Annotated in this window: 41 protein-coding genes, 7 tRNA genes and 1 pseudogene (1 of these 49 running past the window's edge); 33 read left to right on the forward strand and 16 right to left on the reverse strand. The window is 71.1% G+C overall.

The genetic code is table 11. The annotated features are described in order from the left end of the window. Window positions 1-10: the 3' end of a GNAT family N-acetyltransferase gene (locus tag ACFU95_RS29435; protein WP_383833186.1), read on the forward strand. The gene continues 488 nt to the left of window position 1, outside the view; only the last 10 of its 498 coding nucleotides appear in the window; its start codon lies off the left edge, out of view; the stop codon is at window positions 8-10. A gap of 96 nt (window positions 11-106) precedes the next feature. On the opposite strand, the gene ACFU95_RS29440 is transcribed toward ACFU95_RS29435, so the two are convergent. Together ACFU95_RS29440 and ACFU95_RS29445 are read right to left on the reverse strand one after the other, a co-directional pair. Then, a complete protein-coding gene (locus ACFU95_RS29440; protein ID WP_383833189.1) occupies window positions 107-556 on the reverse strand; it encodes a hypothetical protein in 450 nt (149 codons plus the stop codon). Then, window positions 537-896 carry a hypothetical protein gene (locus ACFU95_RS29445; RefSeq protein ID WP_383833192.1) on the reverse strand — a complete coding sequence of 120 codons (360 nt, stop codon included), beginning with the start codon at window positions 894-896 and terminating at the stop codon, window positions 537-539. The genes ACFU95_RS29440 and ACFU95_RS29445 overlap by 20 nt, the downstream gene beginning before the upstream one ends. Window positions 897-997: 101 nt before the next feature. Here ACFU95_RS29445 and ACFU95_RS29450 point away from each other — a divergent pair, with 101 nt between their 5' ends. From ACFU95_RS29450 to ACFU95_RS29495, 10 genes are all read left to right on the forward strand, one after another. Then, window positions 998-1,645 (forward strand): HAD-IA family hydrolase, encoded by a 648-nt coding sequence (locus ACFU95_RS29450; protein WP_383833195.1) that lies wholly within the window; start codon window positions 998-1,000, stop codon window positions 1,643-1,645. 326 nt (window positions 1,646-1,971) lie between these two features. Beyond that, window positions 1,972-3,015: a methionine ABC transporter ATP-binding protein gene (locus ACFU95_RS29455; RefSeq protein WP_383833198.1), complete on the forward strand. Its 1,044-nt coding sequence runs from the start codon at window positions 1,972-1,974 to the stop codon at window positions 3,013-3,015. After that, complete coding sequence (locus ACFU95_RS29460) at window positions 3,012-3,737, forward strand: methionine ABC transporter permease (RefSeq protein ID WP_383833201.1); 726 nt, start codon at window positions 3,012-3,014, stop codon at window positions 3,735-3,737. Before ACFU95_RS29455 ends, ACFU95_RS29460 begins: the two co-directional genes overlap by 4 nt. 65 nt (window positions 3,738-3,802) lie before the next feature. After that, entirely contained in the window at window positions 3,803-4,636 is an 834-nt protein-coding gene (locus ACFU95_RS29465) for a MetQ/NlpA family ABC transporter substrate-binding protein (protein ID WP_383833205.1), read from the forward strand. 159 nt (window positions 4,637-4,795) lie between these two features. Beyond that, window positions 4,796-5,434 carry a GNAT family N-acetyltransferase gene (locus ACFU95_RS29470; protein WP_383833208.1) on the forward strand — a complete coding sequence of 213 codons (639 nt, stop codon included), beginning with the start codon at window positions 4,796-4,798 and terminating at the stop codon, window positions 5,432-5,434. Between the two features lie 115 nt (window positions 5,435-5,549). Beyond that, complete coding sequence (gene cbiE / locus ACFU95_RS29475) at window positions 5,550-6,761, forward strand: precorrin-6y C5,15-methyltransferase (decarboxylating) subunit CbiE (protein ID WP_383833211.1); 1,212 nt, start codon at window positions 5,550-5,552, stop codon at window positions 6,759-6,761. 367 nt (window positions 6,762-7,128) lie between these two features. Continuing rightward, window positions 7,129-11,304 (forward strand): nicotinate-nucleotide--dimethylbenzimidazole phosphoribosyltransferase, encoded by a 4,176-nt coding sequence (gene cobT / locus ACFU95_RS29480; protein WP_383833214.1) that lies wholly within the window; start codon window positions 7,129-7,131, stop codon window positions 11,302-11,304. Between the two features lie 141 nt (window positions 11,305-11,445). Continuing rightward, window positions 11,446-12,678 carry a uroporphyrinogen-III C-methyltransferase gene (gene cobA, locus ACFU95_RS29485; RefSeq protein ID WP_383833218.1) on the forward strand — a complete coding sequence of 411 codons (1,233 nt, stop codon included), beginning with the start codon at window positions 11,446-11,448 and terminating at the stop codon, window positions 12,676-12,678. Between the two features lie 64 nt (window positions 12,679-12,742). Continuing rightward, window positions 12,743-13,561: a TrmH family RNA methyltransferase gene (locus ACFU95_RS29490; protein WP_383833221.1), complete on the forward strand. Its 819-nt coding sequence runs from the start codon at window positions 12,743-12,745 to the stop codon at window positions 13,559-13,561. Between the two features lie 11 nt (window positions 13,562-13,572). Further along, window positions 13,573-13,965, forward strand: coding sequence for an NUDIX domain-containing protein (locus ACFU95_RS29495; protein ID WP_383833224.1), 393 nt, complete (start codon window positions 13,573-13,575; stop codon window positions 13,963-13,965). 33 nt (window positions 13,966-13,998) lie between these two features. Here ACFU95_RS29495 and ACFU95_RS29500 read toward each other — a convergent pair whose 3' ends face one another. After that, complete coding sequence (locus ACFU95_RS29500) at window positions 13,999-15,423, reverse strand: protein kinase (protein ID WP_383833318.1); 1,425 nt, start codon at window positions 15,421-15,423, stop codon at window positions 13,999-14,001. Between the two features lie 196 nt (window positions 15,424-15,619). Here ACFU95_RS29500 and ACFU95_RS29505 point away from each other — a divergent pair, with 196 nt between their 5' ends. From ACFU95_RS29505 to ACFU95_RS29520, 4 genes are all read left to right on the forward strand, one after another. Further along, on the forward strand, window positions 15,620-15,895 hold the full coding sequence (locus ACFU95_RS29505; RefSeq protein ID WP_383833227.1) for a hypothetical protein: 276 nt from the start codon (window positions 15,620-15,622) through the stop codon (window positions 15,893-15,895). Between the two features lie 199 nt (window positions 15,896-16,094). Further along, window positions 16,095-16,292 (forward strand): hypothetical protein, encoded by a 198-nt coding sequence (locus tag ACFU95_RS29510; protein WP_383833230.1) that lies wholly within the window; start codon window positions 16,095-16,097, stop codon window positions 16,290-16,292. 283 nt (window positions 16,293-16,575) lie between these two features. Then, a complete protein-coding gene (locus ACFU95_RS29515; protein ID WP_383833232.1) occupies window positions 16,576-17,523 on the forward strand; it encodes a phosphotransferase family protein in 948 nt (315 codons plus the stop codon). Between the two features lie 80 nt (window positions 17,524-17,603). Continuing rightward, entirely contained in the window at window positions 17,604-17,897 is a 294-nt protein-coding gene (locus ACFU95_RS29520; protein ID WP_383833235.1) for a zf-TFIIB domain-containing protein, read from the forward strand. A 48-nt stretch (window positions 17,898-17,945) separates the two neighbouring features. Here ACFU95_RS29520 and ACFU95_RS29525 read toward each other — a convergent pair. From ACFU95_RS29525 to ACFU95_RS29545, 5 genes are all read right to left on the reverse strand, one after another. After that, window positions 17,946-18,017, reverse strand: a tRNA-Val gene (locus ACFU95_RS29525). 33 nt (window positions 18,018-18,050) lie between these two features. Further along, window positions 18,051-18,122, reverse strand: a tRNA-Val gene (locus tag ACFU95_RS29530). An 18-nt stretch (window positions 18,123-18,140) separates the two neighbouring features. Next, a tRNA-Val gene (locus tag ACFU95_RS29535) sits at window positions 18,141-18,212 on the reverse strand. 1 nt (window position 18,213) lies between these two features. Beyond that, window positions 18,214-18,287 (reverse strand) — tRNA-Cys (locus ACFU95_RS29540). A 39-nt stretch (window positions 18,288-18,326) separates the two neighbouring features. Beyond that, window positions 18,327-18,399: transfer RNA gene (locus tag ACFU95_RS29545), tRNA-Gly, on the reverse strand. Window positions 18,400-18,577: 178 nt separating this feature from the next. Here ACFU95_RS29545 and ACFU95_RS29550 point away from each other — a divergent pair. The 3 genes from ACFU95_RS29550 to ACFU95_RS29560 are packed head-to-tail and all read left to right on the forward strand — an operon-like array spanning window position 18,578 to window position 21,323. Further along, the gene (locus tag ACFU95_RS29550; protein ID WP_383833238.1) at window positions 18,578-19,624 is read left to right on the forward strand and encodes a chorismate-binding protein; all 1,047 of its coding nucleotides are present in this window, start codon (window positions 18,578-18,580) and stop codon (window positions 19,622-19,624) included. After that, window positions 19,621-20,442 (forward strand): aminotransferase class IV, encoded by an 822-nt coding sequence (locus ACFU95_RS29555; protein WP_383833241.1) that lies wholly within the window; start codon window positions 19,621-19,623, stop codon window positions 20,440-20,442. Before ACFU95_RS29550 ends, ACFU95_RS29555 begins: the two co-directional genes overlap by 4 nt. Before the next feature lie 56 nt (window positions 20,443-20,498). Continuing rightward, the gene (locus tag ACFU95_RS29560) at window positions 20,499-21,323 is read left to right on the forward strand and encodes a GNAT family N-acetyltransferase (RefSeq protein ID WP_383833244.1); all 825 of its coding nucleotides are present in this window, start codon (window positions 20,499-20,501) and stop codon (window positions 21,321-21,323) included. Between the two features lie 66 nt (window positions 21,324-21,389). Here the strand turns inward: ACFU95_RS29560 and ACFU95_RS29565 are convergent, their stop codons facing one another. Further along, window positions 21,390-21,914, reverse strand: a complete 525-nt coding sequence (locus ACFU95_RS29565; protein ID WP_383833247.1) for a DsbA family protein — start codon at window positions 21,912-21,914, stop codon at window positions 21,390-21,392. A gap of 249 nt (window positions 21,915-22,163) precedes the next feature. On the opposite strand from ACFU95_RS29565, the gene ACFU95_RS29570 reads away from it, so the two are divergent. Further along, complete coding sequence (locus ACFU95_RS29570) at window positions 22,164-22,607, forward strand: hypothetical protein (protein WP_383833249.1); 444 nt, start codon at window positions 22,164-22,166, stop codon at window positions 22,605-22,607. Window positions 22,608-22,761: 154 nt separating this feature from the next. Continuing rightward, window positions 22,762-22,914, forward strand: coding sequence for a hypothetical protein (locus tag ACFU95_RS29575; RefSeq protein ID WP_199830227.1), 153 nt, complete (start codon window positions 22,762-22,764; stop codon window positions 22,912-22,914). A gap of 111 nt (window positions 22,915-23,025) precedes the next feature. Here the strand turns inward: ACFU95_RS29575 and ACFU95_RS29580 are convergent, their stop codons facing one another. Next, complete coding sequence (locus ACFU95_RS29580) at window positions 23,026-23,586, reverse strand: CGNR zinc finger domain-containing protein (RefSeq protein WP_383833252.1); 561 nt, start codon at window positions 23,584-23,586, stop codon at window positions 23,026-23,028. Window positions 23,587-23,879: 293 nt separating this feature from the next. Beyond that, on the reverse strand, window positions 23,880-24,293 hold the full coding sequence (locus tag ACFU95_RS29585) for an SsgA family sporulation/cell division regulator (protein WP_004002642.1): 414 nt from the start codon (window positions 24,291-24,293) through the stop codon (window positions 23,880-23,882). Window positions 24,294-24,484: 191 nt separating this feature from the next. Here ACFU95_RS29585 and ACFU95_RS29590 point away from each other — a divergent pair, with 191 nt between their 5' ends. From ACFU95_RS29590 to ACFU95_RS29620, 7 genes are all read left to right on the forward strand, one after another. Then, window positions 24,485-24,943: a TIGR02611 family protein gene (locus tag ACFU95_RS29590; RefSeq protein WP_383833255.1), complete on the forward strand. Its 459-nt coding sequence runs from the start codon at window positions 24,485-24,487 to the stop codon at window positions 24,941-24,943. Window positions 24,944-25,031: 88 nt separating this feature from the next. Further along, a tRNA-Val gene (locus tag ACFU95_RS29595) sits at window positions 25,032-25,103 on the forward strand. Between the two features lie 357 nt (window positions 25,104-25,460). Next, window positions 25,461-26,747 (forward strand): ABC transporter substrate-binding protein, encoded by a 1,287-nt coding sequence (locus tag ACFU95_RS29600; RefSeq protein ID WP_383833258.1) that lies wholly within the window; start codon window positions 25,461-25,463, stop codon window positions 26,745-26,747. A 14-nt stretch (window positions 26,748-26,761) separates the two neighbouring features. Next, complete coding sequence (locus ACFU95_RS29605) at window positions 26,762-27,718, forward strand: carbohydrate ABC transporter permease (RefSeq protein ID WP_383833261.1); 957 nt, start codon at window positions 26,762-26,764, stop codon at window positions 27,716-27,718. Beyond that, window positions 27,715-28,590: a carbohydrate ABC transporter permease gene (locus tag ACFU95_RS29610; protein WP_383833264.1), complete on the forward strand. Its 876-nt coding sequence runs from the start codon at window positions 27,715-27,717 to the stop codon at window positions 28,588-28,590. Before ACFU95_RS29605 ends, ACFU95_RS29610 begins: the two co-directional genes overlap by 4 nt. A gap of 10 nt (window positions 28,591-28,600) precedes the next feature. Continuing rightward, window positions 28,601-29,200, forward strand: coding sequence for a hypothetical protein (locus ACFU95_RS29615; protein ID WP_383833267.1), 600 nt, complete (start codon window positions 28,601-28,603; stop codon window positions 29,198-29,200). A gap of 107 nt (window positions 29,201-29,307) precedes the next feature. Then, on the forward strand, window positions 29,308-32,043 hold the full coding sequence (locus ACFU95_RS29620; RefSeq protein ID WP_383833270.1) for a Tat pathway signal sequence domain protein: 2,736 nt from the start codon (window positions 29,308-29,310) through the stop codon (window positions 32,041-32,043). A gap of 76 nt (window positions 32,044-32,119) precedes the next feature. On the opposite strand, the gene ACFU95_RS29625 is transcribed toward ACFU95_RS29620, so the two are convergent. Further along, window positions 32,120-34,564 (reverse strand): SCO7613 C-terminal domain-containing membrane protein, encoded by a 2,445-nt coding sequence (locus ACFU95_RS29625; protein ID WP_383833273.1) that lies wholly within the window; start codon window positions 34,562-34,564, stop codon window positions 32,120-32,122. Between the two features lie 102 nt (window positions 34,565-34,666). On the opposite strand from ACFU95_RS29625, the pseudogene ACFU95_RS29630 reads away from it, so the two are divergent. Then, window positions 34,667-35,101 (forward strand): annotated as a pseudogene (locus tag ACFU95_RS29630) (SRPBCC family protein); the annotation flags it as partial. A gap of 123 nt (window positions 35,102-35,224) precedes the next feature. Beyond that, window positions 35,225-35,296: transfer RNA gene (locus ACFU95_RS29635), tRNA-Val, on the forward strand. Window positions 35,297-35,349: 53 nt separating this feature from the next. Here the strand turns inward: ACFU95_RS29635 and ACFU95_RS29640 are convergent. Continuing rightward, the gene (locus tag ACFU95_RS29640; protein ID WP_383833276.1) at window positions 35,350-36,078 is read right to left on the reverse strand and encodes a 3'-5' exonuclease; all 729 of its coding nucleotides are present in this window, start codon (window positions 36,076-36,078) and stop codon (window positions 35,350-35,352) included. A gap of 168 nt (window positions 36,079-36,246) precedes the next feature. Here ACFU95_RS29640 and ACFU95_RS29645 point away from each other — a divergent pair, with 168 nt between their 5' ends. The 3 genes from ACFU95_RS29645 (at window position 36,247) to thrS (ending at window position 40,418) form a co-directional block, all read left to right on the forward strand. Continuing rightward, entirely contained in the window at window positions 36,247-36,870 is a 624-nt protein-coding gene (locus ACFU95_RS29645; protein WP_383833279.1) for a DUF4365 domain-containing protein, read from the forward strand. Next, window positions 36,867-38,096: a hypothetical protein gene (locus ACFU95_RS29650; RefSeq protein ID WP_383833282.1), complete on the forward strand. Its 1,230-nt coding sequence runs from the start codon at window positions 36,867-36,869 to the stop codon at window positions 38,094-38,096. The genes ACFU95_RS29645 and ACFU95_RS29650 overlap by 4 nt, the downstream gene beginning before the upstream one ends. Before the next feature lie 345 nt (window positions 38,097-38,441). After that, complete coding sequence (gene thrS, locus ACFU95_RS29655; protein WP_383833285.1) at window positions 38,442-40,418, forward strand: threonine--tRNA ligase; 1,977 nt, start codon at window positions 38,442-38,444, stop codon at window positions 40,416-40,418. Window positions 40,419-40,452: 34 nt separating this feature from the next. Here the strand turns inward: thrS and ACFU95_RS29660 are convergent, their stop codons facing one another. Continuing rightward, window positions 40,453-41,112 (reverse strand): potassium channel family protein, encoded by a 660-nt coding sequence (locus ACFU95_RS29660; protein WP_383833288.1) that lies wholly within the window; start codon window positions 41,110-41,112, stop codon window positions 40,453-40,455. 78 nt (window positions 41,113-41,190) lie between these two features. On the opposite strand from ACFU95_RS29660, the gene ACFU95_RS29665 reads away from it, so the two are divergent. After that, window positions 41,191-41,739, forward strand: coding sequence for an HIT family protein (locus tag ACFU95_RS29665; protein ID WP_383833291.1), 549 nt, complete (start codon window positions 41,191-41,193; stop codon window positions 41,737-41,739). A 136-nt stretch (window positions 41,740-41,875) separates the two neighbouring features. On the opposite strand, the gene ACFU95_RS29670 is transcribed toward ACFU95_RS29665, so the two are convergent. Continuing rightward, window positions 41,876-43,537, reverse strand: coding sequence for a hypothetical protein (locus tag ACFU95_RS29670; protein WP_383833294.1), 1,662 nt, complete (start codon window positions 43,535-43,537; stop codon window positions 41,876-41,878). 229 nt (window positions 43,538-43,766) lie between these two features. Next, window positions 43,767-45,965 carry an elongation factor G-like protein EF-G2 gene (locus ACFU95_RS29675; RefSeq protein ID WP_383833297.1) on the reverse strand — a complete coding sequence of 733 codons (2,199 nt, stop codon included), beginning with the start codon at window positions 45,963-45,965 and terminating at the stop codon, window positions 43,767-43,769. Window positions 45,966-46,144: the final 179 nt, after the last annotated feature.

The raw sequence follows: 46,144 nt of genomic DNA on the forward strand, positions 1-46,144 counted from the left end.
AACCGCGTGACGGCAACACCCCTCAGGGGCGCGGGGCCCCGGCCCGGTCTGCGGCCCAGCCGCGCGGGCGCGACCACCACGGACGAGCCGCAGCCGCCTGACCACCTCAGGCGGCATCCCCATGAGGCGCCCGCTTGCGCAACCAGTACAGCGCGGACAGCGGCAGGAGCACCGGAATGAACACGTACCCGATGCCGAAGTCGGACCACACGGTCGCGTCGGGGAACGCCGACGGCTCGACCAGCGTCCACGTCCCGACCGTCAGCACGCCCACCAACTCCGCGACGCAGCACACCAGCGCCGCCCTGCGGGCCTTCTCCCCGCCCCGCACCAGCGTGTACGTGATGAACCCGTACACGAGCCCCGCCACCGCCGACAGGGAATAGGCCAGCGGCGCCCGGTCGAAGTCCGTCGCGATCTGGTACGCCGACCGCGACACGGCCCCGACCACCATCACGCCGTACAGCCACACCAGCAGAATCCCGGGACCGCTGATCAGTCGCGTCCTGGTGGGCTCGTCCTCCGACACGGCCACCTCAGCCTCCCCAGATGTCATAGAGCCGCACCTCCAGCACGGCCAGCACCACACAGCCGGCGGCGACCGTCACCGAGCCCCACTTGGAGCGCTCGGCCAGCGACATGAAGCCCGCGGCCGGAATACACGCGAACGAGCCCAGCAGATACGCCACGAAGATCGTCGTGCCCTGCTCCGGCTTCTCGCCTCGCGCCAGCAGCACGATGCCGGCCACCAGCTGCACCAGGGCCAGCACCGTCACCACGGCCATCCCGATGAAGTGCCAGTCCTTCGTCGGCTGATCACGGTACGCCGCCCACCCGCACCACGCGGCGAGCAACAGCGCGGCGACCCCGGTCACCAGCGTCAGGGCATCAAACATGCGGCGAGCCTATTACGGCCGAAAAGGCCTGATGCGGCCGCCCCCGGCGCTCACGCACCGCCGTGTCCGGCCGGCTCCGGCGGACCCGTAGGGTCTGGACCATGACGATCCATGCACAGGCCCTCCTGTTCGACAACGACGGCACTCTCGTCTCCTCCCTCGCCTCCGTGGACCGTTGCTGGGCGCGGTGGGCCGAGGAGTACGGGATCACGGAGGAGTTCGGCAGGGTCGAGCTGCATGGACGTCCGGCCGTCGAGATAGTCGCCGAACTGCTGCCCGCCGACGTCGTACCGGAGGCCCTCGCGCGCATCGAGGCCATGGAGATCGAGGACGTGCCGAACGACGGCGTCCAGCTCCTCCCCGGCACCATGGACTTCCTCGGCTCACTGCCCGCCGACCGCTGGGCCGTCGTCACCTCCGCCACCCGCCGTCTCGCCGAGGCCCGGCTCGACGCCGTCGGCATCCTCCCCAAGACGATGATCACCGCCGACGACATCACCCGCGGCAAGCCCGACCCCGAGCCCTACCTCCTCGCCGCCCGTGAACTGGGCGTCGACCCGGCCCACTGCGTGGTCTTCGAGGACGCCCCCGCCGGTCTCGCGGCCGGTCGCGCCGCCGGCATGACCACCGTGGCGTTGACCACAACCCACCAGGCCCACGAGGTCGACGCCGACCTCGTCGTGAAGGACCTGGCGGCCCTGTCCGCACTGGTCAGCGCCGACGGAGTGGAGATCTCCGTCCGCGGCTGAGAGCTGTCCGCCGCTGTCCGGGATGCGGACAGCGGCGGCCGGTAAGGACCGTAGGTCTGGTTTACTGATCGTATGACCACGACGAGCTACCGCACCCCTGCGACCGAGGCGACGATGACGCCCGGTGCTCGTTGTATGTGTCACATGTGCCGAATGTGCGCCTTCTAGAGGGCCCTCGCACCACTCCCTGAGCCTCGCGCCCCGAAGCGAGCCGCCGTGGCATGTCCGTACGCCCTTTGCCGTACGTGACCACGTGCCCGCGCACATCTTCCCTCCCGTACCAGGGCACCCCCACGCCCGCGTACTCGACAGTGACGGAAACCGAAGTGATCACCACAACGGGCCTGACGAAAATCTACCGGGCTCACCGCTCACACGGCCGCGAGGTCACCGCCCTCGACGGCGTCGATCTGCACGTCCGCGAAGGCGAGGTCTACGGCGTCATCGGCCAGTCCGGTGCCGGCAAGTCCTCCCTCATCCGCTGCGTCAACCTGCTGGAGCGCCCCACCGCCGGCACCGTGACCGTCGCCGGACAGGACCTCACCGCCCTGGCCGGACGCGGTCCCCGGGCCGGCAAGGAGCTGCGGCAGGCCCGCAGCCGTATCGGCATGGTCTTCCAGCACTTCAACCTGCTGTCCTCCCGGACGGTCCAGGACAATGTCGAGCTGCCGCTCGAAATCCTCGGGAAGTCGGGCAAGGAGCGCTCCCGCAAGGCGCTCGAACTGCTCGACCTGGTGGGGCTCGCGGACAAGGCCAAGGCCTACCCCGCCCAGCTCTCCGGCGGTCAGAAGCAGCGCGTCGGCATCGCCCGCGCCCTGGCCGGCGACCCCAAGGTGCTGCTCTCCGACGAGGCCACCAGCGCCCTCGACCCGGAGACCACCCGCTCCATCCTCCAGCTGCTGCGTGACCTGAACCGGCAGCTGGGCCTGACCGTCCTGCTCATCACCCACGAGATGGACGTCGTGAAGTCGATCTGCGACTCGGCCGCGCTCATGGAGAACGGCCGCGTGGTGGAGTCCGGCACGGTCAGCGAACTCCTCGCGACCCCCGGCTCCGAACTGGCCGCCGCGCTCTTCCCGGTCGGCGGCGAGGCATCCGCCGAAGACCGCACCGTCGTCGACGTGACCTTCCAGGGCGAGGCCGCCACCCAGCCGGTCATCTCCCAGCTCTCGCGCACCTACAACATCGACATCTCGATCCTCGGCGCCGCCATCGACACCGTCGGCGGCCTCCAGGTCGGCCGGATGCGCATCGAACTGCCCGGCCGCTACGAGGACAACGTCGTGCCGATCGGCTTCCTGCGCGAACAGGGCCTCCAGATCGACGTACTGGGCCAGGAGCCCGTTCTGCTGAAGGAAGGTGCCAAGTGACCTGGTCCGAGATGCAGCCCCTGCTGGAGCAGGCGTGTTGGGACACCCTCTACATGGTCGGCTGGTCCACCCTCATCGCCGTCGTCGGCGGCCTGCCGCTCGGCATCCTCCTCGTCCTCACCGACCGGGGCGGCCTGCTCCAGAACGTCCTCGCCAACAAGGTCATCGGGCAGATCGTGAACGTCGCCCGGTCGATGCCGTTCATCATCCTGATGGTCGCGCTGATGAGCTTCACGCGCTGGGTCACCGGCACGACCATCGGCCGTGAGGCCGCCATCGTGCCGCTCGCCATCGGCGCCATCCCGTTCTTCGCGCGCCTGGTCGAGACGGCTGTCCGTGAAGTGGACGGCGGGCTCGTGGAGGCCGTGCAGTCGATGGGCGGCAACACCTGGACGATCGTGCGCAAGGTCCTCGTGCCCGAGTCCCTGCCGTCCGTCATCGCGAGCACCACGACCACGATCGTCGCCCTCATCGGCTACTCGGCCATGGCCGGCACCGTCGGCGCGGGCGGCCTCGGCGACATCGCCATCCGCTACGGCTACCAGCGCTTCGAGACCGAGCTGATGTGGCTCACCGTCGCGATCCTCGCGGTCGTGATCTCCCTCATCCAGTTCGCCGGCGACTACGCGGCCCGCTCCCTGCACCGCCGCGGCGGCCAGTCGGGCCCGGCGCCGAGGCTGCGCCTGCTGAAGGCCGCCACGGCCACCAGCAAGACCGTCTGAGCCCTCCCCAGTTCTCCCCGTAACACCACCACGGGGTCGCACCACCAGAAGGAAAGGCACTTTTCGTGCGTAACACCGCCAAGTTCACCACTGCCGTCCTCGCCGCCGGAGCCCTCACCCTCGGGCTCACCGCCTGCGGCTCGGACAAGGACTCCGGTTCCGACGCGAGCGCCCCGCTGACGGTCGCGGCCACGCCGACCCCGCAGGGCGAGATCCTCACCTACGTCAAGGACAAGCTCGCCCAGAAGGCCGGCCTCGAACTCGAGGTCAAGGAGTTCACGGACTACGTCACGCCGAACACGGCCGTCCAGCAGGGTGAGGTCGACGCCAACTACTTCCAGCACCAGCCGTACCTGGACGACTTCAACAAGAAGAACGGCACCGACATCGTGGCCGTGCCGAACGCCACGGTGCACCTGGAGCCGCTCGGCGTGTACTCCCAGGGCGTCAAGAAGCTGACGGACCTGAAGAAGGGCGCCACCGTCGCCCTGCCGAACGACACCACCAACGAGGCCCGCGCGCTGAAGCTGCTCGAAGCCAACGGTGTGATCAAGCTCAAGGCGGGCGCCGGCTACTCGGCGACCCCCAAGGACATCGCCGCCAACCCCAAGAACCTCCAGTTCAAGGAGCTTGAGGCGGCCCAGCTGCCGCGCTCCCTCGGCGACGTCGACGCCGCCGTCATCAACGGCAACTACGCGCTGGACGCCGACCTCAGCCCGGCCGAGGACGCCCTCGCCGCCGAGTCGCCCAAGGACAACCCGTACGGCAACTTCCTCGCGGTGAAGAAGGGCGACGAGGACGACCCGCGCGTGCGGAAGCTGGCGAAGCTGCTCACCTCGCCCGAGGTGAGGAAGTTCATCGAGGACAAGTACGACGGCGCCGTCGTCGCGGCGTTCTGAGGGCCGACCCTCGTCTGACGGTGCGTTTACCGCGTATCGCTACACACGGGGTCCACACCTTCACCTGGTGTGGACCCCGTGGTGCGACCAAGTGCTTTCATGCTGCATGCTGGGCAGTTCAGCAGGCCCTGAAGGTTTCCGAAGGTTACGGAGCGGCGCATGACTAGCACCTTCCCCAACATCTCCATCAGCACGGAGCGGTTGGTGCTGCGTCCCCTTGACGAGGACGACGTGCCCGCACTGGCCGAGATGATGAACGACGAGCAGGTCGGCGCCTGGACCGACGTCCCCCAGCCCTTCACCGAGGACCGGGCCCGCACCTGGATCAGCGCGTACGCCCCCGGCGAGCGGGAGGCCGGCCGCGGACTCGACCTCGCCGTCACCGAGTTCCTCACCCAGCGCCTGGTCGGCATCGTCCAGCTCGCCAAGACCAACTGGCGGGTGCGGTCCACCGAGATGTCGTACATCATCGCCCCCTGGGCGCGCGGCGAGGGCTACGCCTCCGAGGCGGCGCTCGCCACCGCCCAGTGGCTCCTCGGCGACCAGAAGTTCGAGCGCATCGAGCTGCGCACGGCCGCCGACAACACCGCCTCCCAGCAGGTCGCCCAGAAGATCGGCTGTATCAGCGAGGGCGTCCTGCGCAACGCGTGCATAGCGCACGTCCGCACGGAGGACGGCACCTGGACCGACGTACGCACCGACTTCATCGTCTGGAGCCTCCTCCCGGAGGACCTCGACGGCGCCGGGGAGCAACTGGCCGACACCGGCGGCTTCACCTCCTACGGCGACTGGAACTGACGGGAAACGGACCCTCGGGCACCGGCGGCACCGACCCGCCGAACAGGTACCCTCACGGAGCCCGCCCCTCGGGCTGTCCGACGACGACCTGCGCGAACCCTGGAGACTGACGACGATGGCCGACCGCGTCACGGTGATCGGCTGGGACGGCTCGCCGCTGACCGCCGCGGCACGCTCCGCCCTCGGTGCCGCCACGCTCGTGGCCGGTGCCGCCCACCACTTGTCGCTCCCCGAGGTGCCGCCCGGCGCCGAGCGCATCCGCCTCGGCAGCGTCGCCCTCGCCGCCCGCCGGATCGCCGGCCACCGCGGCACCGCGGTGGTACTCGCCGACGGCGACCCGGGGTTCTTCGGAGTCGTACGGACCCTGCGCGCACCCGAGTTCGGTCTGGAGGTCGAGGTCGTCCCCGGCGTCTCCTCGGTCGCCGCCGCCTTCGCACGGGCCGGGATGCCCTGGGACGACGCCCAGGTGGTCGTCGCACACCGTCGCACCCTGCGACGCGCGGTGAATGTGTGCCGCGCCCACACCAAGGTCGCCGTCCTCACCTCACCGGGCGCCGGCCCCGCCGAACTCGGTCTGCTCCTGGAGGGCGTCCACCGCACCTTCGTCATCTGCGAGGCGCTGGGCAGCGAGCGCGAACAGGTCACCGTCGTCACCTCCGACAAGGCCGCCGACCACACCTGGCGCGACCCGAACATCGTCATCGTCATCGGCCGGACGGTGGCGGCGGCGGAGGGCGGCGGGTGGATCGCCGGCCGCGACCCGGGCGCCGGACCGCGCGGCTGGACCCTGCCCGCCGAGTCCTACGGCGGCCTCATGGGCGAAGGCGAGCTGGAACCGCTCCGCGCCGCCCAACTCACCCGGCTGGGCCCGCGCGTCGGCGACCTCGTGTGGGACATCGGCTGCGGCAGCGGCGCCTTCGCCGTCGAGGCCGCCCGGGCCGGCGCCGCCGTCATCGCCGTCGACCGTGACCCGCAGGCATGCGCCCGCACCGAAGGCAACGCGCGCGGCTTCGGGGTGCTGCTGCAGACCATCCACGGCGCGGCCCCGCACGCGCTGGAGAACCTCCCCGAACCGGACGTCGTGCGCATCGGCGGCGGGGGAGCGGCGGTCGTCTCCGCGGTCGCCGACCGGCGTCCGCAGCGCATCGTCACGCATGCCGCGACCCGCGACGCCGCCGAAATCGTCGGACGCGACCTCAGCTCGCACGGCTACGACGTCGAGTGCGCCCTCCTGCAGTCCGTCGAACTCGACACGCGGGCCTGGACGGAGCGGGAACGAAGCGTCGCGTTCCTGCTCAGCGGGGTACTGCCCGACCGCAGCGCGTGACCGCGTACCCGTCCCCGTGATCCTGTTGTCGTACCGCGCGCGGTAGGCTGGCCGATCGTTGTACCGCACTCGGTCGCCCGGCACTTCGTCGGTCAATGTCCGGAAAAACACGCCCCGTTTGGGGTGAGTGTGGTACGGCGAAACCGGAGGACGCGCAACGTGGCGCAGTCCACAGCGGCCTGTCGCGGATCAACCTGTCGCGACGGCCGGACGGCCACGACAATGCCACTCAATGGCTTTGTCGCCTTTTTTGGGCGGGTCGTTCGTGCCGCTGGGCACGCACGCTCGTTCTTCACTGCGGGGCGGTCGGTGCGCCGTTCCCGGTGAGCTGGTCTCAGAAGCACTAACCGATGGGCGAGGGGTACGCATGACCGACACCGGCCAGGTCCCGGCCGAGGGACTGCCGGAGAGCGCAGGCATGGTGGAGCAGCCGGGCGCCTCCGCGGCGCACGGTTCGTACACCTACCTCTCCGAGAACACCGTCGAGGACGAAGACCTGCTGCTGCCCGGCTCCCAGGGCGCCTGGGGCAACGAGGTCGCCCCGCCCGCTCCGGAACCGCTCGTCGAGGCCGTGCACGAGCCGGACGCGCACGAGATCTCCGGCCGCGACAGCGGCTCGGTCGACCTCAGCGCCGTCCGCCTGCCGGGCCCCTCGGCCCCCTCGACGCCGATTCCGCCGATCACCCCCCGCCGCCCCCTGCACCTCGGCCCGCCCATTCCCGACGCCTCTGCCAGTCCGGTCCGCTCCCTCGCCGACCGCGGCGCCGTCGGCGCACCCGTACGCCAGCCCGGTCAGGCCCCCGTCGGCCCCGAGTACCTCGACGTTCCGCAGCCCCTCGGGACGCCCGCCCCGCAGTCGGCTCCCTGGGGAGCCCCCGCCCAGACCCTGGCGCCGGTGACCACCGAGGCACCGGCTGCCGAAACGGTTGTCCCGGCCGGGCAGCCGGTGGGCGTGGCGCAGGCGGTGGTGGACCGGGTGGCCACGGAGGCCGTCACGGAGAGCGGTGCCGCTCAGGACGGCGAGGTCGCCGTGCCCGCCCCGCAGGAGGGCGCGTACGGCGGTGCGGAGCTGTCCGTCGAGGTCGCGGAGGCTTCCGCCCCCGAGGCCGACCCCTCCGTCGCGGCCTTGCCTGCCACGGAGGCCGCTGAGGGCGCGGTGCCCGACGCCGAGGCCGGCGCGCCTGCCGAGGACCTTCCGGTGAACGAGGCCGACTCGGGCGCCGGGCAGGTCGCCGGAGTCGGCGACGGACCGGAGGACGGCCAGGGTGCTGAGCCCGGCCCGGCTCCGGGGGACGCCGCCGATGAGGCCGCCCCGCCTCCCGTGGCTGAAGCCGCGCAGGTCTCCGAGGAGCCGGCCGCCGAGGTGGACGACCAGCCCTCCGAGGGTTCCGCACCCGAAGCCGTTCAGGCTGCCGAAGCCGCTCAGGCTCCCGACGCCGCTGCCGAGGCCGCGCAGGTTTCCGAGGAACCCGAGGCCGAGGTCGGCCCCGTATCCGAGGGCGCCACTCCGGAGACTGCCGTTCCTGAGGCGTCCGAGGCCGCACAGCCTCCCGTGGGCCCTGAGCCCGACGTAGCGCGGCTTCCCGAGGCGCCCGCCGCCGAGACCGAGGCGGTCGCAGCTGTCCCGGCCCCTGAAGCCGAGCCGATCCCCGGCGCCCCCGCACCCGAAGCCGCCCCGGTTCCGGACGCCGTCGCGCCCGAGGCCTCCGCGCAGGTCGCCGAGCCCGCCGCGGCGGAGGTCCCTCAGGCTCCCGAGGCCGCCCACTTCCCCGAAGCCGCTCAGCCCCTGGAGGCCGCGCCGTTCCCGGAGGCCGCTCAGGACCCCGAGGCCCTCGCCCCGGCCGACCACCAGCCGATGCCGGAGGCCGCCGCCGTCCCGCCCGCACCGGATGCGGCGCAGGTCACCGAGCCCGCCGAGCCCGAGCCGCTCCCGCCGACCGCGCAGCCCACGGACGCCGTCGCCGTACCCGCCGACGCCGCCTCCGCGGTCGTAGCCCCCGAAGCGGCCCCGCATCCCGCGGACACCGAGCAGCCCGCTCAGCAGGCGGTCGAGCCCGCCGTCCCGCTCGCGCAGCCCGCCGAGGACCCGCAGCAGGCGCAGGCCCCCGAGGCCATCGCGGATCCGCACCTCCCGCAAGCCGAGCAGCCGGGTGAGCACGCCGCTCCGGCGGACCTCGGCGCCGAGACTCAGGAAGCGGCGGTGAGCGCGCCCCTCCCCGACGAGGAAGCCCCCGTCGCGGACCCCGCGGCCGAGATCCAGGACGCCGAGCGGGCCCCGGACGCTGCCGTCGAGCCAGCAGTGCCCGCTCAGCCCCTCGTCGCGGCGGCCGCCCCGGACTCCGCCGACCCGCGACCGGCCGAGCCCGCCCCGGCCGACGCCCCGGAGCCGTTCGTCGCCGAACCCGCCGGCCCGCAGCTCCGGTCCGTTGCCGAGCCCGCGCAGGTCCTCGCGGACGCGGTCCAGCCGCCCGTCGGGCCCGCGGAGCCCGGCCAGGGCGAGACCGCCGCCGTCTTCGCGGTCGGCATCCCGCAGGAGCAGGCGCCCGAGCAGCCGCTGGGCCAGTTCGTGCCGGTCGAGGGATCGGTGCCGACCACCCCGCACCTCGCCCCGACGCCGCCGCAGCCGATCGTCCTCCCTGCCGAGGAGGCTTCCGTCGCCACGGTCCCCGCACCCCGGGAGGGCGACCCCGCACTCGTACAACACGCCGAGGACCTGGACACCCGGGCCGCCGACCAGGAAGACCCGCAGGAACCGGCCACCCCGGAAGAAGAGAGCACGGCGGCAGTGGAAGAGGTACGACAGCCCACCGGCCCGGCCGCGCCCGCCTACGACGAGGCCGAGCGCGAGGCCGTTCTCAAGGTCATGCGCGAGCGACGCGACATCCGCAACGGCTTCCGCGGCGACCCCATCCCGCACGAGGTGCTGCTCCGCGTCCTGGAGGCCGCCCACACCGCGCCCTCCGTGGGGCACTCGCAGCCCTGGGACTTCGTCGTCATCCGCTCCGCGGACACCCGGCGCACCATGCACGAGCTGGCGATGCGTCAGCGCGACGCGTACGCCAAGTCGCTTCCCAAGGGCCGGGCCAAGCAGTTCAAGGAACTGAAGATCGAGGCCATCCTCGACACCCCGGTGAACATCGTCGTCACCGCCGACCCGACCCGCGGCGGCCGCCACACCCTCGGCCGCCACACCCAGCCGCAGATGGCGCCGTACTCCGCCGCGCTCGCGGTCGAGAACCTCTGGCTCGCCGCCCGCGCGGAGGGCCTCGGCGTCGGCTGGGTCAGCTTCTTCGACGAGCGGGAGATGGTCCGCGCCCTCGGCCTGCCCGAGCACCTGGAGGTCATCGCCTACCTGTGCGTCGGGTACGTCGACGAGTTCCCGGACGAGCCCGAGCTGATGCAGGCCGGCTGGTCCAAGCGCCGCCCGCTGTCGTGGGTCGTGCACGAGGAGACGTACGGCCGCCGAGCCCTGCCCGGTGAAGAGCCGCACGACCTGCTCGCCGAGACCGTCGCCCAGATCCGCCCGCTGGACGCCAAGGCGCTCGGCGAGGCATGGGAACGGCAGAAGCGGATGACCAAGCCGCCGGGCTCGCTCGGCATGCTGGAGATCATCTCCGCGCAGCTGTCCGGGCTTTCGCGGCAGTGCCCGCCGCCGATCCCGGAGCCCGCGGCCGTCGCGATCTTCGCCGGCGACCACGGCGTGCACGCCCAGGGCGTCACCCCCTGGCCGCAGGAGGTGACGGCCCAGATGGTCGCCAACTTCCTCGGCGGCGGCGCCGTCTGCAACGCGTTCGCCGGCCAGGTGGGCGCCGAGGTCTGCGTCGTGGACGTCGGTGTGGCCGCGGACCTCCCGGCGACCCCGGGTCTGCTGCCACGCAAGGTCCGCGCGGGCACGTCCGACATGACGACCGGCCCCGCGATGACCCGCGAGGAGGCCAAACAGGCCATCGAGGTGGGCATCGAGACGGCCCGCGACCTGGTGGCGGCCGGCAACAAGGCCCTGCTGACGGGCGAGATGGGCATCGCCAACACGACCGCGTCGGCGGCCCTGATCTCGGTCTACACGGACACCGACCCGGCCGAGGTGACGGGCCGGGGCACCGGCATCAACGACGAGACCCTCGCCCGCAAGACCGAGGTCGTCCGCCGCGCCATCGAGTTCCACCAGCCCGACCCGGCCGACCCCATCGGCGTCCTGGCGGCGATCGGCGGCTTCGAACACGCCGCGATCGTCGGCCTGCTGCTCGGTGGCGCGTCGCTGCGTACGCCGGTGATCCTGGACGGCGTCAGCGCCGGTGCCGCCGCCCTGGTGGCCCGGGCGATCGCCCCCGAGGTCCTGGCCGCCTGCATCGCGGGACACCGCAGCGCCGAACCCGGCCACGTGGCCGCTCTGAACAAGCTCGGCCTGCGTCCCCTGGTCGACCTCGACCTCCGCCTGGGGGAGGGCACGGGCGCGCTGCTCGCCCTGCCGCTGGTGCAGAGCACGGCCAGGGCGATGCACGAGGTGGCGACGTTCGACTCCGCGGGCGTCACCGAGAAGTGAGTTCGGGCAGGGCCGGGGGTATGCGTTCCTGCGCGTCCCCCGGCCCCGCCGTACGCTGAGCCCACGTTTAAAATCCGCACGTCAGGGCTGCTCCAGCGCCGTAGCACCCATCGCACCGCCTGCACGAGGAGCCGCACCCTCATGGCCGAACACCCCGCCTACCCCGTGGGCCTCCGCCTCACCGGCCGCCGAGTCGTCGTCCTCGGTGGCGGCGAGGTCGCCCAGCGCCGTCTTCCGGCACTCATCGCGGCGGGCGCCGACATCACGCTCGTCTCGCCCGAGGTGACCCCGTCGGTCGAAGCCATGGCGGACGCCGGAGAGCTCACCTGGGAGCGGCGCCCCTACGCGGACGGTGACCTCACCGACATCTGGTACGCCCTCATCGCCACCAGCGACCACGCCGCCAACACCCGGGCCTCCGCCGAGGCCGAGCGCAACCGCGTGTGGTGCGTCCGCTCCGACGACGCCGACGAGGCCACCGCCTGGACGCCGGCCACCGGCCACAGCGAGGGCGTCACGGTCGCCGTCCTGACCACCGACGCCAAGGGCCGCGACCCCCGGCACACCGCCGCCATCCGCGACGCGGTCGTCGAGGGGCTGCGCGACGGCACCCTCGTCGCCCCCCACCACCGCACCCGTACGCCGGGAGTCGCGCTGGTCGGCGGCGGTCCCGGCGACCCGGACCTGATCACCGTGCGGGGCCGCCGCCTGCTCGCCGCGGCCGACGTGGTCATCGCCGACCACCTGGGCCCGCGCGACCTGCTCGCGGAGCTGCCCCCGAACGTCGAGGTGATCGACGCGGCGAAGCTGCCGTACGGCCGTTTCATGGCCCAGGAGGCCATCAACAACGCGCTGATCGAGCACGCCAAGCAGGGCAAGTCGGTCGTACGTCTCAAGGGAGGCGACCCCTTCGTCTACGGGCGCGGCATGGAGGAGGTCCAGGCGCTGGCCGAGGCGGGCATCGCGTGCACGGTCGTGCCCGGCATCTCCAGCTCCATCTCGGTCCCGGGCGCCGCCGGGATTCCGGTCACCCACCGGGGCGTCGCGCACGAGTTCACGGTGGTCAGCGGCCACATCGCGCCGGACGACGAGCGTTCCCTGGTCGACTGGCCGTCCCTCGCCAAGCTGACCGGCACCCTGGTCATCCTCATGGGCGTCGCCACCATCGGGAAGGTCGCCGAGACCCTCATCTCCCACGGCAAGTCCCCGGACACGCCCCTTGCCCTGATCCAGGAGGGTACGACCGCCGCCCAGCGCCGGGTGGACGCGACCCTCGCGACGGCCGGCGAGGCGGTCATCGCCCACGAGGTGAAGCCCCCGGCGGTCATCGTCGTCGGCGAGGTCGTGACCGTGGGCCCCAGCCCCTCCGCGTAACCGCGGGTAACACAACCCGTTCCGACCCGTTGGCACCGTACCCAGGACAAGGCAGTATCACCCTGTGGCCGATCTCATCACCGTCGATGACCCGAACGACCCGCGCCTGCGTGACTACACGGGCCTGACCGACGTCGACCTGCGCCGCAAGCGCGAACCGGCCGAGGGCCTGTTCATCGCCGAGGGCGAGAAGGTCATCAGACGTGCGAAGGAAGCCGGCTACGAGATGCGGTCGATGCTGCTCTCCGCCAAGTGGGTCGACGTCATGCGCGACGTCATCGACGAGCTCCCCGCCCCGGTGTACGCGGTCAGCCCGGACCTCGCCGAGCAGGTCACCGGCTACCACGTGCACCGCGGCGCGCTCGCCTCGATGCAGCGCAAGCCGCTCCCGACGGCGACCGAACTGTTGCAGACCGCCCGCCGTGTGGTCGTCATGGAGTCGGTCAACGACCACACCAACATCGGCGCCATCTTCCGCTCGGCCGCCGCCCTCGGGATGGACGCGGTCCTGCTGTCCCCGGACTGCGCCGACCCTCTGTACCGCCGCAGCGTCAAGGTCTCCATGGGCGCGGTCTTCTCGGTGCCCTACGCCCGCCTGGACACCTGGCCCAAGGGGCTGGAGTCGGTGCGCGAGGCGGGCTTCACACTCCTCGCGCTCACCCCCGACGAGAAGGCGAAGACCCTCGACGAAGCCGCCCCGCACCGGATGGACCGGGTGGCCCTGATGCTCGGCGCCGAGGGCGACGGCCTGTCCACCCAGGCCCTGGTGGCCGCCGACGAATGGGTCCGCATCCCGATGGCCCACGGCGTCGACTCCCTCAACGTCGGCGCGGCGGCGGCCGTCGCCTTCTACGCGGTGGCCACGGGCCGCCCTCAGGTCTAGGAGGTACGGCGATGGAGCAGCGCGAGGCGATCGTCGCTGTCCTGCTCCGCGCCGGCCGTGTTCTGGCCATCCGACGCGGCCCCGCCGTCGAGCGCCCCGGCTACTGGCAACCCCTCAGCGGCAGGATCGAGCCGGGGGAGACCCAGCGGGAGGCCGTCGCCCGGGAGGTCCGCGAGGAGGTCGGCCTCACCGTCGTCCCCCTGGCCAAGGTCTGGGAGTCCGAGACGGACGACGGGACCTTCCGCCTCCACTGGTGGACGGCGAACAGCGAGACCGGCGACGTGGTCCCCGACCCGGACGAGGTCGGCGAGGCCCGCTGGGTCACGCCGGAGGAGTTCCTGTCCCTGGACCCGGTCTTCGAGGGCGACCGGGAGTTCTTCGAGCGGATCCTGCCCGGCCTCTGACCTCGGCCCGAACCGGCAGGCCGCTCGCGCCGCCTACTCGGAGACCTCGAACGTCGACTCGTACCGCTCGGACATCAGGTCCCCGTCCAGCGGCTCGTAACCCGGCTCCACCTGCTCGTGACGCGGCCTTACGACATCCCCGTCGTCGCCGCCGAGACCACGCGACGGCCCCTGGCAGCCCTGCGCCGCCGCGATGCCGAGCGCCACGAGCAGCGTCACCACGACGAACACGAACAGGCGTTGCCGCAGCAGCTGCGGGTTGGCGGGTCGCCGACCCGTTCCCGTGTTCCGCGGCGCCGGACGACCGGCACCGTTGCGTTGTGCCGGGCGGCCGCCGTTGCCGCCCGACCGCGGGGCGTTGCGCGAGGCAGGCGTCGGCCGGGTCCCGGGCCGGGATGCCGCCGTACCGCTGTTCGCGCCGCCGGCCCTCGACGCGGGAATCCCGTCGCGCGCGGGGCCGGGCCCTCGGGAGGGGCCGTTGCCGCGCGGGACGGCGGTGCCGCGCGGCGGGGGAGTGCCCTGCGGGCGGCGCTGGGCACGCTGCTGTTCCGGGTAGGTGTCGGCGAGCCGCCCGGTCAGGCGGTCCGCCTCCGCGGAACGCGGCGCGGGCGGGCGTACGTCCCCGAGTCCCTGTGCCTCCCGGGCCGCGATCTCCTTGAGACGCAGCGACAGCTGAAGCGTGCTGGGCCGCTCCTCCGGAGCCTTCGCCAGACAGGCCCTTACCAGCGGAGCCAGCGCGTCCGGTACGCCGTGCAGCTGCGCCTCCTCGTGCACGACGCGGTACAGCATCACCTCTGAACTGCCGTGCCCGAAGGGTGAGTCACCCATCGACGCGTAGGCGAGCGTGGCGCCGAGGGAGAAGACGTCCGTGGCCGGGGTGACGGCGGCGCCGCGCACCTGCTCCGGGGCGAGGAAGCCGGGGGAGCCGACCGCCGTACCCACGTGCGTGAGGGTCGAGGCCCCCGTCGCCCACGCGATGCCGAAGTCGATGATCCGCGGGCCCTTGGGGGACAGCAGGATGTTGGAGGGCTTGAGGTCCCGGTGTACGACACCCGCTTCGTGAACGGCGACCAGGCCCTCGGACAGGGCGGCCCCGACGGCGGCGACCTCCGCCGCGCCGAGCGCGCCCTCGTCGGCGACCTTGTCGTGCAGGGACGGTCCGGGCACGTACTGCGTGGCGAACCAGGGGCGCTCCGCCTCCAGGTCCGCGGCCACGAGCCGGGCCGTACAGCCCCCGCGAATCCGCCGGGCCGCCGAGACCTCACGCGCGAACCGTGAGCGGAACTCCTGATCCTCCGCCAGGTCGGGCCTGATCACCTTGAGCGCGACCCGCTGCCCCTTCTTGTCGGAGCCCAGGTAGACGACGCCCATCCCACCCGCGCCGAGTCGTCTGTGAAGCCTGAACGAGCCGACGACGCGCGGGTCCTCGCGCCTCAGGCGCATCATCGCCATGTTCATCCCCGCTGCCCGGTCCGTGTGACGAGCCACAGCTTACGTTTCCACGGGCCGCCGCGCGCAGAGGCCGCGCCCTCTCGGGGCGATGGATTGTCAGTGGTGGGTGGGAGACTTGAAGGGTGGTCAGGGGGCTGGCGAGCAGGGCGACTTCGGTGTGCTTTGTCCCCCAACCACCCGTCGCAGAAGGGGGATTGAGCCCATGAAGGGTGATCGCGTGGAGATAGTCGTGGACGCAGGGGACACGACGCGCACCTACGAGGTGGTGGCGAGCAGGGCGGGCCGCCGGGTGGAGACAGCGGTGCGCCGAGGTGTCGTGGAAGTGAGCGAAGTCACCAGAAGCGGTTCGATCGTGCGTACGGCCCGTTTCATGGCGACCCGGGTCCTGGCGCTGGTCGAGCAGCCGGTGCCGCGTGAGGACAGCTCGGAGAAAGCAGGGCAGAGCGGGCGTCCCCTCCGGGAAGACCCCGAGACCTAGGTCCTCGTCTCCACCCAGGGGAGTAGTCCGCAGGTCATGGCTCATCCTCCGGGAGGCCCGCCAATCGGTACGAGGGCATGACGTGCGGGGAGCGCCGGACGCCTAGATTTGAGGTCAAGCGGCGGGTGGCAGCACTCGTCCCCCGAGGTCAGACACCCGCCGCTGCCAACGACAACCGACACAGGTCAGGAGAGGGACCATGGCCCAGACGGCACCGCGGACACTGATCCGCACACAGCAGCGCACGGCGCTGCGCCCCCGTCGTCAGGGACGCCGCCACCCCCTGGTGGCGACGCTCATGGCCCTTCCTCTGGCGGCCCTTCTCCTCCTCGTCTTCGACGGCTGGGAGACGGTGGCCACACAGGCGTCGTCCGTGGGCGTGATGCTGGGGCGCTGAGCGGCGACCCCAGGCCCGGAAGAGCGGTCCGGGCGGGGACATCCACCCATGAAACCCCGTGGGGACGGGGGTGCGGCGGACGGCACAAATGCCGGCGCAGCTGGGGAGCTGCGCCGGCATTGCTTTTCCCTCCGGCAGTCGAGGCCGGGATGCCCGCGGATGCCTGCGACGGCTGAGCCGGGTGCCGGGAGCGGGGAACCGCTCGGGAAACCTGCTGCTGCGGACCTGCGCCCGAGAAACCCCGCGTACCCTCGGCCCAGATCCTCCGCACCCAAGGACCCCGGTGACGCCGAACCCGCTCCTGCCCGCCCTCACCGCACGAGCCGAGGCCGCGGCACACTCACGTACGTCCGCCTGTCCCTGCGGAGCAACCGTCACGCTCGCCGACCGGCCCGACGCCACCGTCGTCCGGCACGCCGGCACCGTCGCCAAGGCGCACACCCCCGGCAGCACCCCCACCGAACTGGCCCCCCGCCTCACCGCCGCCACCCGCCTGCCCGGCCTGCTCCTCGCCCCACTCAGCCCGGAAGCCGTGGACCTGCACGGCCGGCTCGTGACTCTCTGGCCGTACGGCGTCCCCGTGGATCCCGAAGATCCCGACGCGGCCCCCTGGGAGGAGGCGGCGACGCTGCTCGCCCGGCTCCACCGGACCCCCGCGCCCGTCGCGCTGCCCCCGATGCGCGGCCCCGCCAAGGCCGCCCTCGCCGTATCCCGCCTCCGCGCGGCGCCGGACACGGATCTGGCGGCCGGCGCCGACGCCGTGCTCCGCGCCTGGGACACCCTTCCCGCCTGGGCCCGTGCCGAGGCCCCGCAACCCGACACCACCACCCTCTGCCACGGCGACCTCCACCTCGGCCAACTCGTCCGCCACCCGGCGCCGGACGGCCCCTGGCTGCTCATCGACGTCGACGACCTCGGTGCGGGCGTGCCGGCCTGGGATCTCGGCCGGCCGGCCGCCTGGTACGCCTGCGGGCTGCTGTCGCCCGAGGAGTGGGGCCGTTTCCTGGCCGCGTACCGCGCCGCCGGCGGCCCGGCCGTTCCCGCGGACGGCGACCCCTGGCCCGCGCTGGACGTCCCGGCCCGCGCCCTCACCGTGCAGACCGCCGCCCGGGCGATCACCAAGGCCGTCGCCGGGAGCCGTCAGCTGGACGAGGTCGAGCAGTCCCTGGTGGACGCCTGTGACCGAATGACCGCCGTCCCCCCTGAGTTGACCCAGGGATACGCAAAGTAGTGTGCAACCGACCGCAGCCGGACAGAGTCTGTCCTGGCGACACATGAAGCAGGACCGACCGGCGAGGAGTTGAGCCGAGCATGCAGTGTCCGAAATGCCGAGCCCCGATGCACACGTACAACCGCAACGGTGTCCAGATAGAGCAGTGCAGCGGCTGCCGCGGGATCTTTCTCGACTACGGCGAGCTGGAGTCGCTGACCCGCCTGGAGTCCCAGTGGTCCCAGCCGGCTCCACCGCCACCGGCCGCCCCGCAGGCCTACCCGGCCGCCGCCCCGCAGGCACCGGCCTGGGGCGCCCCGCACGGTGGGCACCACGGCGGTCACTACGGCCACAAGCGTCACAAGAGCTTCGGTCACATGCTGTTCTCCAGCTGATCCGGCCACGAAGAAGCCCCCGGTCACAGGACCGGGGGCTTCGGTGTGTGGACGATACTGGGATTGAACCAGTGACCTCTTCCGTGTCAGGGAAGCGCTCTCCCGCTGAGCTAATCGTCCTCGGGACCGTGAAGATCACGGAGTGTTGCTGCGTGCGCGATACTGGGATTGAACCAGTGACCTCTTCCGTGTCAGGGAAGCGCTCTCCCGCTGAGCTAATCGCGCGGGGATCCGAAGATCCAGTGGACGATACTGGGATTGAACCAGTGACCTCTTCCGTGTCAGGGAAGCGCTCTCCCGCTGAGCTAATCGTCCTTGGAGGTGGAGACGGGATTTGAACCCGTGTAGACGGCTTTGCAGGCCGTTGCCTCGCCTCTCGGCCACTCCACCAGGAGTGCAGGGGTTCGGGAAGATCCCCTGGTTCCTTCGAGCGGACGACGAGGTTCGAACTCGCGACCTCAACCTTGGCAAGGTTGCGCTCTACCAACTGAGCTACGTCCGCCTGTCGTTTCGTTCCGCTCCCGCGGCCCGGCGACGTGTTGAACTCTAGCGGATTCCGGGGCCAGTACAAAAACGCGTTTGTGCAGCGTGCTGCGCTTCACCTGCTCAGGGACCTGCCGGAGCCCCCTGAAGGGACATGGCCAGGTCACCCGCAGGTCACCCGCCATAGACTCGACCGTGTGCTCGACCTCCCTCCCCTCGCCCGCTTCGGTGACCGTGTCGCCGTCGGCCTCCTCGATGTCACCAGCGATCCCGCGGCCCTGGACTCCAGTGGATTCTGGGCCGTCTGCGCCGACTTCGAGGGCGGTCTGACCTGCGCCCGCTTCCGGGACGTACGCGAGGAACCCGTGCCTGCCCCGGTGCCCGGCCGGTGGCGCGGCCCGGCGGCCGGTGACTGGACGTCTTCTCTCGACCACGTCGCGTACACGGCGGGTGTGCGGCGTATTCGCGAGCACATCGCGGCCGGCGAGGTCTATCAGGCCAACCTGTGCCGGGTGCTGAGCGCGCCGATCGGGCCGGACGCCGACGTGGACGCCCTGACCGCCCTGTTGGCCCGCGGTAACCCGGCGCCGTACGCGGGAACGATCCGGCTGCCGGAGTGCGGCGTGGAGATAGCGACCGCGTCTCCCGAGCTCTTCCTGCGGCGTGCCGGGCGGGTCGTCGAGTCCGGGCCCATCAAGGGCACCGGGCGCACCGAGGCGGACCTGCTGGACAAGGACTACGCCGAGAACGTGATGATCGTCGACCTGGTGCGCAACGACATCGGCCGCGTGTGCGCCACCGGGACCGTGACCGTCCCCGACCTGTGTGCCGTCGAGAAGCATCCGGGGCTTGTCCATCTGGTGTCCACCGTGCGCGGTGAGCTGCGTCACGACGCGGGCTGGACCGAGCTGCTCGGCGCCGCCTTCCCGCCCGGCTCGGTCACCGGCGCGCCCAAGTCGAGTGCCCTGCGGATCCTCGACGCGCTGGAGACGGCTGCGCGCGGGCCGTACTGCGGTGGCATCGGATGGGTCGACGCCGACCGGGGCGCGGGTGAGCTGGCCGTCGGGATACGTACCTTCTGGATCGACCGGAGCGAGGGGGTGCTGCGCTTCGGCACCGGCGCGGGGATCACCTGGGGATCGGATCCCGAGGGGGAGTGGCGGGAGACCGAGCTGAAGGCGTCCAGGCTGCTGGCGGTAGCGTCGGGCGTATACGAGGTGAGTGGAGAGGGACTGCAATCGTGAAGATCTGGCTCGACGGCGGGCTACAGGACACCGAGTCCGCCCGCGTCTCCGTCTTCGACCACGGGCTGACCGTGGGCGACGGCATCTTCGAGACGGTGAAGGCGCAGGACGGCCGTCCGTTCGCGCTGACCCGGCACCTCGACCGGCTGACGCGCTCGGCACGCGGTCTCGGACTGCCCGAGCCCGACCACGACGAGGTCCGCCGCGCCTGCGTCGCCGTCCTGGAGGCCAACCCGATGCCGCTCGGCCGGCTGCGGATCACCTACACCGGCGGCCACGGGCCGCTCGGCTCCGACCGGGGTGAGCACGGCCCGACCCTCGTCGTCGCCCTCGGCGAGACCACCCGGCGTCCCGACTCCACGGCCGTGGTCACCGTGCCCTGGACCCGCAACGAACGCGGCGCGCTGACCGGTCTGAAGACGACCTCGTACGCCGAGAACGTCGTCGCCCTCGCCCGCGCCCACCAACACGGCGCCTCCGAGGCCCTGTTCGGCAACACGGTCGGGCAGCTCTGCGAGGGCACCGGGTCGAACGTCTTCGTCGTCCTGGACGGCGAGATCCACACCCCGCCGCTCGCCTCGGGCTGCCTCGCGGGTATCACGCGCGCGTTGGCGGTCGAGTGGACCGGTGCCAAGGAGACCGACCTGCCACTGGACGTCATCGAGCGGGCCGAGGAGGTCTTCCTCACCTCCACCCTGCGGGACGTGCAGGCCGTGCACCGAGTCGACGACCGTGAACTGCCGGGTGCGTCGGGCCCGGTGACCGCCAAGGCGATGCGGACCTTCGAGGAGCGGTCCGGGGACGACCTGGATCCGTAGGGGCGGGAGAAGAAAATGGGCTGCCGTGGGGCGGCGCGGTGGGTAGAACACCCTTGATGACCACGACCCTGCGGCCGACCGAGCCGCTTCAGCACAACGAGGACGGGACCCGTTCGCGCCGCTATCAGGTGTGTGTGAACGGCCGTCCCGTGGGCGCCCTGCGCCTTGGCACGCATCCCGTCTTCGGTGACGCGGTGGCCCGGATAATGAAGCTGCGGATCGAGGAACCGGACCGGCGCCGCGGCCGCGGCACCGTGGCCGCCCTCGCCGCGGAGGAGGTGGCCCGCGGCTGGGGCTGCCGGCGCATCGAGGTGACCGTTGCCGGTGACGCCGCACCGGCGCTGCGTCTCGCCACGGCGCTCGGCTACGTCGTACGCAATCGCGGCATGCAGAAGGCGCTCGGCGACACACCGCCCGATCTGCGCCCCGGCAGCCGGGCGCGACCCATGACGGAGGCCGAGTTCGGGCCCTGGCTGGACAAGAGCCACGAGGACTACAGCCGTAGCTGGGCCGAGCGCGGTGTCCCGGAGGCCGAGGCCCGGGCCAAGTCGGAGCGGGATCACGCCGCACTGCTGCCGGACGGCCTGCGCACGCGGGACGCGGTCCTCAGCGTCCTCGAACACGAGGGCATACCGGTGGGCACGCTGTGGCTGGCGGAGCGCGACGGCGGCGCCTACGTCTACGACGTCGAGACCGACGCGGCCCACCGCGGCAAGGGGCACGGCCGCACACTGATGCTGCTGGCCGAGGCCCAGGCGATCGGCGCGGGGTACCGGGGCATCGGCCTCAACGTCTTCGCGGGCAACGCCCCTGCCGAGCGGCTCTACGAGTCACTCGGCTACGAGACGAGGCTGTACGCCCTGTACAAGACGCTGCTGTAGCGGCCGGGGGAGCGAAGCTCGCGGGCGCAGCTCCGGCACAGCCGCCGAGGGGGTCCCGGCCGAAGGTCAGGCGCCCTGCTCGGCCAGCAGCCGGTCGGCGATCTCCTCGATGCGCTCGCGCAGCCCTTCCTGGCTCTTGCCGCCGTCGAGGCGCTCGCCGCCGATCACATACGTCGGGGTACCCGTCACGCCGATGGCCTTGCCCTCGGCCTGGTCGGCGTCGACGATCAGGATGTGCCGGCCGTCGATCAGCGCGGTGTCGAACTCCTCGGCGTCCAGGCCGAGTTCCCGGGCGACGTCGACCAGGAAGGGCTCCCCCGCACGGTCCAGCTCCTCGACCCGGCCCAGCACGGCCTCGACGTACGGCCACCCCCGCCCCTGCTCCGCGGCCTCCTCAGCGGCCTGCGCGGCGGCGAAGGCGTGCTTGTGCTTCTCCAGCGGGAAGTGCCGCAGCCGCAGCTCCAGCCGGTCGCCGTAACGCGCGCGCAGGGCACGGAGGTCGTCCAGGGCTCCGCGGCAGTCGGGGCACTGAAGCTCGCACCAGATGTCGAGGACGGGGGCGGCGGGACGGTCGGGGGAGGAGTCGCTCATGGCCCCAGTCTCCCAGCACCGGTCCGGGCGCCCCAATCCGACCTGGCGCCTCGGCGGGCGGGGGAGGGGCCGACGGTCCGGCCTCCGTGTCCTGCGGTCGCGGCCGTACGCCTGCGACCGGCACCTGCGGAGGAGGCGACCCGGAGATGTCCCTGATGTCGCACTGAGGCATGGCCGGGCGGGGCCGGAACGGTGCAGGATGGAAGAGACGAAAGTGCCCTGCCCGACCCAGCCTGCCTGGAGGACCGGATGATTGCCGAGACCGTCTGTTCCGCCGTCGCCGCGGCCGGCCTGGGCATAGCGGCGGTCACGGCGTACCGCAAGCGCTTCCTCGCGGCCGCGCGCATCGCCGCGTACTCGCTGGTTCCCCTCGGTTTGGTGATGACCGGTGTCGTCGACTGGCTGGCGGACACCGCGTTCAGTCCGACGGCCTGGGCCGGCTTCGGTGTCCTCGGAGCTTCCTGGCTGCTGTTCGCGAGCACCCGTGCGGTGGAGCGCCGCCGCGGCGGCACCCGCAAGGAGCGCAAGCAGGCCCGCGCCGCGGCCCAGCGGGAAGCGGTGGCCCCGGCGGCCTCGGCCCCTTCGCTGGGCGCCGGCTCCCGTCAGACCACCCGGCCCGCGACCGCACCTCGGGCTGAGGCGTCGGACGACTTCAGCGACATCGAGGCGATCCTCAAGAAGCACGGCATATGACGGCCGCGCACAGGGCTGAAACGACACAGGGGGTCGCCGCCCGGCCGTAAGCGATCACGACTCGAACCGGACATTGCGGAATCCGGCGAACTCCCGCTCATTACGGGCGTGTTGATCGCGCGGGGAGGGGCAACTGCGCCATCATCGGCGCGAGATGCTGGACACGACACAGAGCGATGCCGCGCCGGCTCAGGACGAGCCTCGCGGGTGCCTTTTCGCCCTTTCCCAGCCACCGCTAATGATCTTCCTCGCGGTGATCGGGTGTCTGCTGCTCATGGCTGCGCTGCACGATCTGCTGTTGCTCTGAGCCGTACCCGCGGACCCCGGCGCCACCCGCCGGGGTCCGCGTCGACACACCCGTCGTGTCGGCCCCCGCGGCGGACCCCGGTCCGTGTCGGCCCCGGTCGGCGATCGCCGCTCAGCCGGCCGCTTCCTTGCGTCGCGCCCGGTAGGCGGCCACATGCAGACGGTTTCCGCAGGTACGGCTGTCGCAGTACCGGCGCGAACGGTTGCGGGAGAGGTCCACGAAGGCGTGCCGGCAGTCCGGCGCCTCGCAGCGCCGCAGTCGCTCCTGCTCCCCGGCCACCACGAAGAAGGCCAGCGCCATGCCGCAGTCGGCCGCCAGGTGGTCGGCGACGGAGGCACCGGGGGCGAAGTAGTGGACATGCCAGTCGTAGCCGTCGTGGTCCGTGAGCTGAGGCGTGGTGCCGGCGGCGGCGACCAGGTCGTTGATCAATCCGGCCGTGGTCCGGGCGTCGGGCTCCGCGAAGATGGCGGCGAACCGCCCGCGTACCTTGCGGACCGCCGACAGATCGAACTCCGAGAGGGCACCGACATCGCTGAATTCGTGCGTTCGTACGAAATCGGCGAGCGCCGCGACGTCCGGCAGTCCGTCCGGCGTCTCGTCGCCCTCCGGCGAGGTGTTCACCAGATCCACCACGGCATCGAGCGCACACCGGGTGTCGTGGGTGATCAGCACGTTTCGCTCCCTGGCCTGAGGTCGGGCGGGGCGCCCGCCGATGCTGGCCGATGGTAGTGGCTCGCAGGGCCCACATACCGGGCGCGCCCGCACGCGGCTTCGAATACGACGCCCCAGACGCGTACAACGCCGCAGGCGCGGCTACGGTTCCCGCCGGGCGTGAAACCGGCCACAGGCACACCAACGCCGCCCCCGTGGAGCGGAGGCGGCGCTGCTGTGTGCCGTATGCGGTTGTCTTGGCCCGAGCCGTCTCCCCGAGTCGACGGCGCCGGGCGGCTTTGTGGGGCCTCGCCCTAGCTTTCCGCCAGGATGTGCGAGAGCTCCTGGTCGAGATCGAAATGCCGATGCTCCGTACCGGGCGGTACGGCGGCATCCGTTCGCTTCAGGAAGGACTCCAGGGCCCGTGCAGGGGCCTCGAGCAGGGCCTCGCCCTCCGGAGAGCTCAGGGCGATGCAGACGACGCCCTGGCCATGGCTGCGCGACGGCCAGACACGGACGTCGCCGGTTCCGGTGGGCCGGTGGAGGCCCTCCGCGAGGAGGTCGCGGGCGAACACCCACTCGACAGTCTCTTCGGCTCCGGTGTGGAAGGTGGCGTGCACGGCGTAGGGGTCGGCCGTGTCGTACCGCAGGCCTGCGGGGACAGGCAGGGAGGACTCGCTCGACACAACGAGGCGCAGGTGCAGCTCGCAGCTGACCGTGGTGTTCATAAGCGCCAGGGCCTTTCGCTCAGTGTGCGCTCGGGGATTCGCACGTCGGCGAAATCGACATGCCACCTACGGTGCCGTTGTAAACCCCTCTGAGTGTTTTGCGTGTGTTTACGTAACTCTTCCGGCCGAGGACCGGTTCGCGAGGTACGACCATTCCGGTGACTGGTTTCGGTCCGGTAGGGTTTGGCCGTATGAATACGGGGAGTAACGGGGTGGGCGAGGTTGCCGTGGCGACTGACGAGTCCAAAGTGGATGGTGTGAAGGGCGACAGCGAGCAGGGCCTCGGTTCGAAGGCGCCGGAGTTCATCAAGGCACGCCGTGCGCTGCATCTCAGCTGGCAGGTGGGTGTCTTCGTCATCGGCCTGGCGGTCGTGGTCGCCGGCATCATCATGCTGCCGCTGCCCGGACCCGGCTGGGTCGTGATCTTCGGTGGCATGGCGATCTGGGCGACCGAGTTCGTCTGGGCTCAGCTGGTGCTGCGCTGGACCAAGCGCAAGGTCACCGAGGCGGCCCAGCGGGCTCTCGACCCGAAGGTGCGTCGTCGCAACATCATCCTGACGTCGATCGGGCTCGTGATCGTGGGTGTGCTCGTCGGGATCTACGTGTGGAAGTTCGGCGTCGTCATGCCCTGGAAGATCAAGGACCAGTGACCCGTGACGGGGGTGCGGCCCCTGTTCGGTGCGGGTTCGCGCTGGTCACACGCACCCCCTGACATGGGGTAATGTTCTTCCTGCGCCCGGGCGATTAGCTCAGTGGGAGAGCGCTTCGTTCACACCGAAGAGGTCACTGGTTCGAACCCAGTATCGCCCACCCGGATACGGCGGCCCGTCTGCGACAGCAGGCGGGCCGCCGTCGTATGTGCGCTCCGGGGTGTGCTCGGGCCCCGCGGTGTCCTCGCCCGGGCAGACGATTTCCAGCCGACCAATTTCCGCACGCCGAGGGTCAGTTCGCGTTCGGCCGGCCGATCACACGTGTTCTACCTGCGGAGTTGGGTGTTCCGGCACCCGGATCGTTTCCGATGGGCCGTCAACTTGCCGCGCCGGGCCACAAGAAATTCCTGTCCGAATCATTGACGCACCACGAGGCCCCTCGTAGCTTGTGCCAGCAAGCGCTTACTTGAAACGATTCATGCAGACGGCGATAACGCTGCGGGGAGGGGGCCCAACCATGGGAACCAGCAGGAATGTTGAGAGGCGTACGATCCTGAAGGCGGCCGGGGCCTCCGCGGCCGCGGTCGGCCTGGGTGCGACGACCGCTTGCGGCGGTGACAGCGGTTCGGGGGACGGGACGGTGACGCTCCGTTACGCATGGTGGGGTGGCGAGCCGCGCACCATCGCCATCAAGAAGACGATCGCGCTCTTCGAGAAGAAGTACCCGAAGATCAAGATCAAGCCTGAATTCACGGACTATGAGGCGTTCTGGGAGAAGTTCCAGACCCAGGCCTCCGGCGGCAATCCGCCGGACGTTTTCCAGAATGCGGTCGGCTTCCTGCGCAAGTACGACAAGCGCGGTGTTCTGCTGGATCTCAAGACGCAGGCCGACGCGGGCAACCTGAGCCTGGACAACTTCCGCAACGGCGTCCTGGCGAACGGCCAGGTCGACGGCAAGCAGATCGGCATACCCGTCGGCGCCAACACCATGGCGCTCGTCATCGACCTCAACGCCTTCAAGAAGGCGGGCGTGGAGGCGAAATTCGGCTGGACCTGGGACGAGTACTTCGACGCCCTGCAGACGATCCAGGACAAGCTGAAGATCGCCGGTGACACCGGCTACTTCAGCATCATGTACCTCTACGACCTGTACCTGCGGCAGAACGGCAAGGCCTTCTTCACGGACACCGATCTCGGCTTCACCGAGGACGATCTGACGCAGTGGTGGGAGGACGGCTACAAGCGCGTGCGCTCCGGGCTGGTCGCCGACCCGAAGAAGATCGAGCAGGCCAAGCCCGAGTCCGGTCTCTCGGCGGGGCTGGCCGCGTCCGAGTTCACCTGGGACAACTTCTCCATCCGCTACGAGGGCGAGGGCGAGTCGGACTACGGGCTCGCCCCGATCCCCACCACGGACGGCAAGCAGACCGGCCAGTACCTCGGTTCGCTGATGATGAGCGCCTTCTCCGGGACCAAGCACCCCAAGGAGGTAGCCCAGTTCATCTCCTTCATGGTCCACGACCCCGAGGTCGGCAAGATCATGGGCTACGACCGCGGCATCCTCGCCACCACCGAGCAGTACGACGCGTTCAAGCCGACCGACGCCAACAACAAGGGCGTCGCGGCCTACGAGGACGAGGTCGCCAAGGCCGGCGTCCTGGGGAAGATCACCCCGCACCCGTCCGGTGCCGACGTCGTCGAGGCGGCGTTCCTGCGCATCGGCGGCGAGGTCGCCCAGGGCAAGACCAAGCCGGCCGACGCCGCCAAGGCACTGTTCAGCGAGGCCAAGGCCGCGTTCGCGGGCTGAGGGGACGTACCACCATGACGCTCGTCAAGGAAGCGCCCGCGCGCCCGGCCGGGAAGCGGTCCGCCGCTCCCGCCGCCGGGCGGCGCGGGCGGCGCCGCGAGAACCTCGCCGGCTATCTCTTCATGTCGCCGTGGATCGCGGGATTCCTGGTGCTGACGGCGGGGCCGATGGTCGCGTCGCTGTACTACGCGTTCACCCGCTACAACCTCTTCACGCCGCCCGAGTGGGTGGGCTTCGACAACTTCACGACGATGTTCCAGGACCCGCGCTGGCAGAAGTCGGTCGAGGTCACCCTGAAGTACGTCGTCGTGGCCACCCCGCTGAAGCTGCTGCTGGCGCTCGGTGTCGCGCTGCTGCTCGCGCAGAAGCGGCGCGGACAGGGTCTGTACCGGGCCGCGTTCTACATGCCCTCGCTCATCGGCGCCAGCGTCTCCGTCGGCTTCGTGTGGCGAGCGCTGTTCTCCGACGACGCGATCGTGGACCGTACGCAGAAGGTCTTCGGCCTCGACGTGGGCGGCTGGATCGGCAACCCGGACTACGTGCTCTACGCCCTGGTGGCGCTGAGCATCTGGCAGTTCGGCGCGCCCATGGTCATCTTCCTGGCCGGACTCAAGCAGGTGCCGCAGGAGCTGTACGAGGCCGCCGAGGTGGACGGGGCCGGACCGCTCAGGCGGTTCTGGAACATCACGCTGCCGATGATCTCCCCGGTGCTCTTCTTCAACGTGCTGCTGGAGTCCATCCACGCGTTCCAGGTGTTCGGCTCCGCCTATGTCGTCTCCGACACCCGGTGCGGGCCCGCCGACGCCACGCTCGTCTACACCTGTTACCTCTACCAGAAGGGCTTCAAGGAGGCCCAGATGGGCTTCGCCTCCGCGATGGCCTGGACGCTGGTGGTTGCGGTGGCGCTCGTCACGGCGGTCCTGTTCTGGTCGCAGAAGAAGTGGGTGCACTACGAGGAGGCCGCCAAGTGACCAGCGCCACCAGCCCTGCCCCGCACACCGTGAACGAGCGGCGGCGCTCCGGATCCGTCGCCTGGCACGTGGGTGCGCTCGTCGTCCTCGCGGTCGTCCTCTATCCCGTGATCTGGGTGGCCGGCGCCTCGTTCAAGCCGAGCAAGGACATCGTCGCCAGCCTCGACCTGCTGCCCGCCAAGCCGGTGTGGGCGAACTTCTCCGGGCTCGCCGACGGCATCTCCGGCATCTCCATCAGCAGCTTCTTCTGGAACTCGCTGATGTACGCGGTCCTCGCCGTGGTCGGTGTCGTGCTCTCCAGCTCACTGACCGCGTACGCCTTCGCCAAGATCCGGTTCGCCGGACGGAACCTGCTCTTCACGCTGATGATCGGCACGCTGCTGCTGCCGTACCACGTGCTGCTCATCCCGCAGTACGTGCTCTTCCGCAACCTGGAGCTGACCGACACCCTGGTGCCGCTCGTCGCGGGGAAGTTCCTGGCCACGGAAGCCTTCTTCGTGTTCCTGATGGTGCAGTTCATGCGGGGACTGCCGCGCGAGCTGGACGAGGCCGCCAAACTCGACGGCTGCGGCCATCTGCGCACCTACTGGTCGATCGTGCTGCCGCTGAGCCGGCCCGCGCTCATCACCAGCGCGATCTTCACCTTCATCAACGCCTGGAACGACTTCATGGGGCCGTTGATCTACCTCAACACCCCCGAGAAGTACACCGTCTCGCTGGGTCTGATGATGTTCCGCGACCAGGAAGGCATCTCCAACTACGGCAGCATGATCGCGATGTCGCTGGTGGCGCTGGTGCCGGTCATCGCGTTCTTCATGGCCTTCCAGCGCTACCTCATCGACGGTATGGCGACCTCCGGACTGAAGGGCTGAGGCGGTCACCATGGCCCAGGCACGCGTGAAGGCCCCCGCCCCGCGCAAGGAGTCCGTGTTCGGCGAGCGCTTCGCGGTCTTCGCCGAGTGCCTGCTCACCGGCGTGTGGATCGCCGTGGGCTGTCTCGGGGTCGTCACCTACCCCGCGGCCTTCGCCGCCGGCGCCCGTCACCTGCGGCGTCGTACCGCGCACGAGGGCGGGGGCCTGCGGGAATGCGTCGCGGACTTCCGGGCGGCCGTGCGCGGCGGGTGGGTCGTCGGGCTCGCCGGGTGGGCGGTGGCCGTCGCGGTCTGGGTGGACGTCCTGGCCGCGCGGGCCGGGATTCCCGCCGGACCGTTCGTCGGAGCCGTCGGCATCCTCGCGCTGATCGGGGCCACCGTGGCCCTGTTGCGGGCGGCCGCCGTCTGGACGCCGGGTGCGACCTGGCGGGCGTCGCTCGCGGACGCCGGGCGGCGGACCGTGCTCGATCCCGCCGGGTCCTTCCTGGTCGTCTGCGGGCTGGCCGTCGTGGCCCTGTCCGCCTGGTTCGTCCCGCCGCTCGCGGTCCCCGTCCTGGGGGCCGTCGCGGCGGCGGCCGTCGCCGTGGAGGAGCGCTACCGGCACCGCTGACGGGCGGTGCCCTCGCACCAGGTCGGGCCCCCGGGCGCCGTACCTCTCTCTGTCATGCCCCTGACCACACCTCGTATCCGCGTACGGAAGGAAAGGCTGGACTCCCTATGTCTCCCATCCCCCGTAGGTCCATCCTCAAGGCGGCCGCCGTCGCCGGAGCCGCCGCGCAGTTCAGCTGGGCGCTAGGGGCCAAGGACGCGCAGGCCGCGCCCAGAGCCGCCGAGGCCGACGAAGGTCCCGTGACTCTGGACTGGCTGGAGGACGGCGGCCTGGGCGCCGCCCCCGGCTCCACCGTCGGTGTGCCCTGGCCGAAGGGCGCGTACCAGGAGGACCAGACCTTCGCGCTGACGGACGCCGACGGCAAGGCCGTCCCCGTGCAGTCGTGGCCCCTCGCCTACTGGCCGGACGGCTCCCTCAAGTGGACGGCTCACGCGGTGAGTTCGGGCAACGGCAAGCTCACTCTCGCCGCCGGCGAGGCCGCCGCCCCGGCCAGGAAGGTCACCGTCGACCAGAGCGGCGGCACGATCACGGTCTCCACCGGGGTCATCACCGCGAAGATCGGCAAGTCCGGCGCGACGCTCATCAAGTCGGTCACCCGTGGCTCCACCGAGATCGCCAGAAACGGCCGGCTCGTGCTCATCCGCCAGCCCGAGATCGAGGACGAGGACCAGGGCGCGGTCCGGACCGAGCGCTTCGAGGGAGCCATCTCGAAGGTCGAGGTCGAGCAGGAGGGCCCCGTCCGCGCGGTCGTCCGCATCGACGGCAAGCACCGCAAGGGCAGCCGGAGCTGGCTGCCGTTCTCCATCCGCATCTACTTCTACGCCGGCGCCGACTCCTTCCGCATGGTGCACACCATCACCTTCGACGGCACCCAGGAGCCCGGCAAGGCCAGCGGGGACTTCATCCGGGGCATCGGCGTGCGCTTCAACGTGCCGATGCGCGACCAGTCCTACGACCGTCACATCCGCATCGGCGGCGACGGCACCGGGCTGCTGCGCGAGGCCGTCAAGGGCATCACCGGACTGCGCCGCGACCCGGGAGCCGCCGTGCAGGCGGCGCAGTTCGCGGGGGAGAAGCTGCCCGACCCGGCCACCTGGGACCAGCGGGTCACCACCCGGCTCCAGTACATCCCCGAGTGGGGCGACTACACCCTCTCCCAGCTCTCCGCCGACGGCTTCACGCTGCGCAAGCGGACGAAGAAGGGCCACGGCTGGATCGGCGCGGGCGGCGGCAAACGAGCCTCCGGCTTCGGCTACGTCGGCGGCGTCAGCGGCGGACTGTCCTTCGGGCTGCGGGACTTCTGGGAGAAGTTCCCCGCCCAGCTCGACATCCGCGACGCCCAGACCGACGCGGCCGAGGTCACCCTCTGGCTCTGGTCACCCGAGGCGCAGCCCATGGACCTGCGCTTCTACCACGACGGCATGGGCCAGGACACCTTCGCCGAGCAGCTCGAAGGCCTCAACATCACCTACGAGGACTACGAGCCCGAGTTCGGCACGCCGTACGGCATCGCCCGCACCTCCGAACTCCTCTTCTGGGCCAACGAGTCGACGCCGACGCCCGAGAAGCTCGCCGAACAGGTCGAGGCCGTGAGGGTGCTGCCGCAACTCGCGGCGCCGCCCAGGCAGCTCATCAAGGCGAAGGTCTTCGGACCGGGGCTCTACTCCGAGCCGGACCGCTCCACCCCGGCCAAGGCGAAGATCGAGGACCACCTGGACTTCCTCTTCACCTACTACAAGGACCAGGTGGAGCAGCGCCGCTGGTACGGCTTCTGGGACTACGGCGACATCATGCACACCTACGACACCGTCAGGCACCAGTGGCGGTACGACATCGGCGGGTACGCCTGGGACAACTCCGAGCTCTCGCCCGACCTGTGGCTGTGGTTCGCCTATCTCCGCTCCGGCCGCGCCGACATCTTCCGCTTCGCCGAGGCGATGACCCGGCACACCGGTGAGGTCGACGTCTACCACCTCGGGGAATGGGCCGGCCTCGGCACCCGGCACGGCGTCCAGCACTACGCCGACAGCGCCAAGCAGCAGCGCATCGCCAACACGACGTACCGCCGCTACTACTACTTCCTCACCGCCGACGAGCGGGTCGGCGACCTCATGCACGCCAACGTCGACTCCGACGAGACCTTCCTCGTCCTCGACCCGATCCGCAAGATCCGCACCGAGCCGTACACCCCCGACCGGCACGCGCTGTCGATCGGCTTCGGCACGGACTGGAGCGGGCTCGTGTCGGCCTGGCTGACGGAGTGGGAGCGCAAGGGCCCCAAGTGGGAGAAGGCCAAGGCGCGGGTGCTGTCGACGATGGAGACCATCGCCGCCCAGCCGAACGGGTTCGTCCAGGGGACCGGGCTGTACGACCTCGACACCGGCAGGTTCGCGGTCGCCCCGGCGCCGGTCGTCGGGGTCTCGCACCTCTCCGCGGTCTTCGGCCTCAACGAGCTGTGCGCCGAGCTCATCGACCTCGTCGACATCCCGAAGTTCAACGAGGCGTACTACGACTACTGCCGCTACTTCAACGCCACCAAGGCCGAACAGGCGGCGCGCTACGGCTCCAACTTCGGTTCCCTGCTGCTCTTCCAGGGGCATTCACGGCTGGACGCGTATGCCGCCGTGCAGACCGGTGACGAGAAGCTCGCCAAGCGGGCTTGGGAGAAGTTCTACAACTCCGACGGGTACAAGGAGTCCGCGCCCTGGAGGACGGAGAAGCTGAGCGGGCCCGACGCGTTGGTGCCGGGCAGCGAGGCGGCATGGGTGTCCACCAATGACACCGCGCTGTACGGGCTTGCCGCGATCGAGAACCTTGCGCTGCTTGGGGACAAGATGCCGTAGGGGGTGGTCCGGTCTGCGGGGAGCTGCGGGTCCGTTGTGGCGGGTCGCGCAGTTCCCCGCGCCCCTGGGCGGCGTCTCAGTGCATGGTGCCCAAGAAGTCCCGCATCCTGCGGGCGTCCCTGAGGCGTTGCTCGTACGTGGCCCCGAGTGCGAGCAGCAGCAGGCCGGCCAGGGCGGGCGGTGCCCAGCGGGGGAGGGCGCCGGTCACCTGGACCAGGTACGGGGCGAGCTCGTGCAGCGCGTCCAGGGCCAGCACCGTGCCGCCCAGCAGCAGGGGTGCCTGGAGGTGGTGGCCGGCGCCCAGCAGGGTGACGGCGAGGGCGGCGAGGCCCAGGAGCAGGGGGCGGGTCCAGTTCGGGTCGCCCCAGGCCGTGAGGAGGCTCGGCACGAGGGTCGCGGTGAGCCCGGGGCCGTACGCCGTCCAGGAGGAGACCTTCGGATCGCGGCGCCTGTGCAGGGCGCCGACGAGCAGGGCCGGGACGGTGACCGGCAGGGTGTACGCCTCGGGAGTCCCGACGTCCCAGGCCGCCAGGCGCACCCACGTTGCCAGGACGAAGAGCGCGGCGGAGGCGTAGGCGACGGGGCGGCGGTCGGCGCGGAGTGCCGTACCGGCGGTGATCACACCGCACAGCGCCAGGACCAGGGCGAGCATCGGCAGGTCGGCCGCGGCCGCCGCCAGTGCGACGGCGAGCAGTCCGGCGAGCGCGCCGGCGATGTCGACCGGGACCGTCGCCGGGGAGTTCCCGAGCCGTACGGCGAGCAGGGCCGCCGCCACCGGCACCGCCAGGACCAGCACGGCGGTGGACTGCGGCTGCCAGTCGGCCGCGGCACCACTCGCGCAGGCGAGCGCGGCGGCGTACGTGAGTGCGGTCGGGGCCGTGACCGGGGCGAGGTGCGGCTTCCGGGAGGCGGCCGCGAACAGTGCCGTGAGCGAGGAGAGCACGGCGAGGGTCGCGGCCTCGCTCGTCAGGGAGAGGCAGGCAAGGGTGAGTGACGTGAGCAGGGCGAGGACCGCGGCGGTCGGGCCCGGGGTGGGGAAGCCGACGGTGGGCGCCGAGGCCGGCTGAGGCGCCGCTTCCGTCTCAGGGCGCTCGGACGGGCGTATCCACGCGGCCGCGGCAAGGGTGCCGGCCGTCGTGATCCCGAAGGCCACCAGGCCCGCCACGTACGGGACTTCGAGCACCGGCGGAAGCACCGACGCCGTCGCCCACGCCAGTGCCAGCGCACCGGTCAGGGCCCGAGGCCGCCAGACCGTGTCCCGCACCACGAGGAGCAGCACCACGGCGACGACCGCCAGGACCACGGGCACCGTCCCCATGTCGGGCGGCCACGGCGTGGACACCGTCACGGCCTCCCGTACGTCATCCGGCGCCCCGGACCACAGCTGCTCCGCCCACGCGAGGGGGCCCAGCAGCGTGATCCCCAGCAGGGGCAGGGTCCAGAGCAGGGCGACTGCCTGTACGGCGACGGAGGCCCGAGCCAGCCCGTGCCGCACCGTCTCCGGCAGCCGGGCCACCCGTACCGCCGCCAACAGGGCGATTCCGCAGGCCAGATACGCCGGAACCGTCCACGTGTCCGGCAGCACGGAGCGGGCGGTGCCGCCCACCGCGGCGACCGTGAGCAGACCGGCGGTGACGGCGAGCCCTCCCGCCTGCTTCTCGGCGACCCGCTGCCACGCCGCCGTCAGGGCGATGCCCGCCGCGAGGAGGAGGAGCGCCGCCGCACGGGCGGCGGCGCTCGGGCCGGTGGCCGTCCAGGACAGCCAGCCGGCGGCCGAAACGCCCCACGCGCCCATGCCGTACGCACCGCTCACCGCGGTGATCCGTACGGACTTCGCGGGCACCCGGAGCGCCACACCCGTGTCGAACCCGGCCGTCACGAGCACGGCCGCCGTGATCCCGTACAGGCCCGCGTCGGCCGTCACCGCCCAGAGGACGAGGGGGAGTTGCCCGGGGACGAGGGCGGCGGGCAGGGGCAGACGCAGCGCGGAGGTGTGCGGCAGCAGGCCGTACGCCGTCCACAGGGCCGCCAGTAGCGCCGAGGCGGCCGCGAGGTAACCCGTGGCGCCCACGTCGGCCAACGCGACCTCGTGCAGCGCGTACGCGTCGAGCACGGTCAGCGCGAGCCCGAGGCCCGCCACCGACTCGGCCGTCGACCGCAGCCCGTGCTTCAGCAGCGGCACCGGCGCGGCGAGCACCGCCACCGTGATCCCGCCGAGCATCAGGGCCCGCCCGGTGATCCCCATGTGCCCCCAGCTGACCAGCGTGAACGCCATCGCGGCGATGGTGAGCAGGACACCGCCGAGCACCAGCAGAACGTTCTGCACCCGGGGTGCCGAGGTCTCGGCGGGCCGGGGCGCGAACGAGGCAGGGGCCGGGGCCGAGATCGGCCCGGCCGCCGCTTGCAGGGCCGTGACCAGCCAGGCGCGGCGGTGCAGCAACTGCGCCCGGCGGGCGTCCAGTCGGCGCAGCTCGAGGTCGAGGAGCCGCAACTCCTCGGCCGGTGGCGGAATGTGCGTCATGCCCTGGAGTGTGGTCCGCGTCACGTCGTACGGCATGAGTGCGCGTACTCAGAACGTACTCAGGTACGGGGGAAACCCCCTATACGGGGGCAGACTCGGCCCATGGACTGGAGCCGCTACCGCTTCCGCAGCCTCTGGGAGCTGCCCGCACCGCCTGCCGCCGTCTATGCCCTGCTGGAACAGGCCGAGGACTACCCCCGTTGGTGGCCGCAGGTGCGCGAGGTCACCAGACTCGGTGAGACCACCGGCGTGATCACGATCCGCTCCGTCCTGCCGTACGACCTGGTCTTCACCGCGCGTGAGACGCGGCGCGACCCCGCGGCCGGTGTCCTGGAGATCGCGATGTCCGGCGACATCGACGGCTGGGCGCGGTGGACGGTCACCGCGCACGGCGACGGCAGCCTCGCCCGCTACGACCAGGTGGTCGACGTGAACAAGCCGCTGCTCCGGAGGTTGGCGGTGCCGGGTCGGCCGGTCTTCCGGGCCAACCACTGGCTGATGATGCGCGCCGGACGGCGGGGGCTGACGAAATACCTGGCCGGTGGTCCTCACGGCGGTCGCCACCGCGGTTGTCAAGGCGGCCATCGAGGCGGTCATGGAGGCGGTCATGAAGCGGTTTGAACGAAACGCGCGGGGACCTGTATTGTTCACTGCGTTCCCGGGCGATTAGCTCAGTGGGAGAGCGCTTCGTTCACACCGAAGAGGTCACTGGTTCGAACCCAGTATCGCCCACCGGGAAAGGCCGGTCCGCCACAGCGGACCGGCTTTTTTGTACGCTCGCCCGCCTAGGCGGCCGCCGCAGGCAGGTCCGGGCGCAGTGGCCACGCCGGGTCCACCGCCTCGTCGCTGCCGCTGCGGGCGAACCACGCCTGCAACCCGCGTGCCTGCGCCGCGTGCCACACCGCCTGCAACGTGTGCAGCTCGGTGGGGGACAGGCGCTCGAGACGAGCCGCGAAGCGCCGCCCGACCGCCCGTACGACCTCCAGTGAGGCCGCCGCGTCGGCCGCCGCGTCGTGCGCCCCGTCCAGCGTGACTTCGTAGTGCGCGCACAGGTCGGTCAGCGTGCGGCGACCTTTGCGATAGCGGTCCAGGTGCTTGTCGAGCACCCGTGGATCGAGCACCAGCAGCGGCGTCGCCTCGAACCAGCTGTCGAGCGACGAGGCGCGATGGCGACGCAACTCGCGGTCGAGAAGCGTCAGATCGAACGGCGCGTTCATCACCACCACCGGCCGTCCTCTGCCGGCCTGTTCCGCCAGTTCGGCGGCTATCTCGTGCATCACCGGCGCCGGCCAGCGGCCGTTGCGCTGGAGATGGTCCTCCGTCAGTCCGTGTATCGCCGTCGCCGCCTCCGGCACCGGCACACCCGGGTTCACCAGCCACCGGGTCACCCGTGGCCGGGTGCCCGGGGCGTCCTGGACGACGACGGCCGCCGAAACGATCCGGTCGGTCTCGACGTCCACACCTGTCGTCTCTGTGTCGAATGCCGCCAGCGGGCCTTCATACCAGCACGCCATATCTACACAACCCCTCGTTCACCCACGGCAGCTGACGCACCGTCTTCTGCCCGTTTGGTGATACCCGGGCTGTTTGCGCCGTACGCCGGAAGGACACAACAGGAGTGCGGGTCTTTGCAGTTCAGCGGCCCGGTACGGGGATTCACTTTGCTTGGAAGGCTGTTGGCCATGGCGATAGCGCAGCCCGAGCGGGGCGGGCTGCTGCCCGAACGAACGGGCCCCCATCGCGGTTCACTCGCCACTACCGCCTGCATGGAGACACTCCAGGTGGGCTATCTGCACGCCGTCGCGGCGGCCTCCGGCTGCTCGCTGTCGCAGCCGTTCCCGGACAACGGCATCGACTGGCACGTCAGCCACAGCGCGCCCGGCCACACCATCGACGACGAGGTCACCATCAAGGTGCAGCTCAAGGCCACCTACCAGCTCGCACCGAACCCGCCCGCCCGTCTCCCAGCACCACCCCCGACGGAGAGGGCTGCGCCCCAGCCCCCTCAACTGGGCCGCTTCTTCTCCTTCACGCTCGACAACGACCACCTGGCAAAGCTCGCCCGCACGCCGGTCTCGGTGCACAAGATCCTGGTCGTGATGATCGTTCCGCGGTCGCAGGAGCAGTGGCTGCGGGCCGGCCACGACCGGCTCGACCTGCGGCACTGCTGCTACTGGGTCAACCTCGCCGGCCACGCCATCACCGGCCGGCGCCGCACCACCGTGCGGATACCGACCTCACGCATCTTCGACGACCGGGCGCTCTGCGAGATCATGACGCGGGTCGGGACGGGAGGCAGACCATGACGCACCGCCCGCCGGAGGGACCCATACGGTCAGTGCGGCCGCACCCGGCCGAGGCGTCCTGGGACCGTCCCCCCGAGCCCGGCGAGGTCGACCCCGCCGTGCTCAGCGCCCTGCTGCACCGGCACGGCTGGCAGCGGCGCGGGGGAGCGGCGGGGCGCTACGGCCGCTGGACCCCGCCCGGACCGGGCGGCAACGGCACCAGCCTGCTCGTCCCCGAGTCCCGCGCCTTCCCCGACAGCGACGATCTGCTCGGCGAGGCCCTGATCGCCCTGTCCCGCAGCGGCATGCCCTCCGCGCGCGAGGTGCTGGTAGGGCTCGCCGTGCCCAGCGACGAGGTCCGCTGGTGGCGGGACGCGCCGAGCGGGCCGGCCGGGGCAGCGCCCTGGACCGTGGAGGAGGAGCTGCGCGGCGCGGCCCGCCAGACGCTCCTCGCCGCGGCGCTCGCCACGCGCGCGCGTGCGGGTTACTACGGCGCCCGGCACCGCCGTTCGGCCGCGGCGATGCTGGAGAGCGTCCTCGTCGGACCCGCGCCCGGCGGCCGCGGCCTCACCGCCTTCGTGCCGATCAGCACGGGGCGCCCGCTCGCCGCACGCCTCCACCAGGCCCTGTACGCCGCCCGCGAGGCCATCGACTACCAGCGGGCCACCGGCGGCATGGACGCCTTCGACGGCGCCGTCGAGGCGGGCGTCAGCCGCGAGCTCACCGAGGCCCTGATCGCCCTCGTGCGCGGTACGGAGGGTGCGCGCATCGCCGTCGAGTGGGCACCCGCGGCCGGGGTGCCCGAGGACTGCGCGAGCGGCGTCGAGCCCGTCGAGTTCTCGCCGGGCGACCTGCCCGTGCTGCGCGAGGCCGGCGCCCGCTATCTGCGCGAGGAGCCCTCCGTGCCGGTCAGGATCACCGGCACGGTCGTCCGGATGCGCAGGTCGGGGCCGCGCGGGGAGGGCACCGTACGGCTGCGCGTCCTCGCGGGCGCCGAGATTCCGCATGTCCGGCTCACCCTGGACGAGGAGTCGTACCGCATCGCCGGGCACGCCCACCTGGTCGGGCTTCCGGTGCGCGTGCACGGCCGCCTGGAGAGCCGGGGCGGCTTCCGCAAGGTCACCGGGGCCTCAGGTGTCGTACCGGTACAGGTGGACGAGGCCGAGCGGGACCGGCTGATGAAGTCGCTCCAGGAGGACCTGGACTTCTTCGAGGAGGCTTGCGGCGGGGAGGAGGCCGGGGACTGAAGGGGGCGGTTGCTGGGCGAGGTCTTGCGGCTGGGGTGCTGCATGTCTGGCTTCGTTCGCCTCCGGGGCGCCTTGTGCCGGTGTCGTGGTACCGGTGACTGTTGATGGGCCCTTGCCCGGCGGGTGTGGGCCGGGTGGCACACGGACCCGGGCTGCGACGCCCTATCAGGGGCGCGGGGAACCGCGCGACCAGCCACGACGAACGCCGCGGATGACCGCCGGCCCGTCCCGCCCCTCCCGGCGGAGCGCCACCGTTTCGCGGTCGGCCGTCCGGGGTCGGTACGATCGCGTAATGCGCGCGCTCCTGGTATGGCGCCGCATTCCCCCTTCAGTCAGGAGAGACCGGTGTCAGACGTCCGTGTGATCATCCAACGCGATTCCGAGCGGGAAGAACGCGTGGTGACAACGGGGACTACGGCCGCCGACCTCTTCGCCGGCGAGCGCTCGATCATCGCCGCGCGCGTGGGCGGCGAGCTCAAGGACCTGTCGTACGTGCTCGCCGAGGGCGAGGAGGTCGAGGGCGTCGAGATCTCCTCCGAGGACGGGCTGAACATCCTGCGCCACTCCACCGCGCACGTGATGGCGCAGGCCGTGCAGGAGCTGTTCCCCGAGGCCAAGCTGGGCATCGGCCCGCCCGTCAAGGACGGCTTCTACTACGACTTCGATGTCGCGAAGCCGTTCACGCCCGAGGATCTCAAGGCCATCGAGAAGAAGATGCAGGAGATCCAGAAGCGGGGGCAGCGTTTCTCCCGTCGTGTCGTGACCGACGACGCCGCCCGCGAGGAGCTCGCCGCCGAGCCCTACAAGCTGGAGCTGATCGGCCTCAAGGGCTCCGCCTCGTCCGACGACGGCGCGGACGTCGAGGTCGGCGCCGGTGAGCTGACGATCTACGACAACCTGGACGCCAAGAGCGGCGACCTGTGCTGGAAGGACCTCTGTCGCGGTCCCCACCTGCCCACCACCCGCAACATCCCGGCGTTCAAGCTGATGCGCAACGCCGCCGCCTACTGGCGCGGCAGCGAGAAGAACCCGATGCTCCAGCGCATCTACGGCACCGCCTGGCCGTCCAAGGACGAGCTGAAGGCGCACCTCGACTTCCTCGCCGAGGCCGAGAAGCGTGACCACCGCAAGCTGGGCAACGAACTAGACCTCTTCTCCGTCCCGGAGCAGATCGGCTCCGGCCTCGCCGTCTTCCACCCCAAGGGCGGCATCATCCGCCGGGTCATGGAGGACTACTCGCGCCGCCGCCACGAGGAAGAGGGCTACGAGTTCGTCTACACCCCGCACGCCACGAAGGGGAAGCTCTTCGAGACGTCCGGGCACCTGGACTGGTACGCCGAGGGCATGTACCCGCCCATGCAACTCGACGAGGGCGTGGACTACTACCTCAAGCCCATGAACTGCCCGATGCACAACCTGATCTTCGACGCGCGCGGCCGCTCATACCGCGAACTGCCGCTGCGTCTCTTCGAGTTCGGGACCGTGTACCGGTACGAGAAGTCGGGCGTCGTGCACGGCCTGACCCGCGCCCGCGGCTTCACGCAGGACGACGCGCACATCTACTGCACCCGTGAGCAGATGTCGGAGGAACTCGACAAGACGCTCACCTTCGTCCTCGGCCTGCTGCGTGACTACGGTCTGACCGACTTCTACCTGGAGCTCTCCACCAAGGACCCGGAGAAGTTCGTCGGCTCCGACGAGGTCTGGGAGGAGGCCACGGAGACGCTCCGCCAGGTCGCCGAGAAGCAGGGCCTGCCCCTCGTCCCCGACCCGGGCGGCGCCGCCTTCTACGGACCGAAGATCTCCGTCCAGACCAAGGACGCCATCGGCCGGACCTGGCAGATGTCGACCATCCAGCTCGACTTCAACCTGCCGGAGCGCTTCGACCTGGAGTACACCTCCGCGGACGGCTCCAAGCAGCGCCCGGTCATGATCCACCGCGCCCTGTTCGGCTCCATCGAGCGGTTCTTCGCGGTGCTCCTGGAGCACTACGCAGGCGCCTTCCCGGCGTGGCTGGCCCCGGTCCAGGCGATCGGCATCCCGATCGGCGACGGACACGTGGACTACCTGGAGAAGTTCGCCGCGGCCGCCAAGAAGAAGGGGCTGCGGGTCGAGGTGGACTCCTCCTCGGACCGTATGCAGAAGAAGATCCGTAACGCCCAGAAGCAGAAGGTGCCCTTCATGGTCATCGCGGGCGACGAGGACATGGCCAACAACGCCGTCTCCTTCCGCTTCCGTGACGGCTCGCAGGAGAACGGCATCCCGTTCGACGACGCCATCGCGAAGATCGCGCAGGTCGTCGAGGAGCGGGCGCAGGTCTGATCCGGCCGACCATGATCACGAGGCCCCCGGGAGCTCAGCTCTGCGGGGGCTTCGTGTCGCTCTCGCGGGAGAAGATCTGCAGCAGCCAGGAGGAGAACGATCCCGTCACCGCGCCGAGCAGGGCCAGACCGCCGGCCATCATTCCGGTCGCGATCGCCCGGCCGCGTGTGGTCACCGGGGTGATGTCGCCGTAGCCGACCGTGCTGAGGGTCGCGGCGGCCCACCACAGCGCGTCCCCGAACGTCCGCATGGTGGCGCCGGGCGCTCCACGCTCGGCCTGGAAGACCGCGAGGGCACCGGAGAACCCGAGCAGCAGGGTCGACAGACTCGCGTAGGCGATCACCCGCGCGTGCAGCGAGAGCCGGGGTTCGCCCTGTCGTCTCTGGATGACGTCGTAGAGCGGCACGATCCGCAGCGGCCGCAGCAGCGGCAGGACGACCACGACCGTGTGCAGGAAGTGCGTCCTGGCGAAATGCAGGAAGCGCCCGCCGACGAGGCGCCAGCGCACCACGAAGTCCACGGCGAAGAGCAGCCAGAGCGCGATCAACGCGTACCCGCACACGTCCTCCCAGAAGGACGGCATGCTCACAGCGAGAACGCGGGCGGCATAGGCGGCCAGGAAGAGCAGCGATGCCAGGAACAACGGGATCTCGGTGCGCTGCTCCCAGCGGGAGTACGGGCTGTCGTCGTCCACCGGCCCAGCTTGGCCGGTGCCGGCCCTCCCGTCGCCCCGGCGACACGCCGCGAACGGACGAAGCCATATGCTGCACGCATGACGAGTGAGCCGGAGCAGCAGTGGGGAGTGGGGATCCAGGACGCGTTCCAGCGCCTGTGGACGCCCCATCGGATGGCCTACATCCAGGGTGAGAACAAGCCGACCGGTCCCGGCGCGGACGACGGCTGCCCCTTCTGCTCGATCCCGGCCAAATCCGACGAGGACGGACTGGTCGTCAAGCGTGGCGAGCAGGTGTACGCGGTCCTGAACCTGTACCCGTACAACGGCGGCCACCTCATGGTCGTGCCCTACCGGCACGTCGCCGACTACACCGACCTCACCGAGCCGGAGACGGTCGAACTGGCCGCGCTGACGAAGCAGGCGATGACGGCCCTGCGCACCGCCTCCGGTGCCCACGGCTTCAACATCGGCATGAACCAGGGCACCGTCGCCGGCGCGGGCATCGCGGCCCACCTCCACCAGCACATCGTCCCGCGCTGGGGCGGAGACACGAACTTCATGCCGGTGGTGGGCCACACACGGGTGCTGCCGCAGCTGCTGGCGGACACGCGGAAGATGCTGGCGGAGACCTGGCCGACCGCTTGACGTCCCGGCCGGCGGCGGCGTCCCTCAGCCCGTCCGGCGCTTGAGGACGAGGCCGCTCAGGCCGAAAGGGGGTCTGAGGGCACAGCCCTCAGGGACCATCGCCCAGACCCACCTCACGCGGCTCAACCGCCGGGGGCTACGCGTCGTACAGGTCGGCCTTCCTCGGCGACGGGTCCTGCACGGCCGTGCTCAGGAAGGCGGAGCGCGTACCGAACTTCTCGGTGTTCACGCCGTTCTCGTCCAGCACCTTGATGGCCGCGGCATGCACCACCCGCAGGACCGGCGTGGCGGCGCGCAGCGCGTCGTCGGCCATGAACCGGTGCCGCCACGGCTGATCCGCCCACGCGTGCCGCAGCCCGAACGGCTCGGGCAGCCCCATCGTGCCGCCGAGCCAGTTCAGCAGCGGCGGGTACCAGGAGATCGGGGCGCGGACGGCGAGCCGTACCACCTCGTCGGTGTTGACCAGCGGAAGCTTCACCTTCCGGGTCTCCCAGGGCTTGAACGACTTGCTGACCTCCTTGGTCGGCGCCTCGGGCTTCTCCTGGAAGAGCCCGTTCACCGGACCGAGGGCGTGCCCGGTCACCTCGATGCGCAGCGTCTCGTGCAGCACGGTCACCGTGATCAGCATGGTGATGATCAACTGCCCGTCCCACAGCGTCCACTGGACGCCCAGGTAGTGCCGGTCACCGCTGCCGAACTGCTGCTTGTTGCAGATGTCCTGTATGGCGTGCGACTTGACCTGGTACGCGTCGACGTCCGTGCCCTCCGGGCGGGACACGGCTTTGGCGCCCTCGGCGACCGGCGTGACGACCCAGTGCCGTATCGAGGGCTTCGGGAAGCCGCCGGTGTTCAGCGGGCCGCGTTCCAGCATGCGCAGCTGGTCGTGGATCGAGCGGATGACGTCCCAGCTGCGGAACGGGTGGATCTCCCGGGTCGGGTCGGCGGGCGTCAGGTCCTCGGCCAGCTGCCAGCTGCCCCAGCGCGTGCCCATGCCCAGTATCCCCTTGGGCCCGGCGTAGAACACGGAGTTGGACTGCTGCTCGGCGCTCAGCTTGGCGAGGGACTGGCGCAGCTGCTCGGCCTGCGTCTCGGTGGGACTGGTCGGCACCGCCTCCGGCACCTTCGCGCCGACGCTGCTGCCGGCCAGCAGGCTGTCCCAGCGTCCGCGCAGGTCCTTCGCCGTGCTCTCGCAGATCTGCTTGGCCCAGAACCAGCCGACCACCGGCATGAGGACCGACGCCCTCGCATACCAGGCCCAGAAGCCGGTGAACGGCATGCGCAGCAGGAAGAGCACGGCGAGCGCGCCCGCCGCGACGAGCAGCACGGAGGCGAGTGTGCCGCCGCGCTTCGCGTCCCGCTTGACGATGGTGGTGCGCAGCGTGAAGACCAGCAGCCAGACCAGCAGCCCGGGCAGGAACAGCACGCCGCAGATCACCATGACGGCGCTGAGCATCCGGTCGCGGGCCTTGCGGATGTTGTTGGCGGCCAGACAGTGCTCGACGACGACCTGCGGTTCGGCGCCGAAGGACTGGATCAGGGGCTTGCGGCCGCTGCCGAGCATGCGGTCGACCACCGCCCGCGAGAAGGCCTCACCCAGGTTGGGCCGGAAGATCTTCGCCCAGCCGCGGCCTGCCTTGACGTCGGTCTTGTGCCATTCGTTGTCGGCCTTCTTGATGTCCTCGAACGGATTGTCCCGATAGGCCGCCGAGGCCAGCGCGAACGTCGCCGTCTGGCCCTCGCCGGCCGTGCGAGGCACCTGCGGACCGAAGATGTCCGCGTAACCGCTCTCAACGGTCATTCCCGCCCCCGATCGCCGCACTGTCGCTTCTGCGGCCTTCCCGACTTCCGTACCGCGCACACCTGTTGATCAATGATCAGCGTATCCTCCGCCACCGACATTCGTCGGCGGACGGCCGAAGCCGCCCGCCGACGCGGAGGGGAGCGTTCCGCAAGGGCCGTCCGGTGGCACTCAGGGCCCAGTTGGAGGCGCCGGGCGCCAACTGCGCGGTATCGCGTGCCCCTTCACGCTATGACGCGTCGCGCGCCTCTTCACGGATCCTTTCCGCGATCTGCGCAGGCATCGGTTCGTGCCGCGCGTACAGCCGGTTGAAGCGCGCGGTGCCGTGCGACAGCGACCGCAGATCGACGGCGTACCGTCCGATCTCGATCTCGGGCACCTCGGCCTTGATGAGCGTGCGGCCGCCGCTGGTCTGCTCGGTGCCGACGACGCGGCCGCGCCGCCCGGACAGATCGCTCATCACGGCGCCGACGTAGTCGTCGCCGACCAGGACGGACACCTCGGCCACCGGCTCCAGCAGATGGATCTTCGTGTCGGCCGCGGCCTCCCGCAGCGCGAGCGCGCCGGCCGTCTGGAACGCGGCGTCGGAGGAGTCCACCGAGTGCGCCTTGCCGTCGCGCAGCGTGACCCGGATGTCGACGAGCGGATGACCGGCCGCGACTCCCCTGGCCGCCTGGGCCCTTACGCCCTTCTCGACCGACGGGATGAACTGCCGTGGCACCGCGCCGCCGACGACCTTGTCCACGAACTCGATGCCCGAACCGCCCGGCAGCGGCTCCACGTCGATCTCGCAGATCGCGTACTGCCCATGACCGCCCGACTGCTTCACATGCCGGCCGCGGCCCGCCGACCTGTTCGCGAACGTCTCCCGAAGGGAGACCTTGTGCGGCACGACGTCGACCTGGACGCCGTAACGGCTGCGGAGCCGTTCGAGAGCGACGTCCGCGTGTGCCTCGCCCAGGCACCACAGCACCACCTGATGGGTGGCCTGGTTCTGTTCCAGTCGCATGGTCGGGTCCTCGGCGACCAGCCGGGACAGGCCCTGCGACAGCTTGTCCTCGTCCGCCTTGCTGTGTGCCTGGATGGCCAGCGGCAGCAGCGGGTCGGGCATCTGCCAGGGCTCCATCAGGAGCGGGTCGTCCTTGGCCGACAGCGTGTCGCCAGTCTCCGCGCGGGTCAGCTTCGCCACGCAGGCGAGATCACCGGCGATGCAGTGGCTGAGCGTGCGCTGCTGTTTGCCGAAGGGGGCCGAGAGCGCGCCGATGCGCTCGTCGACGTCGTGATCCTCGTGCCCACGGTCCTCCAGGCCGTGCCCGGACACGTGCACCGTCTCGTCGGGGCGCAGGGTGCCGGAGAAGACACGGACCAGCGAGACCCGGCCGACGTACGGGTCGGACGCGGTCTTCACGACCTCCGCGACCAGCGGCCCGTCCGGGTCGCACAGGTCCAGCTCGCGCGGTGACCCGCCGACCGTGGTGACCGTGGGCGCCGCGCGCTCCAACGGGGTCGGGAAGCCGCGCGTGATCAGCTCCAGCAGCTCGACCGTGCCGAGCCCCTGCCGGGCACCGTCGGTCGCCGGGGCGGCGGCCAGGACGGGGTGGAAGACACCGCGCGCGACCGCCCGTTCGAGGTCCTGGATCAGTGTCTTGACGTCGATCTGCTCGCCGCCGAGGTACCGGTCCATCAGGGTCTCGTCCTCCGACTCGGAGATGATCCCCTCGATCAGCCGGTTGCGGGCCTCGTCGATCTGCGGCAGCTGGTCCTCGGCCGGATCGGACTCCTTGCGCTCCCCGGAGGCGTAGTCGAACAACTGCTGCGACAGCAGCCCGATCAGGCCGGTCACGGGCGCGTGCCCGTCCGGTGCCTGCGGGCCGCGCAACGGCAGATACAGCGGGATCACGGCGTCGGGGTCGTCGCCGCCGAAGGCCTCCGCGCAGATCCGCGTCATCTCCTCGTAGTCGGCCCGTGCGGACTCCAGGTGGGTGACGACGATCGCGCGCGGCATGCCGACGGCCGCGCACTCCTCCCACACCATGCGGGTCGATCCGTCCACGCCGTCCGAGGCCGAGACGACGAAAAGGGCCGCGTCCGCCGCTCGCAGACCGGCCCTGAGTTCCCCGACGAAGTCGGCGTATCCGGGAGTGTCCAGAAGGTTGACCTTGATGCCGTCCCATTCGACCGGCACCAGGGAGAGCTGTACCGAGCGTTGCTGCCGGTGCTCGATCTCGTCGTAGTCCGAGACGGTGCCGCCGTCCTCCACGCGGCCCGCCCGGTTCACCGCCCCCGCCGTGAGTGCGAGGGCCTCCACCAAGGTGGTCTTGCCCGATCCGGAGTGGCCGACCAGCACCACATTCCGTACGGACGCGGGGTGGTCGGCCGCCGTAGCCCTGCCGGCGGCTCCGGGGTGTGCGTTCGCCTTGTCGCCCATGATCCTGCCTCCCGTGCACGGTGAGGTCACTGTGGGCGCGGACGTACGGATCCGCGTGCGATGGCGGCTCCGGTGACGCCCGCGGTCCTTCGAGCTTTCCACTCCCGTCACGGTGCGTCCATACGGCGGACGTGATCGCGGCGCCCAGGGGGGTGGGCACGGGGGTGCGGGCACTCTCC

Source organism: Streptomyces sp. NPDC057623 (genome assembly GCF_042800355.1).
Lineage (GTDB): Bacteria > Actinomycetota > Actinomycetes > Streptomycetales > Streptomycetaceae > Streptomyces.

Excerpts from the sequence above, each read along its gene's own strand:
- ACFU95_RS29440 (WP_383833189.1), bottom strand. The coding sequence starts at position 556 with ATGACATCTGGGGAGGCTGAGGTGGCCGTGTCGGAGGACGAGCCCACC.
- ACFU95_RS29445 (WP_383833192.1), bottom strand. The coding sequence starts at position 896 with ATGTTTGATGCCCTGACGCTGGTGACCGGGGTCGCCGCGCTGTTGCTC.
- ACFU95_RS29450 (WP_383833195.1), top strand. The coding sequence starts at position 998 with ATGACGATCCATGCACAGGCCCTCCTGTTCGACAACGACGGCACTCTC.
- ACFU95_RS29470 (WP_383833208.1), top strand. The coding sequence starts at position 4,796 with ATGACTAGCACCTTCCCCAACATCTCCATCAGCACGGAGCGGTTGGTG.
- cbiE (WP_383833211.1), top strand. The coding sequence starts at position 5,550 with ATGGCCGACCGCGTCACGGTGATCGGCTGGGACGGCTCGCCGCTGACC.
- cobT (WP_383833214.1), top strand. The coding sequence starts at position 7,129 with ATGACCGACACCGGCCAGGTCCCGGCCGAGGGACTGCCGGAGAGCGCA.
- cobA (WP_383833218.1), top strand. The coding sequence starts at position 11,446 with ATGGCCGAACACCCCGCCTACCCCGTGGGCCTCCGCCTCACCGGCCGC.
- ACFU95_RS29495 (WP_383833224.1), top strand. The coding sequence starts at position 13,573 with ATGGAGCAGCGCGAGGCGATCGTCGCTGTCCTGCTCCGCGCCGGCCGT.
- ACFU95_RS29500 (WP_383833318.1), bottom strand. The coding sequence starts at position 15,423 with ATGAACATGGCGATGATGCGCCTGAGGCGCGAGGACCCGCGCGTCGTC.
- ACFU95_RS29505 (WP_383833227.1), top strand. The coding sequence starts at position 15,620 with ATGAAGGGTGATCGCGTGGAGATAGTCGTGGACGCAGGGGACACGACG.
- ACFU95_RS29510 (WP_383833230.1), top strand. The coding sequence starts at position 16,095 with ATGGCCCAGACGGCACCGCGGACACTGATCCGCACACAGCAGCGCACG.
- ACFU95_RS29520 (WP_383833235.1), top strand. The coding sequence starts at position 17,604 with ATGCAGTGTCCGAAATGCCGAGCCCCGATGCACACGTACAACCGCAAC.
- ACFU95_RS29560 (WP_383833244.1), top strand. The coding sequence starts at position 20,499 with ATGACCACGACCCTGCGGCCGACCGAGCCGCTTCAGCACAACGAGGAC.
- ACFU95_RS29565 (WP_383833247.1), bottom strand. The coding sequence starts at position 21,914 with ATGAGCGACTCCTCCCCCGACCGTCCCGCCGCCCCCGTCCTCGACATC.
- ACFU95_RS29570 (WP_383833249.1), top strand. The coding sequence starts at position 22,164 with ATGATTGCCGAGACCGTCTGTTCCGCCGTCGCCGCGGCCGGCCTGGGC.
- ACFU95_RS29575 (WP_199830227.1), top strand. The coding sequence starts at position 22,762 with ATGCTGGACACGACACAGAGCGATGCCGCGCCGGCTCAGGACGAGCCT.
- ACFU95_RS29585 (WP_004002642.1), bottom strand. The coding sequence starts at position 24,293 with ATGAACACCACGGTCAGCTGCGAGCTGCACCTGCGCCTCGTTGTGTCG.
- ACFU95_RS29590 (WP_383833255.1), top strand. The coding sequence starts at position 24,485 with ATGAATACGGGGAGTAACGGGGTGGGCGAGGTTGCCGTGGCGACTGAC.
- ACFU95_RS29600 (WP_383833258.1), top strand. The coding sequence starts at position 25,461 with ATGGGAACCAGCAGGAATGTTGAGAGGCGTACGATCCTGAAGGCGGCC.
- ACFU95_RS29605 (WP_383833261.1), top strand. The coding sequence starts at position 26,762 with ATGACGCTCGTCAAGGAAGCGCCCGCGCGCCCGGCCGGGAAGCGGTCC.
- ACFU95_RS29615 (WP_383833267.1), top strand. The coding sequence starts at position 28,601 with ATGGCCCAGGCACGCGTGAAGGCCCCCGCCCCGCGCAAGGAGTCCGTG.
- ACFU95_RS29620 (WP_383833270.1), top strand. The coding sequence starts at position 29,308 with ATGTCTCCCATCCCCCGTAGGTCCATCCTCAAGGCGGCCGCCGTCGCC.
- ACFU95_RS29625 (WP_383833273.1), bottom strand. The coding sequence starts at position 34,564 with ATGACGCACATTCCGCCACCGGCCGAGGAGTTGCGGCTCCTCGACCTC.
- ACFU95_RS29640 (WP_383833276.1), bottom strand. The coding sequence starts at position 36,078 with ATGGCGTGCTGGTATGAAGGCCCGCTGGCGGCATTCGACACAGAGACG.
- ACFU95_RS29645 (WP_383833279.1), top strand. The coding sequence starts at position 36,247 with ATGGCGATAGCGCAGCCCGAGCGGGGCGGGCTGCTGCCCGAACGAACG.
- ACFU95_RS29650 (WP_383833282.1), top strand. The coding sequence starts at position 36,867 with ATGACGCACCGCCCGCCGGAGGGACCCATACGGTCAGTGCGGCCGCAC.
- ACFU95_RS29665 (WP_383833291.1), top strand. The coding sequence starts at position 41,191 with ATGACGAGTGAGCCGGAGCAGCAGTGGGGAGTGGGGATCCAGGACGCG.
- ACFU95_RS29670 (WP_383833294.1), bottom strand. The coding sequence starts at position 43,537 with ATGACCGTTGAGAGCGGTTACGCGGACATCTTCGGTCCGCAGGTGCCT.
- ACFU95_RS29675 (WP_383833297.1), bottom strand. The coding sequence starts at position 45,965 with ATGGGCGACAAGGCGAACGCACACCCCGGAGCCGCCGGCAGGGCTACG.